55 protein-coding genes, 1 tRNA gene, 1 pseudogene and 1 riboswitch (1 of these 58 cut by a window edge) are annotated in these 55,922 nt (G+C 69.7%); of the genes and pseudogenes, 25 read left to right on the top strand and 32 right to left on the bottom strand.

Translation table 11 applies throughout. The features are described from left to right. Positions 1 to 130, bottom strand: the beginning of a protein-coding gene (locus ACWF62_RS02590; RefSeq protein WP_378570195.1) for a pyridoxal phosphate-dependent aminotransferase. 1,013 nt of this gene lie to the left of the window's left edge; only the first 130 of its 1,143 coding nucleotides appear in the window; it begins with the start codon at positions 128 to 130; its stop codon lies off the left edge, out of view. A gap of 144 nt (positions 131 to 274) precedes the next feature. Beyond that, positions 275 to 1,840: a GMC oxidoreductase gene (locus tag ACWF62_RS02585; protein WP_378570111.1), complete on the bottom strand. Its 1,566-nt coding sequence runs from the start codon at positions 1,838 to 1,840 to the stop codon at positions 275 to 277. A gap of 353 nt (positions 1,841 to 2,193) precedes the next feature. Here ACWF62_RS02585 and ACWF62_RS02580 point away from each other — a divergent pair, with 353 nt between their 5' ends. Continuing rightward, positions 2,194 to 3,312: an alpha/beta hydrolase family protein gene (locus tag ACWF62_RS02580; RefSeq protein WP_378507318.1), complete on the top strand. Its 1,119-nt coding sequence runs from the start codon at positions 2,194 to 2,196 to the stop codon at positions 3,310 to 3,312. An 81-nt stretch (positions 3,313 to 3,393) separates the two neighbouring features. Here ACWF62_RS02580 and purD read toward each other — a convergent pair whose 3' ends face one another. Next, positions 3,394 to 4,644, bottom strand: coding sequence for a phosphoribosylamine--glycine ligase (purD, locus tag ACWF62_RS02575; protein WP_378507319.1), 1,251 nt, complete (start codon positions 4,642 to 4,644; stop codon positions 3,394 to 3,396). A gap of 108 nt (positions 4,645 to 4,752) precedes the next feature. On the opposite strand from purD, the gene ACWF62_RS02570 reads away from it, so the two are divergent. After that, positions 4,753 to 5,865: a DNA polymerase III subunit beta family protein gene (locus ACWF62_RS02570; RefSeq protein ID WP_452629347.1), complete on the top strand. Its 1,113-nt coding sequence runs from the start codon at positions 4,753 to 4,755 to the stop codon at positions 5,863 to 5,865. Then, positions 5,862 to 6,344, top strand: coding sequence for a hypothetical protein (locus tag ACWF62_RS02565; RefSeq protein WP_378507321.1), 483 nt, complete (start codon positions 5,862 to 5,864; stop codon positions 6,342 to 6,344). Before ACWF62_RS02570 ends, ACWF62_RS02565 begins: the two co-directional genes overlap by 4 nt. 13 nt (positions 6,345 to 6,357) lie before the next feature. On the opposite strand, the gene ACWF62_RS02560 is transcribed toward ACWF62_RS02565, so the two are convergent. Beyond that, positions 6,358 to 6,741 (bottom strand): TetR/AcrR family transcriptional regulator, encoded by a 384-nt coding sequence (locus tag ACWF62_RS02560; protein WP_452629346.1) that lies wholly within the window; start codon positions 6,739 to 6,741, stop codon positions 6,358 to 6,360. A 33-nt stretch (positions 6,742 to 6,774) separates the two neighbouring features. On the opposite strand from ACWF62_RS02560, the gene ACWF62_RS02555 reads away from it, so the two are divergent. From ACWF62_RS02555 to ACWF62_RS02540, 4 genes are all read left to right on the top strand, one after another. Next, entirely contained in the window at positions 6,775 to 7,575 is an 801-nt protein-coding gene (locus ACWF62_RS02555; RefSeq protein ID WP_452629345.1) for an SDR family NAD(P)-dependent oxidoreductase, read from the top strand. A gap of 44 nt (positions 7,576 to 7,619) precedes the next feature. Continuing rightward, entirely contained in the window at positions 7,620 to 8,045 is a 426-nt protein-coding gene (locus tag ACWF62_RS02550) for an HIT family protein (RefSeq protein ID WP_378507324.1), read from the top strand. A 121-nt stretch (positions 8,046 to 8,166) separates the two neighbouring features. Then, on the top strand, positions 8,167 to 9,309 hold the full coding sequence (locus tag ACWF62_RS02545) for an oxidoreductase (RefSeq protein WP_452629344.1): 1,143 nt from the start codon (positions 8,167 to 8,169) through the stop codon (positions 9,307 to 9,309). A gap of 104 nt (positions 9,310 to 9,413) precedes the next feature. After that, entirely contained in the window at positions 9,414 to 11,744 is a 2,331-nt protein-coding gene (locus ACWF62_RS02540; protein ID WP_452629343.1) for an arylsulfatase, read from the top strand. A 9-nt stretch (positions 11,745 to 11,753) separates the two neighbouring features. Here the strand turns inward: ACWF62_RS02540 and ACWF62_RS02535 are convergent, their stop codons facing one another. Both ACWF62_RS02535 and ACWF62_RS02530 read right to left on the bottom strand, forming a co-directional pair. Next, a complete protein-coding gene (locus tag ACWF62_RS02535) occupies positions 11,754 to 13,160 on the bottom strand; it encodes a sensor histidine kinase (RefSeq protein ID WP_452629341.1) in 1,407 nt (468 codons plus the stop codon). A 5-nt stretch (positions 13,161 to 13,165) separates the two neighbouring features. After that, on the bottom strand, positions 13,166 to 13,870 hold the full coding sequence (locus tag ACWF62_RS02530) for a response regulator transcription factor (protein ID WP_452629340.1): 705 nt from the start codon (positions 13,868 to 13,870) through the stop codon (positions 13,166 to 13,168). A gap of 116 nt (positions 13,871 to 13,986) precedes the next feature. Then, a riboswitch (guanidine-III (ykkC-III) riboswitch) is annotated at positions 13,987 to 14,052 on the top strand. Positions 14,053 to 14,066: 14 nt separating this feature from the next. Here ACWF62_RS02530 and ACWF62_RS02525 point away from each other — a divergent pair. Next, positions 14,067 to 14,380: pseudogene (locus ACWF62_RS02525) on the top strand (DMT family transporter). A 65-nt stretch (positions 14,381 to 14,445) separates the two neighbouring features. Beyond that, positions 14,446 to 15,255, top strand: coding sequence for an ABC transporter (locus ACWF62_RS02520; protein WP_452629339.1), 810 nt, complete (start codon positions 14,446 to 14,448; stop codon positions 15,253 to 15,255). 13 nt (positions 15,256 to 15,268) lie between these two features. On the opposite strand, the gene ACWF62_RS02515 is transcribed toward ACWF62_RS02520, so the two are convergent. Beyond that, complete coding sequence (locus tag ACWF62_RS02515) at positions 15,269 to 15,676, bottom strand: tail fiber domain-containing protein (protein ID WP_378507331.1); 408 nt, start codon at positions 15,674 to 15,676, stop codon at positions 15,269 to 15,271. Between the two features lie 5 nt (positions 15,677 to 15,681). Continuing rightward, entirely contained in the window at positions 15,682 to 15,810 is a 129-nt protein-coding gene (locus ACWF62_RS02510; protein WP_378507332.1) for a hypothetical protein, read from the bottom strand. A gap of 159 nt (positions 15,811 to 15,969) precedes the next feature. On the opposite strand from ACWF62_RS02510, the gene ACWF62_RS02505 reads away from it, so the two are divergent. Beyond that, complete coding sequence (locus tag ACWF62_RS02505; protein ID WP_378507333.1) at positions 15,970 to 16,338, top strand: hypothetical protein; 369 nt, start codon at positions 15,970 to 15,972, stop codon at positions 16,336 to 16,338. A 53-nt stretch (positions 16,339 to 16,391) separates the two neighbouring features. On the opposite strand, the gene ACWF62_RS02500 is transcribed toward ACWF62_RS02505, so the two are convergent. Both ACWF62_RS02500 and ACWF62_RS02495 read right to left on the bottom strand, forming a co-directional pair. Continuing rightward, positions 16,392 to 16,463: transfer RNA gene (locus ACWF62_RS02500), tRNA-Thr, on the bottom strand. A gap of 121 nt (positions 16,464 to 16,584) precedes the next feature. Continuing rightward, positions 16,585 to 16,998 carry a VOC family protein gene (locus ACWF62_RS02495; RefSeq protein ID WP_378507334.1) on the bottom strand — a complete coding sequence of 138 codons (414 nt, stop codon included), beginning with the start codon at positions 16,996 to 16,998 and terminating at the stop codon, positions 16,585 to 16,587. 161 nt (positions 16,999 to 17,159) lie between these two features. Between ACWF62_RS02495 and ACWF62_RS02490 the strand changes: the two genes are divergently transcribed. Both ACWF62_RS02490 and ACWF62_RS02485 read left to right on the top strand, forming a co-directional pair. Further along, on the top strand, positions 17,160 to 17,534 hold the full coding sequence (locus tag ACWF62_RS02490) for a nuclear transport factor 2 family protein (protein WP_378507335.1): 375 nt from the start codon (positions 17,160 to 17,162) through the stop codon (positions 17,532 to 17,534). Between the two features lies 1 nt (position 17,535). Next, positions 17,536 to 18,981, top strand: a complete 1,446-nt coding sequence (locus ACWF62_RS02485; protein ID WP_378507336.1) for a threonine/serine exporter family protein — start codon at positions 17,536 to 17,538, stop codon at positions 18,979 to 18,981. 9 nt (positions 18,982 to 18,990) lie between these two features. Here ACWF62_RS02485 and ACWF62_RS02480 read toward each other — a convergent pair whose 3' ends face one another. From ACWF62_RS02480 to ACWF62_RS02455, 6 genes are all read right to left on the bottom strand, one after another. Further along, positions 18,991 to 19,224, bottom strand: coding sequence for an MbtH family protein (locus ACWF62_RS02480; RefSeq protein ID WP_378507337.1), 234 nt, complete (start codon positions 19,222 to 19,224; stop codon positions 18,991 to 18,993). Beyond that, positions 19,221 to 20,585 (bottom strand): lysine N(6)-hydroxylase/L-ornithine N(5)-oxygenase family protein, encoded by a 1,365-nt coding sequence (locus ACWF62_RS02475; RefSeq protein WP_452629338.1) that lies wholly within the window; start codon positions 20,583 to 20,585, stop codon positions 19,221 to 19,223. Before ACWF62_RS02475 ends, ACWF62_RS02480 begins: the two co-directional genes overlap by 4 nt. A 134-nt stretch (positions 20,586 to 20,719) precedes the next feature. Next, a complete protein-coding gene (locus ACWF62_RS02470; RefSeq protein WP_452629337.1) occupies positions 20,720 to 21,520 on the bottom strand; it encodes an alpha/beta fold hydrolase in 801 nt (266 codons plus the stop codon). A gap of 73 nt (positions 21,521 to 21,593) precedes the next feature. After that, the gene (gene ubiG / locus ACWF62_RS02465; protein ID WP_452629336.1) at positions 21,594 to 22,370 is read right to left on the bottom strand and encodes a bifunctional 2-polyprenyl-6-hydroxyphenol methylase/3-demethylubiquinol 3-O-methyltransferase UbiG; all 777 of its coding nucleotides are present in this window, start codon (positions 22,368 to 22,370) and stop codon (positions 21,594 to 21,596) included. Positions 22,371 to 22,459: 89 nt separating this feature from the next. Then, positions 22,460 to 24,211 (bottom strand): ABC transporter ATP-binding protein, encoded by a 1,752-nt coding sequence (locus ACWF62_RS02460; protein WP_452629335.1) that lies wholly within the window; start codon positions 24,209 to 24,211, stop codon positions 22,460 to 22,462. Further along, positions 24,208 to 25,926, bottom strand: a complete 1,719-nt coding sequence (locus tag ACWF62_RS02455; protein WP_452629334.1) for an ABC transporter ATP-binding protein — start codon at positions 25,924 to 25,926, stop codon at positions 24,208 to 24,210. The genes ACWF62_RS02460 and ACWF62_RS02455 overlap by 4 nt, the downstream gene beginning before the upstream one ends. Before the next feature lie 137 nt (positions 25,927 to 26,063). On the opposite strand from ACWF62_RS02455, the gene ACWF62_RS02450 reads away from it, so the two are divergent. Further along, a complete protein-coding gene (locus ACWF62_RS02450) occupies positions 26,064 to 26,237 on the top strand; it encodes a hypothetical protein (RefSeq protein WP_378507343.1) in 174 nt (57 codons plus the stop codon). A 49-nt stretch (positions 26,238 to 26,286) separates the two neighbouring features. Next, positions 26,287 to 27,747 (top strand): alpha,alpha-trehalose-phosphate synthase (UDP-forming), encoded by a 1,461-nt coding sequence (locus ACWF62_RS02445; protein ID WP_452629333.1) that lies wholly within the window; start codon positions 26,287 to 26,289, stop codon positions 27,745 to 27,747. 63 nt (positions 27,748 to 27,810) lie between these two features. Here the strand turns inward: ACWF62_RS02445 and ACWF62_RS02440 are convergent, their stop codons facing one another. The 12 genes from ACWF62_RS02440 to ACWF62_RS02385 form a co-directional block, all read right to left on the bottom strand. Beyond that, positions 27,811 to 28,443, bottom strand: coding sequence for a h domain protein (locus ACWF62_RS02440; protein WP_452629332.1), 633 nt, complete (start codon positions 28,441 to 28,443; stop codon positions 27,811 to 27,813). Beyond that, positions 28,440 to 29,057 (bottom strand): hypothetical protein, encoded by a 618-nt coding sequence (locus tag ACWF62_RS02435; protein ID WP_452629331.1) that lies wholly within the window; start codon positions 29,055 to 29,057, stop codon positions 28,440 to 28,442. Before ACWF62_RS02435 ends, ACWF62_RS02440 begins: the two co-directional genes overlap by 4 nt. Next, positions 29,024 to 30,439: an MCE family protein gene (locus ACWF62_RS02430; protein ID WP_378570706.1), complete on the bottom strand. Its 1,416-nt coding sequence runs from the start codon at positions 30,437 to 30,439 to the stop codon at positions 29,024 to 29,026. The genes ACWF62_RS02435 and ACWF62_RS02430 overlap by 34 nt, the downstream gene beginning before the upstream one ends. Then, entirely contained in the window at positions 30,436 to 31,662 is a 1,227-nt protein-coding gene (locus ACWF62_RS02425; RefSeq protein ID WP_378507542.1) for an MCE family protein, read from the bottom strand. Before ACWF62_RS02425 ends, ACWF62_RS02430 begins: the two co-directional genes overlap by 4 nt. Further along, positions 31,662 to 32,942, bottom strand: coding sequence for an MCE family protein (locus ACWF62_RS02420; protein WP_452629329.1), 1,281 nt, complete (start codon positions 32,940 to 32,942; stop codon positions 31,662 to 31,664). Before ACWF62_RS02420 ends, ACWF62_RS02425 begins: the two co-directional genes overlap by 1 nt. After that, on the bottom strand, positions 32,939 to 33,991 hold the full coding sequence (locus tag ACWF62_RS02415) for an MCE family protein (RefSeq protein WP_378507348.1): 1,053 nt from the start codon (positions 33,989 to 33,991) through the stop codon (positions 32,939 to 32,941). The genes ACWF62_RS02420 and ACWF62_RS02415 overlap by 4 nt, the downstream gene beginning before the upstream one ends. Beyond that, complete coding sequence (locus ACWF62_RS02410) at positions 33,988 to 35,013, bottom strand: MCE family protein (protein ID WP_378507543.1); 1,026 nt, start codon at positions 35,011 to 35,013, stop codon at positions 33,988 to 33,990. The genes ACWF62_RS02415 and ACWF62_RS02410 overlap by 4 nt, the downstream gene beginning before the upstream one ends. After that, positions 35,013 to 36,194: an MCE family protein gene (locus tag ACWF62_RS02405; RefSeq protein WP_452629328.1), complete on the bottom strand. Its 1,182-nt coding sequence runs from the start codon at positions 36,192 to 36,194 to the stop codon at positions 35,013 to 35,015. Before ACWF62_RS02405 ends, ACWF62_RS02410 begins: the two co-directional genes overlap by 1 nt. Positions 36,195 to 36,199: 5 nt before the next feature. Further along, positions 36,200 to 37,051, bottom strand: a complete 852-nt coding sequence (locus ACWF62_RS02400; protein ID WP_378507350.1) for an MlaE family ABC transporter permease — start codon at positions 37,049 to 37,051, stop codon at positions 36,200 to 36,202. Positions 37,052 to 37,055: 4 nt separating this feature from the next. Beyond that, positions 37,056 to 37,820: an MlaE family ABC transporter permease gene (locus tag ACWF62_RS02395; RefSeq protein ID WP_378507351.1), complete on the bottom strand. Its 765-nt coding sequence runs from the start codon at positions 37,818 to 37,820 to the stop codon at positions 37,056 to 37,058. Between the two features lie 616 nt (positions 37,821 to 38,436). Beyond that, positions 38,437 to 39,342, bottom strand: coding sequence for a 3-oxoacyl-ACP reductase (locus ACWF62_RS02390; protein WP_452629373.1), 906 nt, complete (start codon positions 39,340 to 39,342; stop codon positions 38,437 to 38,439). Between the two features lie 132 nt (positions 39,343 to 39,474). Next, entirely contained in the window at positions 39,475 to 39,669 is a 195-nt protein-coding gene (locus tag ACWF62_RS02385; protein WP_378507352.1) for a ferredoxin, read from the bottom strand. 224 nt (positions 39,670 to 39,893) lie between these two features. Between ACWF62_RS02385 and ACWF62_RS02380 the strand changes: the two genes are divergently transcribed. From ACWF62_RS02380 to ACWF62_RS02360, 5 genes are all read left to right on the top strand, one after another. After that, positions 39,894 to 41,069 (top strand): acyl-CoA dehydrogenase family protein, encoded by a 1,176-nt coding sequence (locus ACWF62_RS02380; protein WP_452629327.1) that lies wholly within the window; start codon positions 39,894 to 39,896, stop codon positions 41,067 to 41,069. Between the two features lie 46 nt (positions 41,070 to 41,115). Further along, on the top strand, positions 41,116 to 42,228 hold the full coding sequence (locus ACWF62_RS02375; protein ID WP_452629326.1) for an acyl-CoA dehydrogenase family protein: 1,113 nt from the start codon (positions 41,116 to 41,118) through the stop codon (positions 42,226 to 42,228). Between the two features lie 17 nt (positions 42,229 to 42,245). Then, positions 42,246 to 43,865: a long-chain-fatty-acid--CoA ligase gene (locus ACWF62_RS02370; protein WP_452629325.1), complete on the top strand. Its 1,620-nt coding sequence runs from the start codon at positions 42,246 to 42,248 to the stop codon at positions 43,863 to 43,865. 130 nt (positions 43,866 to 43,995) lie between these two features. Beyond that, on the top strand, positions 43,996 to 44,349 hold the full coding sequence (locus tag ACWF62_RS02365; RefSeq protein WP_378507356.1) for a PadR family transcriptional regulator: 354 nt from the start codon (positions 43,996 to 43,998) through the stop codon (positions 44,347 to 44,349). After that, positions 44,346 to 45,005 (top strand): hypothetical protein, encoded by a 660-nt coding sequence (locus ACWF62_RS02360; RefSeq protein ID WP_452629324.1) that lies wholly within the window; start codon positions 44,346 to 44,348, stop codon positions 45,003 to 45,005. Before ACWF62_RS02365 ends, ACWF62_RS02360 begins: the two co-directional genes overlap by 4 nt. Positions 45,006 to 45,075: 70 nt before the next feature. Here ACWF62_RS02360 and ACWF62_RS02355 read toward each other — a convergent pair whose 3' ends face one another. Beyond that, positions 45,076 to 46,191, bottom strand: coding sequence for an NAD(P)H-dependent flavin oxidoreductase (locus tag ACWF62_RS02355; RefSeq protein WP_378507358.1), 1,116 nt, complete (start codon positions 46,189 to 46,191; stop codon positions 45,076 to 45,078). Continuing rightward, positions 46,191 to 47,840 (bottom strand): acyl-CoA synthetase, encoded by a 1,650-nt coding sequence (locus tag ACWF62_RS02350; RefSeq protein ID WP_378507359.1) that lies wholly within the window; start codon positions 47,838 to 47,840, stop codon positions 46,191 to 46,193. Before ACWF62_RS02350 ends, ACWF62_RS02355 begins: the two co-directional genes overlap by 1 nt. Positions 47,841 to 47,919: 79 nt before the next feature. Between ACWF62_RS02350 and ACWF62_RS02345 the strand changes: the two genes are divergently transcribed. After that, positions 47,920 to 48,744 (top strand): crotonase/enoyl-CoA hydratase family protein, encoded by an 825-nt coding sequence (locus ACWF62_RS02345; protein ID WP_378507360.1) that lies wholly within the window; start codon positions 47,920 to 47,922, stop codon positions 48,742 to 48,744. A 163-nt stretch (positions 48,745 to 48,907) separates the two neighbouring features. Here ACWF62_RS02345 and ACWF62_RS02340 read toward each other — a convergent pair whose 3' ends face one another. Together ACWF62_RS02340 and ACWF62_RS02335 are read right to left on the bottom strand one after the other, a co-directional pair. Next, positions 48,908 to 49,831: a hypothetical protein gene (locus ACWF62_RS02340; RefSeq protein WP_452629323.1), complete on the bottom strand. Its 924-nt coding sequence runs from the start codon at positions 49,829 to 49,831 to the stop codon at positions 48,908 to 48,910. A gap of 206 nt (positions 49,832 to 50,037) precedes the next feature. After that, positions 50,038 to 51,078, bottom strand: a complete 1,041-nt coding sequence (locus tag ACWF62_RS02335; protein ID WP_378507362.1) for an LLM class F420-dependent oxidoreductase — start codon at positions 51,076 to 51,078, stop codon at positions 50,038 to 50,040. A 106-nt stretch (positions 51,079 to 51,184) separates the two neighbouring features. On the opposite strand from ACWF62_RS02335, the gene ACWF62_RS02330 reads away from it, so the two are divergent. Genes ACWF62_RS02330 through ACWF62_RS02310 form a run of 5 tightly spaced genes read left to right on the top strand, consistent with a single transcriptional unit; the run spans position 51,185 to position 55,731 of the window. Then, on the top strand, positions 51,185 to 52,135 hold the full coding sequence (locus ACWF62_RS02330) for a Zn-ribbon domain-containing OB-fold protein (protein ID WP_378507363.1): 951 nt from the start codon (positions 51,185 to 51,187) through the stop codon (positions 52,133 to 52,135). Between the two features lie 14 nt (positions 52,136 to 52,149). Continuing rightward, a complete protein-coding gene (locus tag ACWF62_RS02325) occupies positions 52,150 to 53,217 on the top strand; it encodes a thiolase domain-containing protein (protein WP_378507364.1) in 1,068 nt (355 codons plus the stop codon). Then, the gene (locus tag ACWF62_RS02320) at positions 53,217 to 54,422 is read left to right on the top strand and encodes a thiolase domain-containing protein (protein WP_452629322.1); all 1,206 of its coding nucleotides are present in this window, start codon (positions 53,217 to 53,219) and stop codon (positions 54,420 to 54,422) included. Before ACWF62_RS02325 ends, ACWF62_RS02320 begins: the two co-directional genes overlap by 1 nt. A gap of 13 nt (positions 54,423 to 54,435) precedes the next feature. Beyond that, entirely contained in the window at positions 54,436 to 55,299 is an 864-nt protein-coding gene (locus ACWF62_RS02315) for a TIGR03619 family F420-dependent LLM class oxidoreductase (protein WP_378507366.1), read from the top strand. A 9-nt stretch (positions 55,300 to 55,308) separates the two neighbouring features. Next, positions 55,309 to 55,731 (top strand): nuclear transport factor 2 family protein, encoded by a 423-nt coding sequence (locus tag ACWF62_RS02310; protein ID WP_378507367.1) that lies wholly within the window; start codon positions 55,309 to 55,311, stop codon positions 55,729 to 55,731. Positions 55,732 to 55,922: the final 191 nt, after the last annotated feature.

Genomic DNA, 55,922 nt, shown 5'->3' with positions numbered 1-55,922 from the left:
GGGTGTCGATGGCCTCCCGCGCGGCCCGCAGGACGGGCGCCGGTGCGGGCGTTGACGGTTGACCCGCCGCGAGGGTCAGCACGTCGCCGTGGGTGCGGGCCCGCTCGGTGGCCGCCTTCCACACGTCCATCACGTGGAAGGTGGGGACCCGGGACCGCTGGGATTCTGCGTACACGTCCCGACGCTACCTGCCCGCCCCGCAATGCCCCGACGGGGTGTCCGGACACCGTTCACGGCCCATTGCCGCGTGCCCGAACACCCCGTCGACGGCGGATCAGCGCATGTCGGTGGCGATGATGTTCTCGATGTTGCGCTCGGCGAGCGCGGTGATCGTCACGAACGGGTTGACACCGGTGTTGCCCGGAACCAGCGCGCCGTCCATCACGTACAGGCCCTGGTAGCCGTGCAGGCGGCCGTGGTTGTCGGTGGCCTTGTTCAGCACGCAGCCGCCGAGCGGGTGGTACGTGAAGTGGTCGCCCCAGGTCTTGACCACACCGAACAGGTCGGTCCGGTAGATCGTGCCCTCCTTCTTGTTGATCTTGTCGAAGACCGCCTTGGTCATGTCGATCCCCTTCTGGTTCTGCGACTGCTGCCAGGTGAGGTCGACCTTGCCGGTGCCCGAGTTGTACACGAACCGGGCTCGCTCCGGGTTCTTCGTGATCGCCAGGTAGAGGCTGACGAACGTCTCCAGACCGGCCGGGAGCGGGGCGATCTCGGCGAAGATCGGTGCCGCGGAGTCGTTCCAGTTGTCGATGCCCATCGTCGGGATCGTGGCCTGCTTGCTGCCGGTGGCGTCCCACGCGTGGTTGGCGCGGCCGACCATGATGTTGCCGTTGTTGCCCCAGCCCTCGCCGACCTCCGAGGAGAGGTTCGGCAGGTGCCCCTGCGCCTTCATCGCGACGAGCAGCTTGCTGGTGCCGACGCTGCCCGCGGCGAAGAACACCTTGTCCGCGGTCACCGTCTTGGTGGCGACGACGTTGCCCTGCTCGTCGATCTGCTCCATCGTGACGTCGTAGCCGCCGCCTCCGGCGGGCGCGACCTTGGTGACCCGATGCAGGGTGGTGATGGTCAGCTTGCCGGTGGCCGCCGCTTCGGCGAGGTAGGTCTTGTCGAGGGACTTCTTGCCCGCGTTGTTGCCGTAGATGACCTCACCGTTCAGCGCCGACGTCGTGACCTGACCGGCGGCCTCCTTCTTCATGTACTCCATGTCGTACACGTTCGGGACGAAGGTGGTCGAGAATCCGGACCGCTTGGCGGTCTTCCTGCCGACGCGGGCGAACTGGTACCACGGCGTGGTCTCGAACCACGCCTCGTCGATGTTGTTGACCCCCAGGCCCGCGTTCGCGCGCGGGAAGTAGGTGTTGTACATCTCGGTCGAGTCGACCGAGGGCAGGATCTCCTCGAACCAGGCGCGCTTCGGGGTGACGGCCATGCCGCCGTTGGCGAGCGATCCGCCGCCGACGCCGCGGCCCTGGTAGACCTTGATGCCGGAGAACTTCTCCGAATCGAGGATGCCGACGTACTTCTCGACGTTCTTGTTGATGCCGAAGCCCATGAAGTTGCTGACCGGCTGGTCGGTCGAGGTGGCCAGCCAGGTGGACCGCTTGTCGGGGTTCAGCATTCCGCTGAAGATCTTGCCGTCGGAGCCGGGGGTGTCCCAGGCGCGGCCCATCTCGACGACGTGTGCGTGGATGCCCGCCTTGGCCAGGCGCAGCGCGGTGACCGCACCGCCGTAGCCACTGCCGATGATCAGGGCGGGCACCCGGTCACCGCTGTTGAGTGCCCTCCGCGGCGCGGCGGCCGCGGAGACCCAGGAGGAGGACAGGGCAGCGGCTCCCACCGCGACACCCGATGCCGCCAGGAACCTTCGGCGGTTCAACCGGGAAGACGTGATGGCATTGCCACGGGTGGTCCGAAACTCGCTCAACGAAACCTCTTTCGGTCACAAGCAGATCTGGTCGGATTCGTTATACAGCCGTGACCCCTCCGGAACGACAGTTACCGGCGAGTAGTTCTTGTGCTTCGTGCGAATGATGCGCATGAGCTGAAAGCCGCCCCGAGGCAGCCCCTTCCACGGTAGGGTGCTTGCCCCGCCGCCCCGGCAGGCAGCGGGCAGGCGACGACGCACCCCACGGCGGGCCGATCCCTCACTAGGGTCGGCAACGATTCGTCGCACCCGACCGGAAGGCCGCCATGCCCACCGCCGCCCGACGCGCCGCAACCGCGCTCGCCGCCGCCCTCGTGATCGCCGCGGGCACCGGTGCCGGATCCGCCGGTGCCGACCCCACCCCCGGTCCGGTCGTCGCGAGCGCCCCGGCAGGCCCGGCGGCGGCGGTCCCCGGCGCGGCGGAGGTCCGCAGGTTCACCTACCGGACCTCCGGGGCGGACGGACTGTCCGGCGGCCTGGTATTCGAACCGGACGGCGTCCCGCCGCGGGGCGGTTGGCCGATCGTCGCGTGGGCGCACGGCACCGTCGGCATGGCCGATGGTGACGCCCCCTCCCGCACCGGCGTGAACCATCAGCTCTACCGCGACCTGTTCGGCGACTGGCTCCGCCGCGGGTTCCTCGTCGTCGCAACCGACTACGCGGGCCTCGGCACCCCCGGCGTCCACCCGTACCTGAATGCCGACGTCGCCGCCAGCAACGTCGTCGACTCGGTGCGGGCGGCGCGGCAGCTGTATCCCGCGGCGTCGTCCCGCTGGGCGGTGGCCGGCCAATCCCAGGGTGGGCATGCCGCGCTCGCGACCGCGACCCGCGCCGATGCCCTCGCGCCGGACCTGGACTTCCGTGGCACCTTCGCCAGCGGTGCACCGACCAACCTGGACCGGCTGGCGGGGCTCGCGGGCCCCGACTTCCCGGATGTGCGCCTCGACGGGCTCACCCTGTACCTGGCGTACACCGCCGCGGGCCTGCGGGAGTCCCGGCCCGATCTCGACCTGGACCGGTACCTCACCCCCGCGGGGCGCACGCTGGTCGACGCCGCCGACAGCACCCCGCTCGCCGACTTCAAGCCCCGCGCGAACGCGCTGCCGGTCGGCGACATGTTCGCGCTCCCGCTCGCGGGCACCCCCGTCCCGCAGGCCCTGACCGACTACCTCGGGGTGTCGGCGGCGGGCGTCGACCGGCCCGTGATGCTGGTGCAGGGACTCGACGACCAGGTGGTGCCGCCGCCGCTGACCCTGTGGTTCGCCGCCGAGCTCGCGCTCACCGGCGAACGACTCGAGCTGGCACTGCCGAGCGGCGGGCACGTCGGCGGTCTGGCCCAATCGATTCCGGCGGCGGGCGCCTTCCTTGAACGGATCCTCAGCTGACCGACCCACCGAGTGAACGGAAGCGTTCAGTCGATCAGATCGAATGAATGTGCCGTTCACTCGATCTCTCGGCCGCGACGGTCAGATGCTGATGCGCCCCTCGAGCGCGGCGAGGCCGATGTCGGTGCGGAAGTGCCCGCCGGGCAGCTTGATCGCGTCGAGCTTGGCGTAGGCGTCGACCCTGGCTGCGGTGAGGTCCGCCCCGGTCCCGACCACGCTGAGCACCCGACCACCCGCGGAGACGACCGCGCCGTCGACGACCTTGGTTCCGGCGTGCAGGACCCCGTCGTTGTCGGCACCGACGATCGCGTCACCGGTGCGGGGCGTTCCCGGGTAGTTCTCGGCGGCGAGGACGACGGTGACGGCGGCGCCGTCCTGCCAGCGCAGCGGCGGCAGCGAGGACAGGGTGCCGGTCGCGGTGGCGTTCAGCACCTCCCCGAGCGGGGACTCGAGCAGCGCCAGCACGGCCTGGGTCTCGGGATCGCCGAAGCGGCAGTTGAATTCGACGACGGCGGGGCCGTCGGCACCGATCGCCAGGCCCGCGTATAGGAGGCCGCTGAACGGGCAACCCCGCTTCACCATCTCGGCGGCGACGGGGACGCACACCTCGTCGACGATCCGGGTGACCATGTCGGCGGGCAGCCACGGCAGCGGGGTGTAGGCGCCCATGCCGCCGGTGTTCGGGCCGGTGTCACCGTCGCCGACCCGCTTGTGGTCCTGGGCGGGGAGCAGCGGGACCACGGTCTCGCCGTCGACGAGGCAGAACAGCGACACCTCGGGCCCGTCGAGGAACGACTCCAGCAGCACCGGGTGCCCGTGCTCGAGGATGTCGGCGGCGTGCGCGCGCGCGGCGGCCCGGTCGGTGGTGACGACGACGCCCTTGCCCGCGGCGAGCCCGTCATCCTTGACGACCCAATTGGGGCCGAACCGGTCGAGGGCCTCATCGAGCCTGGCCGGGTTGTCGACGACCTCGCTGTGCGCGGTCCGCACCCCGGCCGCGGCCATCACGTCCTTCGCGAATGCCTTGGAGCCCTCGATCCGGGCGGCGTCCGCCGACGGCCCGAAGCAGGCGATCCCGGCGGCGCGGACGGCGTCGGCGACGCCGGCCACCAGCGGCACCTCGGGCCCGATCACCACCAGGTCCGCCTCGACCTGCTTCGCGAGGGCGACAACCGCGTCACCGGAGGCGGCGTCGACGGGATGCTGCTCGGCGATCTTCGCGGTGCCCGCATTGCCGGGGGCCGCAATGAGCGCCGTCACCCCCGGATCGCGGGACAGGGCGAGCAGGAGGGCATGTTCACGGGCTCCGGAGCCGATAACGAGTACGCGCACGAACCTCAGACTACGTTCCGGTCCGTCTGGGGCGCGACGTCAGGTCGCACGGCGTCCCCCCCTCGACCGCTTGACCTTCACGTTGGTCGAGACCCAATGATGGTTCCCGTGCCGAACTCCCCCGACCCGTTCCCCCGACCCGACGACCTGCTGCCGATCGGCGCCTTCGCCAGGGCCAGCGGGATCACCCCGAGCGCGCTGCGCTTCTACGCGGATGCGGGCGTGCTGGATCCGGAGTGGACCGACCCGGCGACCGGATACCGCTACTACGCGCCCAGCCAACTCGAGCGGGCGGTCACGCTGCGCCTGCTGCGCGAGATCGACATGCCGCTCGCCGCGGTCACCGCGGTGCTGGACGCCGACGCCGGGCGGGCGGGCACGCTGATCGAGGAGCACGTCGACGCCCTCGCCGCCCGCGCCGGGCAGGCACGGGCCACCGCAGCCGCGGTCCGTGCGGGTCTCGGCGGGGTCGGGTCGTGGACGCCGGTCGCGACGGTCGGCGGCCCGGTGCTCGCGGCCGCGGTGGACCAGGTCCTCTCGGCGACCGCGCACGACCACACGCACCCGGTGCTGACCGGCGTGCACCTGGAGGCGGTGGACGGCAGCCTGACCCTCACCGCCACCGACCGCTACCGCCTGTCCACCCGGACGATCACCCTCGACCGGCCCGGCGCCCCCGACTGGTCCGGCACCGTCGCCGGGGACGACCTGCGGCTGGCCGCGGCGTGGATTCGGCGCCGGCCGGTCGTCGACCTGCGGGCCGGTGCCGCGGACCTGATCGTCGACGCGGCCGAGGCGGGGGCCCGCACCTGCGGGCTGCTCACCGACCCATTCCCCGACCATCGCGCCGTCGTCGCCGGGATCCCGCCGGTGCGCACCCGCCTGGTGCTGGACCGGGCCGCGCTGGTGCGGGCCGTCGAGCAACGCACCGGCGACCGGGTTGTCCTGGCGGCGGCGGGCGATGCCGTGACGGTGGCATCACCTGGCCCGGAACCGCGGCCGGTGCCGGTGCCCGCGACGGCCGTGGGCGCCGCGACCACCCTCGCCTTCGAGATCACCACCCTGTACCCGGCGATCTCCGTCGCCGCGGGCCCCGACCTGATGCTCGACATCGCGGGCCCGGACCTGCCGGTCCTGGTCCGGTCCGCCGACGACGGCGACCTGACGACGCTGGTGATGCCCGTCGCCCACCCCACCCCGCACGAAGGAGACCCCGCATGACCGACGCAACGATGGACGCGATCGCCGAGGCAACGATGCTCGGGCGCGGCGGCGCAACCGATGCCGCCCGCGCCCGCCTGCTCGACCTGTGGGAGGAGATCACCCCGTCCGGGGACGCCCTGCACCGCTGCACCCTGGCTCACTATGTGGCCGACCTGCACACCGACCCGGCACAGGCGTTGGTCTGGGACGTCCGCGCGTTGGACGCCGCCGCCGCGCTGACCGACGAGCGCACCGAGCGGCATCACCCCGGCCTCCGGGTGGCCGGCTTCTACCCGTCGCTGCACCTGAACATCGCGGACAACCTCCGCAGGCTCGGCTCGTTCGACGCCGCCGGTGACCATCTCGCCGCGGCACGGCGGTGCGAGGGCACGCTCGGCGACGACGAGTACGGGGCGATGATCCGGGGCGCGCTGCACGAGGTCGAGCAGCAGGTCGCGCGGCGCTCGACGGCGCCGCGGCCCACCCCGCAGGGCTGACCGCTCGGCGCGGTCAGCCGTCGACGAGCGCCTGCAGCGCGGCACCGTACCGGGCGACGATCCCGTCCGTCGGCGTTGCGAGCAGCCAGGGGCTCTCCATCACGTACAGCGCGGCCATCAGCCCGGCCAGTTGGGCGCCGATCAGGTGCGCGCGCAGCTCGGCGTCGTCCCCGCGCAGTCGCGGGGTCAGCGGCACGACGATCATCTGGTCGATCGCCTCCTGCAGGTGCGCGCGGACCGCGGGCCGGTCGGACGCGCGCATCAGCGCCGCGTACACCGCGGCGGGCCGGGCCGGCTGCCCGCGCCGGGTCCGGTCGACGACGAAGGTGACCAGCGCCGCGCCGAGCCCGTCGAGCGGACCGCGCACCACCTCGAGGAACTCGTCGGACATCGTCATGGTCCGGCCCACCGAAGGGAAAGGACGTACGTCATGGATCGCCTGAACGGTAAGCGGATCGTCGTCACCGGAGCGGCCAGCGGGATCGGCCTTGCTGCCGCCCGGCTGATGGTCGCCGAGGGCGCGCAGGTGCTGGTCGCCGACCTCGACCGCTCGGCGGCGGAGTCCGCCGCATCGGACATCAGCGGCGACGGATCGGGACGCGCGATCGGCGTGGCGGCGGACGTGCTGAGCGAGGACTCGATCGCCGCGATGATCGGCGCGGCGGTCGACGAGTTCGGCGGCATCGACGTGCTCTGCAACCACGTCGGCGGCAGCGACCCCCGCAAGGATCTCGACCTGCTCCACATGGACCTCGACGAGTGGGACCGGGCGATGGCGCTCAACGCCCGCAGCACGGTGGTCGCCTCCCGCCTCGCGCTGCCGCACATGATCTCCGCGGGCGGCGGATCGATCGTCAACACGGCCTCGGTCGCGGGCCTGGCGGGCGACGTCCTGCAGTGCGCGTACGGCGCGACCAAGGCCGCCGTGATCCGGCTGACCCAGTACATCGCCACCCAGTACGGGCCCGACGGGGTGCGCTGCAACGCCATCGCCCCCGGCGCGATCATGACGCCAGCCCTGCGGGACAACGTCCCCGCCGAGGTGGTCGCCGACATCCGCCGCCACAACCCGCTCAACGTGATCGGCGATCCGGAGGACATCGGCTGGGCGATGGTGTACCTCGCGTCGGACGAGTCCCGCTACATGAGCGGACAGACCCTGGTGCTCGACGGCGGCCTGATGGCACAGACCCCGATCGCGGCGAGCAGGCGGGTCCCGCTCGACAGCTGAGCGCCCGGGTCCACCAACCCGACCCGTGGCGCATAATCACCCGCATGGCATCCGTGTTCAGCATGATCATCGCCGGCGACCTGCCGGGTCGGTTCGTCTGGGAGGACGAGGACGTCGTCGCCTTCCTGACCATCAACCCGATCACCCCCGGGCACACGCTGGTGGTCCCGCGCGCCGAGATCGACCAGTGGCAGGACCTCGACGGCGAGGTGTTCGCCACGTGCTCCCGCGTCGCGCAGATCATCGGTCGGGCCGTCCGCACGGGCTTCGACGCCCCCCGCGCCGGCCTGCTGATCGCCGGACTCGAGGTGCCGCACCTGCACCTGCACGTGTTCCCGGCGTACAGCCTCGGCGACTTCAACATCTCCGGAGCCGACCCGGACCCGTCGCCGGAGTCCCTCGACCAGGCGCAGGCCACGATCAAGGCGGCGCTGCGCGAGCTCGGTCACGGCGCGAACGTCCCCGCCTGACCGTCCCCTGGCCCCGCGCCGGGGCCCGGGGGCGGTCCCGGCGAGCGGGAACGGGGCTGCGCCCCGGCGGTCGACACGGTTGATTGGATCCAACCGACCGTCCCTGAGGAGTACCGCCAACGTGACCGCCACCGATTCCCCGCTCTACCGCCCGCTGCGCATCCGCGGCCTCGAGCTGCCGAACCGCATCGTCATGTCCCCGATGACCCGCACCCAGTCCCCTGGCGGCGTGCCGACCGAGGACGTCGCGCAGTACTACCGCAGGCGCGCCGAGGGCGGCACCGGCCTGATCGTGACCGAGGGCGTCGGGATCGACCACCCCAGCGCGATCGACCACCCGGACGTTCCGAACCTGCACGACCCCGCCGCCCGCGAGGGCTGGAAGCGGGTGGTGGATCAGGTGCACGAGGCGGGTGGCCGGATCGCACCGCAGCTCTGGCACGTCGGTCCGCTGTTCGGCGCGATGCGCACCGTCGACGACGTGACGCCGATGCGCCCGTCCGGCGTGTGGGGCGAGCCGGGCGTCACCTCCTACCCGCAGGAGTACGTCGAGCGCGCGGTCCTCCCGACCGCCGCGATGACCGAGGCCGACATCACCGCGGTGATCGAGGCCTACGCGGACGCCGCGCGCACCGCCGCCGAGATCGGGTTCGACGCGATCGCCATCCACGGCGGCCACGGCTACCTGCTCGACGCGTTCCTGTGGGCGTCGACCAACCGACGCGACGACGCCTGGGGCGGGGACCTGCAGCGGCGCACCGCGTTCCCCGCCGCGGTGGTCCGGGCGATCCGCGCGGCGATCGGCGACGACCTGCCGATCATCTACCGCTTCTCGCAGCACAAGCAGCAGGACTTCACCGCGCGGAACGCCGAGACCCCGGAGGAACTGGGCATCATCCTCGGGGCCCTCGTCGACGCGGGCGCCGACGTCCTTGACGCCAGCTCCCGCCGTTTCGACGCCCCGGCGTTCGACGGCAGTGACCTCTCGCTCGCCGGCTGGGCCAAGCAGACGACCGGCGCGATCACGATGGCCGTCGGCTGCGTCGGGCTCGGCAAGTCGCTGCGCGACGGACGCCTGGCAGGCCCGACGGTGGAGTCCGTCGACAACCTTCCCGAACTCGAACAGCGGCTCGCCGCAGACGAATTCGATCTCGCCGCGATCGGCCGTCTGCACCTGGCCGATCCGCGGATCGCGGAAACCCTGCGTGCGGGCGGACCGCTGCCGGAGTTCGACCGACGCAGGCACGAGTCGGTCCTGACCTAGGATCCAGCACCGCCGATACCCCGAGCCGGTCCCGCGCGAGCGAGGCCGGCTCGGGGTATCTTCGCTCCGAGGCAGGGCTGTGATCTCGAGGGCGGGAGCAGGCAATGGCGGGCAATGCGTTCGGATTCGAGCCGGTAGCGGGCGGCGACACCCTCCCCTTCCCCCCGAGGCCATCGGGGAGCATCGCGGGCCGCACGATGCAGGAGTCCGTGTACAGCCCGCGCCCGCCGACCTCCCGGCTGGCATCCGACGCCCCGAACATCGTGGTCGTCCTGATCGACGATGCGGGACCCGGTCTGCCGAGCGCGTTCGGCGGCGAAGTGAACACCCCGACACTCGAACGAATGCGCGACGAGGGTGTCTCGTACAACCGCTTCCACACCACCGCGATGTGCTCGCCGACCCGGGCGGCACTGTTGACCGGGCGCAACCACCACCGGGTCGGCAACGGGCAGATCGCCGAACTGGCCAACGACTGGGACGGGTACTCCGGCCACATCCCAAAGTCCAGCGCCACCGGCGCCGAGGTCCTGCGCCAGTACGGGTACACCACGGCGGCGTTCGGGAAGTGGCACAACACCCCGGCCGAGGAGACCACTGCCGCTGGACCGTTCGACAACTGGCCGACCGGGGTCGGATTCGACTACTTCTACGGGTTTCTCGCCGGGGAGGCCTCCCAGTACGAACCGAATCTGGTCCGCGGAACCACCGTGGTGCTGCCGCCGCGAACACCCGAGGAGGGATACCACCTCAGCGAGGATCTCGCGGACGACGCCATCGGCTGGTTGCGCAGACACAAGGCGCTCGACGCCGACCGACCCTTCTTCATGTACTGGGCCAGTGGGTGCCTGCACGGTCCGCACCACATCATGAAGCCATGGGCGGACCGGTACGCCGGGAAGTTCGACGACGGGTGGGACGCCTACCGGGAGCGGGTCTTCGCGCGGGCGAAGGAACGGGGCTGGATTCCGCGGGACGCCGAACTGACCGACCGCGACCCGACGATGACCGCGTGGGACGACATCCCGGACGAGGAGAAGCCGTTCCAGCGCAGGCTGATGGAGGTCGCCGCCGGATACGCCGAGCACTGCGACGTCCAGGTGGGGCGCCTGTTCGATGAACTCGACCGGCTCGGCTACCGCGACAACACCCTCGTGCTCTACATCTGGGGCGACAACGGCTCGTCGGGCGAGGGCCAGAACGGGACGATCAGTGAACTCCTCGCCCAGAACGGAATCCCCAGCACCCCGGCCCAGCACATCGCCGCGCTCGACGAACTCGGCGGGCTCGACGTGCTCGGCTCGCCGAAGACGGACAACATGTATCACGCGGGTTGGGCGTGGGCGGGCAGCACACCATACAAGGGCATGAAGCTGCTCGCCTCGCACCTCGGCGGCACCCGGAACCCGATGGTCGCCCGCTGGCCTGCGCGGGTCGACCCGGACCCGGTGCCGCGTCCCCACTTCCTGCACTGCAACGACCTGGTGCCCACCTTCTACGACATCCTCGGCATCACCGCCCCGCGGACGGTGCACGGTGTCCCGCAGGATCCTCTCGACGGTGCCAGCTTCGCGCCAACCCTGGTCAATCGGGAAGCGAAGGCGGGCAAGCTCACCCAGTACTTCGAGATCATGGGCAGCCGCGCGATCTACCACGACGGCTGGATGGCGTCGGCGTTCGGTCCGCGCGCGCCGTGGCTGGCCGGGGTGCCCGGCGGCATCCGGGACTGGAGTCCCGACGACGACACCTGGGAGTTGTACCACCTCGACGAGGACTGGACGCAGAACCGCGACCTCGCCGATCGACACCCCGAGAAGCTCGCCCAGTTACGGGAGATGTTCGCGATCGAAGCGGCCAAGAACAATGCCCTCCCGGTCGGCGGCGGGTTGTGGGTGGTCGCGATGCACCCCGAGCAGCGCATCTCGACCCCGTACACCAGCTGGGAGTTCACCGGGGACGTCACCCGAATGCCCGAGTTCTGCGCTCCCGCCCTCGGAAACAGGAACAATCGGGTCACCGTCGACCTCACCGTTCCCGACGACGCGCACGGCGTCCTCTATGCGCTTGGGGCCAATGCGGGCGGGCTGACGTGCTTCCTAGACGGGGGGTATCTCTGCTACGAATACAACCTCTTCATCCTGATGCGCACCAAGATGCGGTCCGCCGCACCGGTATCCCCGGGACGGCACACCATCGTCGTGACCACCGGCTACGCGGAGCCCCGTCCGGGCGGCCCCCTCGATGTTCGGATGAGCGTCGACGGCAATCAGGTTGCCGCGACAACCGTCCCGGTCAGCGCGCCGCTGCTCTTCACCGCCAACGACTGCCTCGACATCGGCACCTGCCTCGGGTCCCCGGTCTCCCTCGACTACTACGACCGCGCCCCGTTCCCGTTCACCGGCACCATCGACAGGGTCACCGTCGAGTACACCTGAGCTGCCGGGTCAGTCACCGATCCCGGTGCGCGGCAACAGCACCCGGAACACCGCTCCCCCACTGTCCGGCGAGTCGACGGCGACGGTGCCGCCATGCGCTGCGACGAGGGCCGCGACGATGGACAGGCCGAGCCCGCTGCCGCCCGACCCGCGGGCCCGGGACGAGTCGGCGCGGTAGAAGCGCTCGAACACCCGCTCCCGCGCCTCGGCGGAAAGTCCGGGCCCGGTGTCGGCGACCTCGAGCAGCGCCGACCCGCCGACGGTGCCGACGCGGACGGTGATCGCCGCGTCGGCCGGGGTGTGCCCGAGGGCGTTGCTCACCAGGTTGGTCAGCACCTGCCGCAGCCGGGCGTCGTCGCCGAGCACCTCGGGACGCCCGGGCCCGTCGATGACCTGCACGTCGATGGACCGGTCGGGCACGGACGCCCGGGCGGCGTGCACCGCGTCGGACGCGATCGTCAGCAGGTCGACCGGGGCCATCGCCAGCGGACGCTGCGCGTCGAGTCGGGCCAGCATCAGCAGGTCCTCGACGAGCAGGCCCATCCGGGACGCCTCCCCCTCGATCCGCGTCATCGCCTGCCCGGCATCGGTGACCGCGCCCTGTCGGTACAGTTCCGCGAATCCGCGGATCGTGGTCAGCGGGGTGCGCAGTTCGTGGCTGGCGTCGGCGACAAACCGGCGCATCCGCTCCTCGGAACGCCGTGCCGACTCCTCGGAGGCCTCGGTCGCCGCGAACGCCGCCTGGATCTGCTCGAGCATCCCATTCAGCGCAACGGTGAGCCGACCGACCTCGGTGCGGGCCTCCCGAACCGGGATCCGTTGGTGTAGGGAACCTTCCGCGATCGACGCCGCGGTCTCCTCGACCTCGGCGAGCGGCCGCAGGCTGCGCCGGACCAGGAAGTACCCGACGACGCCGAGCACGGCAAGCACCCCGACGCCGATCCCGATCTGCAGCGCGACGAGGCGCCCGACGGTGGCGTCGACGTCGTCGAGTCGGACCGCGACGGTGACGGTGCCCTTCGGGGTTGTCGTGGTCAGCGCCCGCCACCGCTCGCGCGCCTCCCCGACCGAGCCGATGGTGACCGGGGCGGCGCCGGTGATCTCGGTCAGGTCCGGGTCGACGGGCTGGTCGTTGATCACGAGCGGCGGTGGACCGTCCGGGGTTTCGGTCCGAATGTAGAACGGGCTCGGCGGACGGGAGGGCCCCGGTTCGGACGGCGGCGGGGGCTGCGGGTACACCCGGGGCCGCGCCCACGTCAGCGACGCGTCGCGCAGCGAGGTGTCGATCCGGGAGATCAGCGAGTTCGTCATCGCGGAGGTCACCGCGACGCCGGAGGCGAGCAGCCCGAGCGCCGCGAGCACCAGCAGCACCGCAACGAGGGTGACCCGCAGCGGAGCCCGGCGCGGCCGCGGCATCCCCGCTACCTCGGCTCCCGCATGACGTATCCGACGCCGCGGAGCGTCTGGATCAGCCGCGGCTCGGTGGTGTCGACCTTGCGCCGCAGGTACGACACATAGGATTCGACGACGCCGATCTCGCCGCCGAAGTCGTAGTGCCAGACGTGGTCCAGGATGCGCGGCTTGCTCAACACGACACCGGCGTTGACCATGAAGTAGCGCAGCAGGGTGAATTCGGTCGGCGACAACGACACCGGCTCCCCCGCCTTCCACACCTCGTGGGTGTCGTCGTCGAGTTCGATGTCCGCGAACGTGATCCGCGCCGGCGCCGCGGTGGCCGGGTCCCGCGACACCCGCCGCAGGATCACCCGGAGCCGGGCAACCACCTCCTCGAGGCTGAACGGTTTGGTGACGTAGTCGTCGGCACCGAGCGTCAACCCCGACACCTTGTCCTCGACGGCGTCCTTCGCGGTGAGGAACAGCACCGGCGCGTCGATGCCGTCGGCCCGCAGCCTGCGCAGCAGACCGAATCCGTCCATGCCGGGCATCATCACGTCGAGGATCATCGCGTCGGGGCGGAACGCCTTCGCCCGGTCGAGGCCCTCCGCGCCGGTGGACGCGGTCGCCACCTCGAATCCCTGGAACCGCAGGCTCACCGAGAGCAGTTCGACGATGTTCGGTTCGTCGTCGACGATCAGGATCTTCGCTTCGGTCCGCGCGGCAGTCACCCGACCAGTGTCGGGCAGTCACCTTCCGACGAGCCGCCAGGAAGCTGAGTGTCTCCTGTGAATCGGCGGCCCGCTGGTCACGGCGGCGCCGGGCCGCCACCGCGGTGTTGCTACGGTGGGGGACGTCGACGACGACATCCGGACGAGCGCACCGTACCCGGCCAGCGACAAGACGGTGCCCTGGGAGTGAAACACCATGGCATGGGTCGTCCTCGTCATCTCCGGTGTCCTCGAGGCGGTGTGGGCCACCGCCCTCGGCAGGTCCGACGGATTCACCCGGCTCGGGCCGACGGCGGTCTTCGGGGTCGCGATCGTCGCCAGCATGGCCGGTCTCGCCTACGCGATGCGGACCCTCCCGGTCGGCACCTCGTACGCGGTGTGGGTGGGCATCGGCGCCGCCCTCACCGTCGGTACGCGATGGTCACCGGCAGCGAGTCGGCGTCGGTGATGAAGGTGCTGCTGATGCTCGGCATCGTCGGCTGCGTGATCGGACTGAAGGCGCTGCACTGACCTCCCCCACGACGCAGGCGCCGTGACACGGGCCGGTGCCCGTCGGGTCCGGTTACAGTGACCGCATGAACCTGGTGGCGATGGTCACAGCGCCTGCCCGGGTGGGCCTCGCGCTCACCGACACGGCCCTCGGCGTTGCCGAGTCCGCGCTCGGCGCCGCCCGCGTTGCGGTGGCCGCGTCGGCAACCGGGAACGTCGCGGGCCTTGGCGGGCTCGCAACGGCGAACCCGTCGGGACCGCTGAAGCTGCTCCAGCAGATCGCGGAACTCGCATCCGATCAGCGCCCCCTCGGGCAGGCGATGCGGCCGGGCGGCCCGCTCGACCGGGTCCTCGAACCGGGTGGCGTGGTGGACCGGCTCACCGCTCCCGGCGGCACCCTTGAGCGGGTCCTCGAACCCGGCGGGCCCCTGGAGCGGGTCCTCGCGCCCGGCGGACCGGTCGATCGTCTCCTCGACGAGGACGGACCGGTGGAGCGACTCCTCGCACCCGGCGGCCTGCTCGACCGGCTGACCGCCGAGGATGGCCCGCTCGAACGGCTCACCGCGACCGCGGGCCCCCTGGAAACCCTGACCAAGGAGGGTGGCATCATCGACCGCGCCCTCGAGGAGGGCGGCGTGCTCGAGTCGCTGCTCGCGAAGGACGGTCCGCTGGAACGGATCATCGCCGAGGGCGGTCCCCTCGATCAGATCGTGTCGCTGTCGGAGACCCTCACCTCGCTGGCCCCGAACCTGGAGCAGTTGGGCGACAGCGTCGAACTGCTCCGGGAAACGGTGGGCGTGCTCGGCGCGGCCGTCGGGCCGCTCGGCGAGCTTGCCGGGCGGTTGCCGGGGCGGTGGCTCAAGGGCGGACGGCCGAACGGAAACGAGCTGCACTGACGGTTCGGAGCGCTCACCCGGACGCCGCGGTGCCCCGCGTTCCCGGCGCCGCGCCGGACGCGACGCGCAGCCGGTCGAGTTCGGTCTCGACTTCAACCAGCCGCCGGTATAGCGCCTGGATGCTCGCCATGCACACCCCGTTGGCGTCGACCTGGGCGATGACCCGATCCGACGACCCCAGTGCGAAGGTCGCGGCGAAATCCTGCGCCATCGGCCCGAGGTGGCGCACCGACTCGTGGTCGAACCGGTACGTCCACACGCTGAGCGGCAGGTCCGCGAGCCGTTCGAGGACCTCGTTGGCGCCGTCCGGCACCGCCGCGTCGGTCGACACGCCCCGCCGGCGGGTCGCGTGCGACCGCATCCACGCGAGCGGATGGTGGGCGCCACCGAGCCGCCGCCGATCGTCTTCCCTGTTGTCCACCGGGATCAGGGGCGAAGCGGGCGGATGTGCTGCTTCGCCCGAATGTCGCTGAGCAGAAGTCCGATGCCGCCGCCGAGCAGTCCGAGTCCGAGACCCAGCGCCGCTCCGCCCAGGCCGATCGCGAGTCCAAGCATGATTCCTCCAAGGCTCTCGTCGAGTCGAATGTCGGGGCGGCCTCGGCGTGGGGGCGGCCCCACGAGATGAACACCTTCCACGGTCGTCCTCCCGCACGCCGATTGCAACCATGCGACCGATGTCGGAAGGGCCAGCACGGTCTGATACAGATACCGGTCATGAAACGCATCATGTTCGCCGTCCTCGCCGCCGCCTCCGTCTCCGTGCTCGCCGTCGGGTGCGGATCGGGCTCCGACTCGACCGATGCCGCGACGGTGGAGGCGACCACGGCCGCCGAGTCGGCGACGGGCGGCTACGCCGATCCCGTCTCGACCGGTGACGTGTACACCGACACCTGCAACGGTGTGCGGTCCTACATCCAGACCATGAAGGACGCCGGTCTCGCCGCCGACGACGCGAAGGTGCAGGCGATCGGCGACGAGTTCCTGAACCTGGCGAAGTCGGAGCCGGACTGGGCGGGCAAGTCGGCGCAGGAGCAGGCCGACTTCGAGCGCGGCGTCGCGGACGGTGTCGCGGGCACCTGCTGACGCCGGGAACGACAACGGCCCTGAACTGCGGTGCGCAGTTCAGGGCCGAACGGAGCCCCCTGTCGGGATTGAACCGACGACCTTTCGCTTACAAGGCGAGTGCTCTACCACTGAGCTAAGGAGGCGGGCAGGGCGCGCCCATCATATCCATCCGCCCGGACCACCCCGAACACGGGACCGCCCGGACCGCCCGCGCGAAATCCGCCCGCGGGAACGTTGCCGCGCAAGCCTTCCTGCTGGCGCGGCTCACGCTCCCGTCGCGGCGAGCACGTCGAGATAGTGCTGGTTGTACATCACGCCGAGGATGTTCCCGAACGGGTCGACGACGGAGGCGGTGACGAATCCCGGCCCGCGTTCGAGGGGCTTGTCGTGCACGGTGGCGCCGAGGGCGAGCAGCCGAGCGAACGCCGCATCGACGTCGTCGACGTGCCAGTAGACGACCTGGCCTGCCGGCTGCTCGGGGCGGGGATGCGGCGCGAACCGTGCGTCGACGATGCCGAGCTCGTGCTGCAGGTCGCCGATGCGGAACTCGACGTAGGCGGTGTGCCCGTCGATCTCGCGGGCGAAGTACGCCTCGGTGCCGAGCACCTCGGCGTACCAGTCCCTTGCGGCCGCCACGTCGTCGGCGTAGAAGCTGACGGTGCTGAGTCCTCGCAACATCGGTGGATCCTTCCTCGTTCACGGGGGGTCGAGATCATCCTTACCGGTGAACTGCCCGCCGTTCGAGCACATTCCCCTCGCGTCCCGGAATCCGTTCTGCCGCCGCCGCGCCAACACCACCCACCCGCCGGGCTGCGCCGGGAACCGATAGCGTGGCATCCATGAGTACATCCGAGATCGCCACGGTCCTCGCGTGGCATGACGCGTTGAACTCCGACGACATCGACACCCTCCTCGCGCTGTCCAGCGACGACGTCGAGATCGCCGATGCCGAGGGCGCCGGGCAGGGTCTCGGCGCCCTGCGGGAGTGGGCGTCGACGGCCGGGCTGACGCTTGAACCCGGCCGGATGTTCGTGCACCAGGGCGTGGTTGTCGTCGAGGAGCGGCAGTCGGTCGCCGCGCGCCCTGGCGAGACGATTCCGCTTGCCCTCGCCTTCCGCGTCGTGCACGACCAGGTGACGTCGGTGTTCCGGCACACCGACCTGGCCGCCGCGTTCGACGCGACCGACCTCACCGAAGAGGACCTGGTGTCCTGACATGTCGCGGTGGCGCAGCGCCATCACCACCCTGAACAACCTCGTCGGTGAACGCGCGGTCGTCGACGAGCCGGTCGCCGCGCCGACACCGCTGCGCCCGATCGACCTGACCGACGACGCGAGGGTCGCCGAGGTGCTCGATCTCGCGGTCCGCTCCGGGGAGGTGCTGCTGGCGTCCGGCTCGTCCGCGACCGACACCGCCGCCCAGGTCCGGTTCGTCGCCGCGACCTACGGCCTCGCCCGCTGCGATGTGGACGTCACCTACAACGCGATCCGCGTCAGCGCCCACCGCGGCCCGACGATGCCCCCGGCGACGAGCATGCGGATCGTGCACTACCGCTCCCTCGACTTCACCCGGCTCGCTGCCGTCGACAAGCTGACCAGGCAGCTGCGCACCGAGGCCCTCGACCCGGCGATCGCGTTGGCGGAGATCAGTGCGATCAATCGGTCGCCGCATCCGTACAACCGGTGGGTCGCCACGTTCGGCTGGTCCGGGATGGCCGCGTCCGCGTCCGTCCTGCTCGGCGGCGGCGCGCTGGTGGCGGTGGTCAGCTTCCTGACGACGGCGGTCATCTACCTGACGAACCTGATGCTGAACCGGTTCGGGTTGCCGTTCTTCTTCCAGCAGGTGGTCGGCGGCTTCATCGCCGCGGCGCCCGCCGCGGTGCTCTACGCCCTGCGGGACCCGCTTGGGCTCGACGTGAAACCGTCGCTGGTCATCGCGGCAGGGGTGATCGTGCTGCTGTCCGGGCTGGCGCTGGTCGGTTCGGTGCAGGACGCCATCACCGGCGCCCCGGTCACGGCGGTCGCCCGGTTCTTCGAGGTGTTGATGCTGACCGGCGGCATCATCGCCGGTGTCGCGGTGTCGCTGCGGATCGCCGCCGCGCTGGGGACGCCGCTGCCGGACACCACCCCGGATCCGCTGTCGCCGAGCTTCAGCGAGATCCCCGTTCAGGTCGTCGCCGGCGCGTTCACCGCGCTGTTCTTCGCCGTCGCCTGCTACGCGGAGCGGCGCGCGCTCGCGGTGGCCGGGCTGAGCGGGGCGGCGGGCATCCTCGTCTACTTCACCGCGCTGACCCTGTCGATCGGGCCGGTGATCGCGACCGCGATCGCGGCGACGGTGGTCGGGTTCGTTGGCGGCCTGCTCGCCAGGCGGGCGCTGACGCCGCCGCAGGTGATCGCCGTCGCGGGCATCACGCCGCTGCTGCCCGGCCTGTCGCTGTACCGGGGCCTGTACGCGCTGCTGAACAACGACCTACTGCTCGGCATCGGCGCGCTGATGTCGGCGCTCGGCATCGGGGTCGCGCTCGCGGCCGGGGTGACCCTCGGCGAATGGCTGGCCCGGACGCTGCGGCGGCCACGGCGACTCCCGCGTACCGAAGCGCTCCGGTACCCATTCCTGCAGCGATGGCAGGACGGGCCCGGAGCGCGGTGGTTTCGGCGGTGAACCGGATGGCTAGCCGTTGCCTGCGGCCTTGTCCTTCTCCATCGCCTCACGCAGGCTCTTCGGACGCATGTCGGTCCAGTTCTTCTCGACGTACTCGACGCACGCCTGGCGGCTCTCCTCGCCGAAGACGATCCGCCATCCCTGCGGCACCTCGGAGAAGGTGGGCCACAACGAGTGCTGGTCCTCGTCATTGACGAGAACATAGAAGCGACCGTCTTCGTCGTCAAAGGGATTCGTGCTCATTTGGCCTCGCTTGTCGCAAACTCGTTCGTGGTGCTGTCCACCCCTGTGGAGGACTCGACCCTATCAAGATCGCGTCTCGCTGACCGACTTACGACGATCGAATTGAGGATCTCCCCGGACCGGATCGCGACATTCGACAGCAGCGACGCGGTCAAACCGTGCGTCTTCTCCGTCCCGCCCTGCAGATAGATGCCTGCCCGCACGTCGTCCGGGGTGCCGAGGCGGTAGTCCCGGTCCACGTCGGTGACGGCGCAGGCAGGCGCGAACTCGCCGAGCAGCTCGTCGAGCGGTGCCGGGGCGAAACCGGTGGCCAGGACCAGCGCGTCGCAGGTCAGCGTGTCGGTCAGCCCGTCCAGGTTGCTGCGGATCGCGACCTCGATGCCGTCCGCGCCGTCCTGCACGGACACGATGTCCGAGGCGCGGTGCATGAACAGGCGACGCCTGCCGCTCACCAGTTCCTGATATTCGGCGGTGTACAGCTCGTTGATCAGGTCGATGTCGACGACGGAGTAGTTGGTGCCCTTGTGCACGCCGAGCAGCCGTTCCCGTTCGTCGGGGCTGGCGCCGTGGAACTCGTCGACGGTGGCCGGGTCGAAGATCCGGTTGGCGTAGGGGCTGTCGTCGGCCGGGCTGTAGCCGTACCGCGAGAACACGCTGTGCACCTCGGCCTGCGGGTGGTTGCGATGCAGGTATTGCACCACCTCGGCGGCACTCTGACCGGCGCCGAGCACCGCGAACCGCTGGTGCCGCGGCTCCGGCATCTGGTCGAGATGGAACAGGAACCGGTGATTGTGGAAGCACCGCGGCGACGGGGTCGCCCACTCCGGCAGCCGCTCCCGCAGCCCGGCACCGACCGCGATGTTGCGCGCGTGCAGCGTCCGACCGTCCGACGCCTCGACCGTGAACTCGTCGACAGTGCCCGCCGCCGAGCGCACCCCGCTGACCCCGGTCACGGTGAACCCGTAGCGGACGTCGGCGTCGACACGGTCGGCCGCCCACTGCAGGTAGTCGTTGAACTCGAGGCGGCTGGGGAAGAAGGTCTGATGGTTGACGAAGTCGACCAGCCTGCCCTTGTCGAACAGATAGCAGAAGAAGCTGAAGGTGCTGGCCGGGTTGCGGAAGGTGACCAGGTCCTTCGGGAACGCGATCTGCATGGTGGCGCCGTCGAGGAGCATCCCCGGATGCCAGACGAACCGGTCCTGGCGTTCAACGAAGCAGGCCCGGATCCGATCCTCCGGCGCGGATGCCGCGTTGTGTTCCTCGATCGCGATGGCGAGCGCGAGGTTCGAGGGCCCGAACCCGACGCCGACGATGTCGAACACTTCGGACCGGGAATCCCCGCTCGTCCGAGTCGAAGTCATGGCAGCAGTCCATCCTCGCCGCGGAGCGGCGGTCCCGTTCTCCGGCACCCCGCATCGAACCGAGGCCCCCGTATTAGTAGCGCAGCCTACCCTAATACGAGGGGGGTTCGGTCGGTGCGGCGAGGACCCGGGCGTCAGCCCCTCAGGAAGTCGAGGACCGCGGAGTTCACCGCCTCGGGACGCTCCAGGTAGCCGTAGTGGCCGCAGTCCTCCAACTCGATGTACCGGGCGCCGGGGATCGCCTTCGCGACCTCCGCGGCGAGGCCGGGCGCGACGAGGCGGTCGTCGGCGAACCCGATCGCCAGGCACGGCACCGTGATCCTCCCGTAGGCGGGCAGGCGGTCACCGAAGTCGTCGAGACCCTCCTGCGCACGCACCCCCGGCGAGGGGGTGCCCTTGGAGAACGCGAAAATGTCGAGCCAGTCCTGCGCGGCCATCGGGTCGGCCAGCGACGCGGGCGACAGGTTCAGCACCGCGGTGATCGCGGCGCGGTACGTGTCGGGCAGGGTGATGCCCTTCTCGTCCAGTTCCCGTTCGCCGTCCCGCAGCGCCTTCTGCAGCGTGTCGCGCCTGCCGTGGGCGGCGAGGAACACGGCCCTGCGGACCAGGTCCGGGCGGGTCAGCGACAACTCCTGCGCGATCCGGGCGCCCAGCGACGTGCCGACGACGTAGGCGGGGCCGCCGAGATGCTCGATCAGCGCCGCGGTGTCCGCGACCATGTCCTCGATCGTGAATCCGGCAGCGCACTCGTCGGTGGGGGCGATGCCGCGGTTGTCGAACGTGCACACCCGGTAGCCCGCGGCGACCAGCGCGGGCACCTGATGCAGATCCCACACCCGGCCGGGGCTGCCCGTCCCCATGATCAGCACGACCAGATCTCCGGAGCCCTTGACCTGGTAATTCAGCTGAATCCCGTTGATCGTGGCGAGCGGCATGAACAGACCTTTCCGAGGGTGGCAACGACGCTGGTCACCGTACCCTGCTGCGATCCGGGCACCCCGCGCCCTGTCAGGCCTTGACCGCGTGACCCATGTACGAGATCGCGGTGGACCGGGTCCTGCCGAAGTCGAGGCGGCGGCTGACCTCACCCCAGGGCAGCCTGCCCCGCGACGCGCGGGCCATGTCGAGGACCCGCAGCGGATTCCGCGACCGGGGTCCGAGTCCGACGATGGCGCCGGCCCGCAGGCCCCCGCGGCCCAGCGCGTCGACCAGTTCGGCGGGCCTAATGCACATCGCCCAGTCGTGCACGTCGGTGTCGAACAGCCGGGACCACCGCCACTGCTGCATGAGCTTGATCGCGACGAGCCTGCTGATGCGGGTCCGGTTGATGGTGTCGAAGAGGAACACGCCGCCGGGTTTGAGGGCGCGGGCCGTCTCCCCGATGACGGCATCCACATCGGTCACGTGCTCGAGCACATCGCAGCAGTAGGCGACGTCGAACTCCGCGTCCCGCACCGGGATTCGCTCCCCCGAGCCCAGCCGGTAGTCGATGTCGAGGCCGCTCGCCGCGGCGTGAGCGCGGGCCGTGGTCACCGAGACGGCGGACGGGTCGACGCCGACAACACGAAACCCGATCCGGGTGAACTCCTCGGCGAGGAAGCCGCCGCCCGAGCCGATGTCCAGCGCGCACATCCCGGTGAAATCGGCACCGATCCGCGCGGCGAGCACCTCACGGAAGTACGCGAATCGGCCCGGCGTCAGGCTCCCGTGCAGCATGTTGAGCGGATTGTCCTCGTCCCACCAGCCGTCCCCGACACGGTCGTAGACGTCGTTGTCGATCGGCACCGGATCACCTGCGCGTCCTGGGTCTCGGCGGGGACGGACCCGCCCCCCCGGACCACCCTTGCACGATCGGCGCCGTCGTGCCATCGCGGTCACCGCCCGGACCAGGCCGTCCACAGCGTCGCGTAGCGCCCACCCGCCGCAACGAGGTCCGGGTGCGTCCCGGATTCGATGACGACGCCGCGGTCGAGCACCAGCACCCGGTCCGCGGCGGCGGCTTGGGTGAGCCGGTGCGCGACGATCAGGGTGGTGCGGCCGCGGGTGGCCGCCTCGGCCGCCGCCTCAAGATCCCGCGCGCCAGCGCTGCCCGCCTCCGCGGTTGCCTCGTCGAGCACCGCGACCGGCGGGTCCGCCAGCACGAGCCGGGCCAACGCCAACTGCTGGGCCTGGGCGGCGGTCAGCAGCGACCCGCCCTCACCGACGACGGTGTCCAACCCACGGTCGAGGGCCCGCGCCCAGTCCAGCGCGCCGACGGCGGCGAGCGCGGCCTCCGCCTGCTCGGTGGTGGCGGACGGCCGGGCCAGCCGCAGATCCTCGATCAGCGGGCCGGCGAACACGTGCACCTCCTGGCTGACGATCACCACCCGCTCACGCAGCCCGTCCCCGAGGTCGGCGAGGGTCACGCCGCCGAGGGTGACGGCGCCGCCGGTCGGGGCCAGCGATCCGGCTGCGATGGCCGCGACCGTGGACTTCCCGGCGCCGGTGGCCCCGACGAGCGCGACCCGCTCCCCGGGTGCCAGCCGAATGCCGATGCCGCACACCACGTCCCGTTCACCGTCGTAGCTGTAGCGAACCCCGTCCAGGCGTAGTTCCGCGGACCGCGGGACCGCCCCGGACGCACCGCGGATCGGCACCGGCATGTCGACGACACCGACCAGTCGGGCCAGCGACGCGCCCGCCGACTGCACCTCGTCGAAGGTGAACATCAGCATCCCGATCGGGTTGAACAGTCGATGGAACAGCAGCGCCGCCGCGGTGGCGGCACCGACGGTGACGTGCCCGTCGCGGACCAGCACGAAACCGACGACCAGGATCACCGACAGGCCGACGAACTCGGCCCGGTTGCCGCGTCCGGCCAGCCGGGTGAACAGGGCGAACACCCCGGTCGCCAGGTCCCGCGCCCGGGAGGAGGCTCGGTCGATCTCGGCCAGATGCCGGTCCTCGAGCCCGTAGGCGCGGACCGTGCGGGCACCGGACATCGTGGCGACCAGGGCCTGCGCCCGCTCCCCCATCGCGACCCGCTCGGCGGCGAACACCGGCCCCGACCTCGGCAGGTACCAGCGCAGCGCGAGCCCGTACAGCGGCAGGGCGACCGCACCCGCCACCCCGAGACGCCAGTCCATGCCCAGCATCGCGACCAGGCTCAACGCCACCAGCAGCACCGCCGACACCAGGCTCGGGACCACGTCCGCGACCGCCTTGCCGATCACCGCGACATCGTCGCCGACCCGGGACAGCAGGTCGCCCGTGCCCGCCCGTTCCACCGTGGCCACCGGCAGCGTCAACGCGCGGTCGACGGTGTCCTCCCGCAGTCCCGCGAGCATCCCCTCACCGAGCCTGCTGATCAGGATCGACGTCCACCCGGCGAACAGGCCGCCGACGATCGCCGCGACGGTGATCACCGCGACCACCCCGACGATCGCGGACCCGCCCGCCTGCTCCCGCACCCGGTCCACCAGCACACCGAACGCGTAGATCGGCACCAGCGTCGTCGCGGCGCCTACGATCCCGGCCACGGCGGTCAGCGCGGTCAACCGGCGGCGCCTGCCGAGTTCGCGGCGCAGCCACGACCAGCACCGCCGGGTGGGGGCGATCGGCAGCAGCACGGCGTCGTGCGCGGTCACCGCAGCACCACCTTCCGGTACGTCGCATCGGTGGCGACCAGGTCCGCGTGCCGCCCCTCGGCGACCACCGAGCCTGCGCCGAGCACCAGCACCCGGTCCGCCGCAGCGAGCAGGGCCGGGCTGGAGGTGATCAGGATCGTGGTATGGGTGCGGTCGGTGTCACCGTGACGCATCGCGGCGATGCCGTCGGCGATGGCCTGTTCGGTCACCGCGTCCACCGCCGTCGTCGGGTCGTGCAGGACCAGGACCGGGGCCTGCGCGAGCAGCGCCCGCGCCAACGCGACCCGCTGCCGCTGGCCACCGGACAGGCTGGCACCGCGGTCGGTCACCGGCTGGTTCAGGCCCTCCGGGTGCGCACCGACGACCTCGGCGGCGGCGGACGCCGATAGCGCGCGCCGCACCGCGTCAGGGTCGGCGTCCGGGCGACCGCCCGCCACGTTCGAGCCGATCGTCCCGGCGAACAGGTCGGTGTGGTGCGGCTCGACAAGCAGTGCCCGCCGCGCGTGCGCGAGGTCGATCTCGGCGAGCGCCGCGCCGCCGACGGTGACGGTGCCCCGATACTCCCCGGGCGGGACGTGCCCGGACAGCAGCTGCGCCAGCGCCTCCGCGTCCTGGGGGCGGTGCGCGAGCACCCCCAGCAGCTCGCCACGCCGCGCCAGCAGGGACAACCCGTCCAGCGACCGGAACCCGACCCCGGCCAGCTCCAGGTCGGCGACCGCGGGCACCGGCCTGGTCCCGGGCGGGACCAGGGGCTCGGCGTCGAGCAGCAGGGCCAGCCGGTCCGCGGACGCACGGGAACCGGCGAGGAATCCCGGCAGCCGGGACAGCGTCCCGAGCGGTTCGATGACGAACTGGGACAACCCGACGACCGTGATCAACTCCCCGACACCGATCCGGCCCTGCAGCGCGAACCAGCCCGCGAATCCGGCGACCCCGACCGCGAGCAGGGCGCTGACGGTGACCGACGCGCCAAGGTGCCCGCCGGTGGCGCGGGCGGCCCGCAGGGTCGCGGCCAGCGCGGTGCGGCTCGCCGCCCGATACCGGTCCGCCGCGACCCGTTCCGCGCCGAGCCCGCGCAGCGGACGCAGCCCAGCGACCAGGTCGGTCGCCAGCGCCGCCGCCCCCGCGGTCGCCTCCTGCTGCGCGGTCACCCGCCGGGTCACCACCGGCGCGGCCACCTGCATCACCGCCAGGATCAGCGGCGTCCCCACCAGCACCGCCAGCCCGAGCGGGACGTCGATCACCAGCAACGCGACCGCCGACGCCGCAACCGCGGTCAGCGCGGCAACGCAGCGGGGCAAGATGTCGAGGATCCAGGAGGCCCGCTCCGCGTCCGAGGTCGCGACGGTCAGCAGCTCCCCCGCCCGCAGCTCGGTCCGCACCCCGCGCGGGTCCAGGATCCGGCCCGCCACCTCCACCCGCAGCAGGTGCGCCTCCTGCTGCATCGCCCGCACGATGAGCTGCGCGCCGAAGCGCCACGCCAGGGTGAGCACGAGAAACAGCGCAGCGAGGCCGGTGATCGACCAGACCAGCGCCGAACTGGACGAGGGGGCGATCGCCCGCCCGACGATCCACCCGATCGCGATCGGCACCAGCGTCTCGGCGAGCTGGTGGACCGCGAGCAGCGCGGTGCCCGAGGTCAGCCTGCCGCGGTGCCTGCGGACGGTGCGACGAAGAATCGCGCCGCCGCCGGTGCCTGTGGGTGCGTCCGCCATCACTCTCCCGATTCCCTGCGAAGTGAGTGAACCCTAAACCAGCCGGAAGTGGCGCGGGAGGCCCCCGTTCTCTTAGAGTCGCGGGCAGAAATCCCCGGCTGCGCGTCCCGCAGCTTCCCCATGGAGGAACCGGCATCATGGCCACCAAGACCACCACCGAGAACGACATCCCCGACGAGGAACTCGAGCCCGTCACCGACGAAACCGCCCGACAGGCACAGCGGGTCGTCGCGGCGTACGCGGCGGACGCCGACGAATGCCGCATGTTGCTGTCTATGCTCGGCATTGGCCCCTCGGCCAAGGTCGACTAGTTCGCCGCCGCTGCCCGCTCGGCAGCACGGCAGGAAAGACAGGATCACAGTGGGCGCTGCCGCTTCGGAATTCGTCGTCGTCGCCAACCGGCTGCCCGTCGATCTGGAGAAGCTGCCCGACGGCAGCACCCGCTGGAAGCGCAGCCCCGGCGGCCTGGTCACCGCCCTCGAACCCATCCTCCGCGGTAACCGCGGGGCATGGGTGGGCTGGCCCGGGGTTCCCGACACCGAGCTCGAGCCGATCGTCGAGGACGGCATCGAGATGCATCCCGTCGCGCTGAGCGCGCAGGAGGTGTCGGACTACTACGAGGGCTTCTCCAACGCCACCCTGTGGCCGCTCTACCACGATGTCATCGTCCGCCCGGAGTACCGGCGCGAATGGTGGAACGCGTACGTCGAGGTCAACCGCCGCTTCGCGGAGGCAACCGCGAAGGCGGCCGCCGAGGGCGCGACCGTGTGGATCCAGGACTACCAGCTTCAGCTGGTCCCGAAGATGCTGCGGATGCTCCGCCCCGACCTGACGATCGGGTTCTTCCTGCACATCCCGTTCCCCCCGGTCGAACTGTTCATGCAGATGCCGTGGCGTACCGAGATCGTCGAGGGTCTGCTCGGCGCCGACCTGATCGGGTTCCACCTGCCCGGGGGCGCCGAAAACTTCCTGTTCCTCGCCCGCAGGCTGATTGGGCACCAGACCTCGCGGGGGTCGGTCGGGGTGCGCTCGAAGCTCGGGGTCGTGCAGGTGGGGTTCCGCACCGTCCGGGTCGGCGCGTTCCCGATCTCGATCTCGTCCGGCGCCCTCGACGAGCAGTCCCGCACCAAGCCCATCCGGGATCGGGCCAAGCAGATCCGCAAGGAACTCGGCAATCCGAAGAAGATCATGCTCGGCGTCGACCGGCTCGACTACACCAAGGGCATCGACGTCCGACTCGACGCCCTGCACGAACTCATCGCGGAGGATCGGGTCGATCCGGCAAGCACCGTGATGGTGCAGTTGGCGACGCCCAGCCGCGAGCGGGTCGAATCGTACGTGCAGATGCGCGGCGAGATCGAGATGACGGTCAGCCGGATCAACGGCGAGTACGCCGAGGTCGGGCGGCCCGTCGTGCACTACATTCACCGGCCAATCCCCCGCGACGAGCTGATCGCGTTCTTCGTCGCCGCCGACGTCATGCTGGTGACGCCGCTGCGGGACGGCATGAACCTGGTCGCGAAGGAGTACGTGGCCTGCCGCAGCGACCTCGGCGGCGCCCTGGTGCTCAGCGAGTTCACCGGCGCCGCAGCCGAACTCCGCCAGGCGTACCTGTGCAACCCGCACGACCTGGAGGACGTGAAGGACAAGATGGAGGCGGCGCTGACGCAGCCGCGCGAGGACGGCCGCAGGCACATGCGCGCACTGCGCCGTCAGGTCCTCGCCCACGACGTCGACCGCTGGGCCAAGTCGTTCCTCACCGCGCTGTCCCGGGACTCGGTCGCGGGGCCCGCGCTGCTGTCCACCGATCCGGTGGACTGAGCCACCCGAACGACGAAGGCGCCGCGGTGAACCCGCGGCGCCTTCGTCGTTCGGTGGATCGCTCTATACCGGCGAGAGTCGCCCGGTCAGCCAGCGGTCGCCGTCCTTGTGCATCTCCATCCGCACCCGACTGCCGGTGGTTGCGGCGTCCGGGACGTCGGCGCTGGTGGTGATCTGGTTGACGAACAGCAGCACCACCGCATCATCCGGGGTGGCGGAAACGACGGAACCGGCCTGCACCGTCGCCTGCACGGTCAGCTTCTTCTCCTTCGCGCCGGGCGCGATGGTCTCCTTCACCAGCGTGTCGTACTCGTCCCGGAAGTCGCCGGTGAGTCCGTCCGCGGCAGCAGCGAGTTGCTGGTCGACCTCGTTGTAGTTGTAGGACAACATCTTCGCGGCCTGAGCGCTCGCCGCCGCGACCGCATCGGTGCGGGCCTGCTCGGTGGCCCGGTCCTGCAGGTAGCCCTTCAGGAGCAGCCCGACACCCACCGCGAGCGCGACAACCAGCACCGCGGCAACGGCCGTGAGCACCTTCGTGGACGAGGTCGCAGGCGCGGCAGGCGGGTCCGCAGGCTCAACGGCTACCGTCGCATCCGTTGCCGTCGCGTCCGTTGCCGTGTCGGCGTCCGCCGGCGCCGCCTTCTCTAGGTCGACGCCGGGGGCGTCCTTGCCGGGCACATTCTTCGCTTCGCTCATGGCACGAACTCCACCTTCGAGGCCGTCATGGTTCCGCCGTCGTCGGTGACGGTGACCCGCATCCGGAAGTCCCGCGGGCCGTTCTGGGTGCCGTCGGGGGTGCTGACGTCGGCGCGCGCCGCGACGAGAACCTTGGCGGTGTCGCCGTCCTGACTCTCGAATCCGGACTCGAGGATCTTGCCGACGGTGGTCACCCCGGCCTCCTTGACGACGGAGACGAACGGGTCCTCGCGGCCGTCGAACTCGGACTTGAACTCGCCGCTGGCGCCGGCGAGGATCCGCTCGACGTCCTCCTTCGCGGTGTCCGGCTTGATCGTCGTCAGGTTGAGCACGGTCTGGCGGGCGGTCTGCACGAACGCGTTGCGCTGCGCGTCCCGGTCCTGCGCGGCACTGCGCTCGATCAGCAGCCACACCCCGGCCGCGAGCAGTGCCGCGACGAGCACCCCGACCAGGATCCAGGCGAGCATCCCGGGGCGCCTGCCCGGCGCCGCGGAGGTGTCGCCGTCTCCGGCCTGTCCGCCGGTGCCGATGGAATCCGATTCGGCAGCAACCGATTTCGGAGCTTCGGTGTTCTGGGTCGTCAGCCCTGCTGACGTGTCATCATCGTCTGCCACGTCGTGTCCTCTCTTGCTTCTCCACCCGACGCCAGCGCGGGCTGGGCGTACAGGCGGCCGTCGGGCCCGACGTACTTGCCGGTGGTCGGGTCGTACGGGCGCGCCGTGGCGGGCACTCCCGAGGCGCCGCTGTAGGAAGCCGGGGCCGTCGTGTACGAGGGTACAGACGGGTCCTGGACCGGGCCGCTCGGCGGGTTGTTGCCCGCCCCGACGTGACCGCCCGCGCGGCACTGCTCGACGCTCGCGGCCCGCCTGCCGGGGAACTCCATGCACGGGTAGTTGCGGGCGCCGCGCACGGCCGACGGATCGTCGGGCGCGACATTGCAGAACAGGTTCGGCGGGGTGTCGGGAGTCGACACCTCGTCACCGGAGCGACGCTGCTCGGGCGGCAGGAAGCCGGTGGTGCACGGCGGCGGGTCGTTCACCTGGAGATGGAAGTTCACCAGGGCACCCTCGTCGATCGGGCCCTTGAACGCCGCGGTCATCAGACCGGCGACCAGCGGCGGGTAGATCACCAGGACCTGTTCGATGCTCTTGTTGTAGATGGCACCGACCTCACCGACGCTGACCAGGTTCGCCAGCAGCAGCGGCAGCGTCGGCTGCAACTCCTGGAACAGCTCGGTGGCCTCGGCGGCCGCACCCGGCCCCTTCTCCAGCAGGCCCCGAATCTGCGGATCGCTGGCCCGCAGCTGGTTGGAGAAGGTGACCAGATCCCGGGTCCAGGACCGGATCGCGTCGCTCGTGACGACCTGGGTGTCGAGCAGCGCACCGGCCTGATCGATCAGCGTCTTGGTGGCGTCGACGTTCGCGTTCGCCTCCTGCACGAACAGCCGCGCCGAGTCGATCAGCCGCTGCAGGTCCGGCCCGGCACCGTTGAACGCCTTGAAGGATTCATCGACGACCAGCCGCAACTGCGTATTCGAGATGCTCTTGACCAGGCTGTCGGCCTGATCGAGCATGTCGCCGACGTCCTGCGGGGTCGAGGTCCGGTCCACCGGGATGACGTCGCCGTCGACGAGATAGGGCTCGCCGTCCGAGCGGGAGATCAGGTCGACGTACTGCTCACCGATCGCGGAGACGCTCTTCACCGCGGCGTCCACATCGGCCGGGATGTCGAATCCGCTGCCGATCGACAGGGTCGCGTCGACCCCGCTGTCGGTGAGGGTCACCGACTCCACCTTGCCGACGTTGGTGCCCCGGAACGCGACGTTGGCGTGCTCGTACAGCCCTCCGGTGGAGGACAATTGGACGGTCACCCGGTACTGCCCGATCCCGAACAGCGCGGGCAGCCGGACGTACTGGGTGGCCATCACGGCGAGTCCGATGACCGTCAGGATCGAGAAGATCACCAGCTGGACCCGGACGAACTTGGTGAGCATCATGGCGTCGGCGCTCCTAGCTGCGGCAGACCGGGGATCTGGATGTCCGGCAGGCCGGGAATCTTGATGGCGGCGGGCGGCTTCGGCTCGGCCTGGAGCGCGTCCGGCTGCTTTGCCGCGGGCGTGTCGAGCGGATTGGCCGCCTCGCCGGCGGCCCCGGCGAACTGGCCGAGCGCGCCCTCGACCCCGGCCAGCCGGGTCGCCATGCCGCCGCCGCCGAAGTTCAGGTCCAGCCGTTCATTGGTCAGATCGACCATCATCATCAGGTTCGCGTAGTCGCCCCGGATGAACTGGTCCATGTTCTTCATCGCGAACGGGAAGGTGAACAGCAGCGACATCACCTCGGTGAGATTGTTTCCGGTACTGGCCAACTCGTCGAGCAGCGGCGCCAGCGAGGCCAGGTTCGCCTTCAGGTCGTCGCCGCTCTCGTTGATGACCCGGGTCGCGGTCGTGCTGAAGGTGCCGAGCGCGACGAGCGCGTTGGTCAGGTTCTGCCGCTGATCGACGAGGACGTTCAGGGCGGGCGGAACCGCCTCGAGCGCCGCGTTGAGGACCTCGGTCTGCTGGTTGACGGTGCCCGCGAGCCGGTCGATGCCCTCCATCGCCGAGATGATCTCCCCGCGCTGCCGGTCGAGGCTGCCGACCAGGCTGTCCAGCTGCGGCAGCAGATCCCGGATCGAGTCGGTCCGGCCGTCGAAGGCGGCGTTGAGCTCGCGGGTGATGTCGTTGATCTGCGCCAACCCGCCACCGTTGAGCACCACCGACAGCGACGACAGGGTCTGTTCCGTCGTCGGGTACGCGCCTGCCCGGTCGAGCGGGATCACGTCCCCGTCCTGCAGCGTTCCGTCGGGGGCGATGCCCTCCGGCGGGGCGAGCTCAAGGTGCTGGGAGCCGAGCAGGCTGGTCTGACCGATCCGCGCGGTCGCATTGGCGGGCAACTGCACGTCCGGGTTCAGCGACACCGTGACGAGAGCATTCCAGCCGTCGACCTCGATGCCGGTGACGGCGCCGACGGTCACGTCATTCACCCGGACAGGTGAGTTCTGCGACAGCGTCGTCACATTCGGCATCTCGATCCGGACGGTGTAGGAGCCGTCCTCGGTGCCCTGGGTGCCGGGCAGCGGCAACGAGTTCAACCCGTCCCACTCGCATGCGGTCAGGGTCAGCGTCAAGCCCAACGCCACCGCGACGACGGCGGCCCTGCGGCCCCTACGCTTGCGCGCCATCATTGTCCGCCTCCCGGATTAAGGAGCGCCCCAAGACTCTTGGGCACGTTCACTGTCGGCATGGCCGCGAGAGGGCCAGCGATGGTCGCCGGAGCGGCGCGCGGCGCGACCTCACCTGCGAGGCTCGGCGGCGAGTACTCGATCTGATCGGGGTTGGCGGTGGTACCGATCGCCGGGTTGGTCAGGATCCCCGGGTAGTTCATCGCGACCGAGTTCAGCACCGGGCCGAGGTACTGCGCACACAGGTCCGCGCTCTTGTCGGAGTCGTTGTTCTCCAGGCCGCGGATCATGCCGCAGATCATGTTGATCGGGTTGCCCGCGTTGGACCCGGCGATCGCGCCGTTGAGCGATCCCTGCCGCGGGGCGTAGAGGTTGTTGAAGTTCGCCAGCGCGTTCGGCGCAACGTGCAGCACCTGTTCGAGCTCGGGGCGCTTGTCCACGAGCATCGCCGTTGCGTCGGCGAGCCGCTCCACCTGCTCGGTGAGCGAGGACCGGTTCTCCGACACGAACCGCTGCACGTCCCCGACCGCGACGTCGAGATCGGTCAGCGCGGTACCCAGCTCGTCGCTGGTGTCCGCGAGCAGCGACGACACCGACTGCAGCCTGCCGCCAAACTGCACGATCTGCTGGTTGCTCGCCGACAGCGTGGTAACGAAGGTCTGCAGGTTCCGGATCGTGCCGAACAGGTCGGTCCGGCCATCGGACATCGTCTTCATCGTGTCGGACAGCTCGCGCAGGGTTGTGCGCAGCGAGTCGCCGTTGCCGTCCAGGTTGGCGGCCGCGGTGTCGATGAACGTGCCCAGCGACCCCTGGTCGGCGGCTCCCTGCGGTCCGAGGGCCTCGGACAGCTTGGTGAGCTCGGCCTTGATCTCGTCCCACTCCACCGGAACCGCGGTCCGCTCCAGCGGAATCTCGGCGCCGTCGGACATCGCGTCGCCGCCGTCATAGACGGGGGTCAGCTGGACGAACCGCGCGGCGACCAGGCTCGGCGCGACGATGACGGCCTTCGCGTCGGCCGGGATGTCCACGGAGCGGTCGATGTTCATCACCACGGTGGCGCCGGAGCCGGTGGGGTTGATCGTCTCGATCGTGCCGACCTTCACCCCGAGCACCCGGACGTCGTCGCCGGCGTAGATGCCGCTGGTCGATGGGAACTCGGCGGTGATGGTCGTCTTCCCGATGCCGGGGAAGAAGTACAGGACTCCCACGACGAGGGCGGCGACCACGGCGACGATCCCGCCGCCGATCAGCCACTTCTTCGAATTCGCTTGCTGGCTCATCGGTTCGGATCCTTGAGCTCGGTCTTGAGCGGGGGAAACTGTTGCAGGTCCTTCGGCACGTGCTCGGGCCAGACGAGCTGGTCGACCATGGTCTGGGTCAGCGCCCCGACGCTGAAGTTCGCGACGTACGCCATGAAGAACGGGCCGCTGCCGACCGCCTCGCCGAGCGCGGTTGCGTACGGGGCGAGCCCGTCGAGGCCGCGGCTGATGTTGTCCTTGTTGCGCTGCAGGATCTCCACGGCGGCGTTGAGCTTGTCGAGCGTCGGCTTCATCTGCTGCTCGTTGTCCTGCACCAGCCCGGTCAGCTGCCTCGACACCGCGGACACGTTGGTGATCAGCTCGCTGATCGCGGTGCGCCGCCGGTCCAGTTCGCCGAGCAGGTGGTTGCCGTCGACGACCAGCGCGTTGATCTGGTCGCTGCGGGTGGCGAGGATGCCGGTGACACTCTCGGCCCGCGCGAGCAAATCCTTGAGGGACTCGTCGCGGGCGTTGATGCTCTCGGAGAGCCGGGTGACGCCCGCGAGTGCGGTGCGCAGTTCCGGCGGTGTGTCCGCCAGCGCGTCGGACATCGCGTTCAGCGAGTCGTTCAGCTGGCCGGTGTCGAGCTCGGACACCGTGGTGGTCAGGTCACCGAGTGCGTCGTTGAGCGAGTACGGGGAGGTGGTGCGGTCCAGCGGGATCGTGCCACCGGAGGCAAGAATCTCGGTGCCCTCCGGCAGCACCTCCACCGACTTGCGCCCGAGAATGGTGTTGGTCTTGATGCTGGCGCGGGAGCTGTCCCCGAGTTCGATCGACTCCTGCATCGTGAAGCCGACCAGGACGTCGGTGCCGTCGAGCTCGATCGCCTCGACCTTGCCGACGTTCACGCCGGCGACGGTGACGTAGTCGCCGACGAGCAGCCCGCCCGCGTCGGCGAACTCCGCCTGGTAGTGGATGCCGCTGGCGATGAACGGCAGCCGGTCGTACTGTAGGCCGGCGATCACCAGCGCGCCGGCGACGACGAGCCCGATGACCCCGAGTTGCACGGGGTTTCGTTCGCGCATGCTCATCGGAACGCGCACCTCCCTGTCTCTTGGGTCGGGGTCGTCGGAAGGGCCACGTGCAGGTCCTTCCCGTCCGGAGCGGAGAATTTGAAGCTCACCGAGCAGGTGTAGAACTGGAAGAAGCTGCCGTAGGTGCCGGTGCGGATCAGCTTGCGGTAGGCGTCCGGCAGGCGGTCGAGCACCCACTGCACGTCGTCCTCACCGTCGACCAACTGGGTGGCGACCTGCTGCGCACCCGCGATGGTGGCCTGCAGCGGGGGCCTAGCACCCTCCAGCAGCCGCGCGAGATCGCCGGTGGCGGTGGCGATCTGCGGGATCGCGGCGCCGATCGGGTCCCGGTCCTGCGCGAGGCCGCTGACCAGCTGCTGCAGTTCGTCGATCGTCGAGGAGAACTGCTCACCGCTGTTATCGATCGTGGTCAGCGTGGTGTTGAGGTTGGTGATGACGTCGCCGATCAGCTGGTCCCGTTCGGCGAGGGTGTTGGTGAACGAGCTGGTGTTGCCGAGCAGCGAGACCAAGGTTCCGCCCTGCCCCTGGAACACCTGGAGCAGCGCCGCGGTGAGGTCGTTCACCTGGTCCGCGCTCATGCCCTTGAGCAGCGGCTTGAAGCCGCCGAGCAGCAGGTCCAGGTCGAGGGCAGGCGAGGTCTGCGATTCCGGGATGGTGCCGCCGTCGGACAGGGTGTCCGTCGACCCGGCGCCCTCGAGCAGTTCGAGGTAGCGGTCCCCCACCAGGTTCTCGTACCGGACGGTGGCCCGGGTGCTCTGCAGCAGCGGGTACTTCGCATCGACGTCGAACGCGACGTGGGCGAGGGCATCCGAGCCGACCTCGACGCCGGTCACCGAGCCGACCGGGACGCCAGCGATCCGCACCTTGTCCCCGGACTGCAACCCGGAGGCGCTGGTGAACTCGGCGTGGTAGTCGTCGGTCGAGCTGAACCGGGCCTGGCTGAACACGATCGCCAGCCCGGCGAAGATCACCGCCATCACGGTCGCGAAGACGGTCAGTTTGATCGCGGTCGGCCGCATCACTTCTGCCCTTCCTGCGGCGCGACGCCCGCGTAGAGCCACTGGAACATCTTCGGCACGTTCAGCGACGTCGTCGTCGACGGCACGAACGGCACGGTGCCGGTGTCGGTGACGACGAACGGCGCGTTGCCGTCGGTCTTCGGGTCGAAGTTGGGCAGGCCCCAGCAGCTCGGGCCGCCGGTGGCATTCACCTTGGGCAGGTCCTTCGGGTAGGTGTAGGGCTCGGCCCCGGGCAGGAAGCTGGTGCTCAGCGCGATACCGGGCTGCAACCCACCCATGATCTCCTCGGCCTGCGGGCGAACCTTGTTGAGTCCGACGATCACACAGGCCGCGCTCGGCGCGTACTCGGCGAGCATCGCGGTGGTCGGCCGGAGCAGGTCGAGGGACCTGGTCAGGTTCGGCTCGTTCTCGGTGACCACCTGGTTGGCGGTGTTCGCCAGCCCGGTCACGTTCATCAGCAGCAGGTTCAGGTTGTCCTGCTCGTCGACGATCGAGCCGCTGGTCGCGGTCGCGTTGTCGAGCAGCGTCATCAGGTTCGGGGTGACGTCGGCGAACGTGTTGGTCACGGTCGCGGCGGCCTCGAGGTCCTTCTGCAGCTGCGGCAGCACCGGGTTCATCGTCTTGAGATACGAGTCGGTCTCCGCGAGCAGCTGGCCCAGCTGGTCGCCGCGGCCGTTGAGGGCCTCGGAGATCGCACCGAGCGTCGCGTTGAGCTTCTCCGGCTCGATCTGCTGCAGCAGCGTCGACAGGTGTTGGAACAGCGTGTTGAACTCGACCGTCACGGACGTTGCCGCGATGTTCGTGCCCGCCGCCAGGGACTGCGAGGACGGGTTCTCGGGCTCAACGAAGTTGACGTACTTTGCACCGAAGACGGTGGTGGACTTGATCTCCACCGTCGAGTTCGACGGAATCAGGTGCAGCTGCGAGGGATCCATGTCGAGGTGCAGCACGGCCTCGCCGTCGACCTCGTCGATCGAGCCGACGCGGCCAACCTCGACCCCGCGCATCTTCACCTTGGCCTGCGGGTCCATCACCAGGCCGGACCGCTGCGCGGTGACCGTCACCGGTTCGGTGTCCTTGAACCCGCCGGAGAACATCACCAGCGCGGTGGTGGTGATGGCCACGAGGCTGCCGACAAGGACCAGCGCGGCGACCTTCTTCTTTGCTGAGGAATCGGACATGCGCGCTACCCCGAGAGGTTGAAGTTGCCGGACCCGCCGTACACGGCGAGCGAGATGAGCAGGGTGACCGTGACGACCGCGATCAGCGAGGTCCGCACGGCGTTGCCGACCGCGACACCGACCCCGACGGGGCCGCCACTGGCGTTGTACCCGTAGTAGGTGTGGATCAGCATGACCGCGACACCCATCACGATCGCCTGCGCGAACGACCACAGGATGTCGGTCGGGATCAGGAACGTCGAGAAGTAATGGTCGTAGACGCCCGGCGACTGGCCGTTGATCACGACGGTCGCGAACCGGCTGGCGATGAACGACGCGACGACGGCGAGCGAATACAGCGGAATGATCGCGATCATCCCGGCCATCACCCGGGTGCTGACGAGGTACGGGATCGACGGGATCGCCATCACCTCGAGCGCGTCGATCTCCTCCGAGACCCGCATCGCCCCGAGCTGTGCGGTCGAGCCTGCGCCGATGGTGGCGGCAAGCCCGATGCCCGCGATCACCGGGGCGGCGATGCGCACGTTGATGAACGCGGAGAAAAAGCCGGTCAGGGCCTCGACGCCGATGTTGCCGAGCGAGCTGAAGCCCTGGACCGCGATCACCGCGCCGGAGGCCAGCGTCAGGAACGCGACGATCACCACGGTGCCGCCGATGACGGCCAGTGCGCCGGTACCCATGCCGATCTCGGCGATGAGCCGGATCGTCTCCTTGCGGTAGTGGATCAGGGCGCGGGGCGCCCACACCAGTGCCCGCCAGGAGAACAGGGCCTGCTCACCGACGCTGTCGACACCGAGTCCGACCTTGTGCAGGCGGCGGCGGGTGCCCCGGAACTTTCCGGTCAGTGCGAATGCCATCCCGTCACCCCGCCGTCAGCTTGATGCCGATGGCGGTGACCAGGACGTTGACGACGAACAGCGCCATGAAGGCGAAGACGACCGTCTGGTTCACGGCGTCACCCACGCTCTTCGCACCACCCTTCACGTTGAGACCGAGGTAGCACGCCACCAGGCCGGCGATCATGCCGAACAGGCCTGCCTTGAGCTGCGAGATCATCAGCTCACCGAAACCGGTGAGCAGGGTGATCCCGTTGACGAACGCGCCGGGGTTCACGTCCTGCAGCAGCACCGAGAAGGCGAAGCCGCCCGCGATGCCGATGGTGCTGACCAGGCCGTTGAGCAGCAGCGCGATCACCGTGGATGCGAGCACCCGCGGCACGACGAGCCGCTGAATCGGGTCGATGCCGAGCACCCGCATCGCGTCGATCTCCTCGCGGATGGTGCGGGCTGCAAGGTCCGCGCAGATCGCAGTCGCGCCGGCACCGGCAACGATCAGCACCGTCACCATCGGGCCGACCTGGGTGACCGCGCCGAGGGCGGCGCCCGCGCCGGACAGGTCGGCCGCGCCGATCTCGCGGAGCAGGATGTTGAGGGTGAAGCTCACCAGCACGGTGAACGGGATCGCGACGAGGACGGTGGGGACCATCGACACCCGCGCGACGAACCACGACTGGTCGACGAACTCCCGGCCCTGAAAGGGGGGTCGAACCATGGCGCGGAACACTTCCGCGGTCATCTGGAAAAATCCGCCGACCGCACGGAGCGGCACGGCAAGGAGGTCGTTCATCGGTCCTCCTCGTCAAGGGTCGTTCGCGTGGCGGGATGGGCACGCACCACGGTCGGGAAGACGTGTAGATTCCCCCCAGGATCTGTGATGCGGGTCATACTAAATAGAACACGTTCACCTGTCAAAGCCGTCCACCGTCCCGGCCGTCACCACTGGTCAGAGCGGATGCAGACAGTCGGGGCCTGCCCGAGGCCGAGGACGCGTTCATCGAACCGTCCAGCCCGGCGAACAGGCGGTCGTCGACCCTCACGAGACCGAGCACGGCGGCCGCATATGCCACCCTCCGACGCATCCTTGAACGACTCACGTTGCCTGCCTTCACCTTTCACCGGGTGGGACAGCCGGCGTCCGACACACCGGCCCAGAAGCGACGGGGCGGACGAGCGCCCGAACGGCAACCCCTCCGCCCCGCGTCGCGAACTCCAAGCTCACGGGCCGGACACACGGCCACCCCGACCCCGACCGCACGCGTGGCCGCCGGGCACGTCCTCGTACCCACGGTCGAGGCCGCGTCCATTCCGCCACATCATGTCCGGTCGGTGCCGCAGAATGCGGGAAACCACAGAGTTCTTTTAACTGCGAACGAACTGGCGCGCCGAGAGTTCGGCGCACGGCGTCAGCCCAGCGACCTGACGGCCTCGGTCGCGGCGAACATCCGACCGGGTTCCCGGCCGTCGAAGTAGCCGCCGATCGACTCGGCGAGCCCGGCCGGGCTCCACTCCGCGTCCGGCGCGTCGAAACGCTGCTCGACGACCGGCGCGGCCATCAGCGCAACCATCGGCCCGTACACGATGAAGACCTGGCCGTTCACGGCGTCCGCGGCGGGCGAGGCCAGGTACGAGACGAGGTTCACCACATGCTCGGGCGAGAGCGGGTCGACGGCGCCCTCGGGCGCCTCACCGAAGACGTTCTCGGTCATCGCGGTCCTGGCCCGGGGGCAGATCGCGTTCGCGCGGACGCCGTAGCGCTCCAGCCCGCGGGCGGCGGACAGCGTCAGCGCGGTGATACCGGCCTTCGCGGCACCGTAGTTGGGCTGCCCGGCCGGGCCGAGCAGACCGGCCTCCGAGGAGGTGTTGATCAGCCGGCCGTACACCGGAGCGCCCGCCGCCTTGGACTCGGCGCGCCAGTGCACGGCTGCGTTGCGGCACAACAGGAAATGACCGCGCAGGTGCACCTTGAGCACCAGGTCCCACTCGTCGTCGGACATCGAGAACAGCATCTTGTCGCGGACGATGCCCGCGTTGTTGACCACGATGTCGACGCCGCCCAGCTCCTGGGCTGCCGTCATCAGGGCATCGGCGGTGGAGCGCTCGCCGATGTCGCCGGGGACGAACACCCCCTTGCCGCCGATGGCCTGAATCTCGTCGAGCAGGGCGTCCGACTGCTCGCCCGCCGCGAGGTCGTTGACGACGACGTTCGCTCCGGAGCGAACAAGGCCGAGGGCCTCGGCCTTGCCGAGGCCCGAGGCCCCACCCGTGACGATCGCAACCTTGCCGTCCAGACTTACCTCGCGACTAGCCAATCTCACCACTGCCTTCGTGAATAGGTCGAGAATCAGGTGTGGAACGGGCGGAAGGACCGTGCAGAGAACATCGCCCCGTTCGTGACGGCAGTCACTTTAGAACGTGTTCTCATTCGCGGCAAGGTTCGATTCTCAGAGCACGAGCGTGAGCGCCGCGCGCGGGCACTGCGAGACGGCCTCCTTCATCAGTGCGACGGTCTCCGGGTCGTCGCCGACGGGCTGCGTGACGATCAGGTTGTCGTCGTCATCGAGATCGAAGACGTCGGGCGCGACACCAACGCAGACGCCATTCGCCTCACACCGGTCAAAATCGACCTTGACCTCCATTGATGAACCTCATTTCTGCTGGGATCGGAACGGCTGACCGGACGGACGATGGGCTGTGTCCACGGCCAGATCCATCATTAGACTAGAACCCGTTCCACGCCTGTGCAATGATGCGAAAAACCGGCCACGACGGGCCAAAAGACGGCCCAGCACGAGGCGCCCCGCCAGAACGCGCCCGCCACCGATGGCGATCACTAGAACCTGTGTCAGACCGGAGAGGGATCATGCACATCACCTACACCGCGGAACAGCAGAAGCTGAGGGAGGAACTGCGCGCGTACTTCGCGAAGCTGATTACTCCCGAACGCCGCGAAGCGCTGGCCGCCCAGACCGGCGAGTACGGCTCGGGCACCGTCTACCGCGACGTCGTCCGGGAGATGGGCCGCGACGGCTGGCTGGCGCTGGGCTGGCCCACGGAGTACGGCGGACAGGCGCGCTCCGCGTTCGACCAGCTGATCTTCACCGACGAGGCCGCGATCGCGGGCGCGCCGGTTCCGTTCCTGACGATCAACTCGGTCGCCCCGACGATCATGCACTACGGCTCCGAGGAGCAGAAGAAGTTCTTCCTGCCCAAGATCGCGGCCGGTGAACTGCACTTCTCGATCGGCTACTCCGAACCCGGCGCGGGCACCGACCTCGCCAGCCTGCGCACCACCGCGGTCAAGGACGGCGACGACTACATCGTCAACGGCCAGAAGATGTGGACGAGCCTCATCGCCTACGCCGACTACGTCTGGCTCGCGGTGCGCACCGACCCGAACGCCAAGAAGCACAAGGGCATCAGCATGCTGATCGTCCCCACCACCGCGGAAGGCTTCTCCTACACGCCGGTCCACACGATGGCGGGCCCGGACACCAGCGCCACCTACTACCAGGACGTCCGCGTCCCGTCGTCCGCCCTGGTCGGCGAGGAGAACGGCGGCTGGTCGCTGATGACCAACCAGCTCAACCACGAACGGGTCGCGCTGGTGTCCGCTGCGCCGATCCAGGGTGCGCTGCGCGACACCGTCGAGTGGGCGCAGAACACCAAGCTGGCCGACGGCCGCCGGGTGATCGACCAGGAATGGGCCCAGATCAACCTCGCCCGCGTGCACGCCAAGGTCGAGTACCTGAAGCTGCTGAACTGGGAGGTCGCGTCCGCGGACGCGCCGAGCAAGGGCGACGCCTCGGCATGCAAGGTGTTCGGCACCGAATTCGCCACCGAGGCATACCGACTGCTGATGGAGGTCCTCGGACCCCTGGCCTACCTGCGGCAGGACTCGACGGGCGCGATCCTGCGGGGCCGGGTCGAGCGGATGCACCGTTCGTCGCTGATCCTCACCTTCGGTGGCGGCACCAACGAGGTGCAGCGCGACATCCTCGCCATGACCGCACTGGGACAGCCGCCCGCCAGGCGCTGACGTCGGCCACCCCACATCCCCCAGGACCGCACCCGAAGGAATCACCGTGGACTTCACCCTCACCGAGGCCCAACTGGACCTCGAACAGCTCACCCGGAGCATCACCGAGAAGCTCACCACCAACGACCGACTGCGCGAGATGGACGCCGCCGAGGACCGCTTCGACAGCACGCTGTGGCAGGCGCTGGCCGACGCGGGTGTCCTCGCGGCGGCCCTGCCCGAGTCGGTCGGCGGCGGCGGCTTCGGCATCCTCGAGCAGTGCTCCGTGCTCCGCGAGATCGGCCGAACCCTCTCTCCCGTGCCGTATCTGAGCTCGATCATGCTCGCCGGGTCGGCGCTCGCCGAGTTCGGCGACGATGCCCAGCGCGACCTTGCGCGGCGGGCGGCCGACGGCTCCGCGATCGTGACCGTCGCGCTCGCCGAGGAACTCAACCACGACCCGGCGCACCCGGCCACCCGCGCCGAACGCAGCGGCGCCGGCTGGACGATCACCGGAACCAAGATCACGGTCCCGGCCGCCGCGTTTGCGGACACGATCCTGGTCCCCGCCACCACCCCCGACGGCGTCGCGGTGTTCGTCGTCGACCCCGCAGCGCCGGGCGTCCGGATCGATCGGCAGCTCACCACCGACTACAGCGCCGAGGCGATCGTCGACCTGTCCGGTGCGGTCACCGCACAGCTGCTCGGCGGCACCGAGCGCGGCGCCGAGGTGGTCGGCTGGATCCTCGACCGCGCGGCGGTTGGGTTGGCCGCGCTGCAGCTCGGCACGCTCGAACGCGCCCTCGAACTCGTCTCCGAATACGCCCGCGAGCGGGTGCAGTTCGACCGCCCGATCGGCAGCTTCCAGGCCGTGGCGCAGCGCCTCGCGGACGCCTTCATCGACGTCAAGGCGGTCCGGTCGACGCTGTGGCAGGCCGCGTGGCTGCTCGGCGAGAACCTGCCGGCCGACGCCGAGGTGCGGACCGCGAAGTTCTGGGCTGCGGACGCCGGGCACCGCGTCGCACACACGGTGATCCACGTGCATGGCGGCGTCGGACTGGACCGTGACCACCCCGTGCACCGCTACTTCCTCGCGGCCAAGCACAACGAGTTCGCGCTCGGGTCCGCGACCGAGCAGCTCCGCAGACTGGGACAGACGCTGGCCGACGTCCCTGCCTGATCCCTACACTGCGCGCCATGACCACTGCTCCCACCGTCACCGACCTGCTGCTCGCACTGCGGGACGACAACGACCACGGAATCCTCTTCGAGGACACGAGGATTCCGTGGTCGGAGCACATCGGCGCGTGCATCGACGTCGCCGCAGCACTGGCGTCGCTGTTGGACCCAGCGGCGCCCCCGCACGTGGGGGTGCTGCTGGACAACGTCCCCGAGTTCGCGCTGCTGCTCGGTGCCACCGCGGTCGGCGGCACCGTCCTGGCCGGGCTGAACCCGACCCGGCGCGGCACCGCCCTCGCGGGGGACATCGCCCGATCCGACTGTCAGGTCGTGGTCACCGACTCCGAGAAGGCGCGCCTGCTCGACGGACTCGACCTCGGTGCGGTGCGGGTCCTGCTGGTCGACTCCCCCGAGTGGCACGACCTGCTCGCCGCGCACCGCGACAGCACCGCACCGGACGCACGCCCCGCGCCGGACGAGCTGTTCATGCTGATCTTCACCTCCGGCACCAGCGGTGACCCGAAGGCGGTCCGGGTCACCCACCGGATGGTCGCCGGCCCCGGTGTGATGCTCGCAAACCGGTTCGAGTTGACCTCCGCCGACACCACCTACGCGTCGATGCCGCTGTTTCACTCCGGCGCCGTGATGGCGTGCTGGGCGATCGCGCTCGCCGCTGGCGGAAATTTCGCGCTCCGGCGCAAGTTCTCGGCGTCCGGCTTCCTGCCGGATGTCCGCCGGTTCGGTGCTACCTTCGCCCACTACGTCGGCAAGCCCCTCGCCTACGTGCTCGCCACTCCCGAACGCGGCGACGACGCCGACAACCCGCTGAAGATCGTGTACGGCAATGAGGGTTCGCCGTCGGCGATCGCCGACTTCGGCCGCCGGTTCGACGTCCGAGTCGTCGACGGATTCGGGTCCACCGAGGGCGGTGTGCTGATCTCCCGCCTGCCGGGCACCCCCGCCGGGGCCCTCGGCCCGCTGCCCGCAGGCATCGCCGTCCTCGATCCGGACACCGGGGCACCCTGCCCGACAGCGGAATTCGATACGGCAGGCCACATCCTCAATGCCGACAAGGCCACCGGCGAGCTGGTCAACACCACCGGGACCGGGAGCTTCGCCGGGTACTACAAGAACCCGGCGGCCGAGGCCGAGCGGGTCCGCGACGGCCAGTACTGGAGCGGCGACCTCGGCTACGTCGACGCCGACGGCTACGTGTACTTCGCGGGCCGCAGCTCCGGATGGATGCGGGTCGACGGCGAGAACCTCGGCACCGCGCCGATCGAGAACATCCTCGCCCGCCACCCGGGGGTCGTTGAGGTCGCGGCGTATGCGGTCCCCGACCCCCAGGTCGGTGACCGGGTGGCCGTCGCGATCGTCGCCGCGGACGGCTTCGACATCGACGAGTTCGCCGAGTTCCTCACCGCGCAGGGCGATCTCGGCCCCAAGCAGCTGCCGAGCTTCATCCGCGTCACCGCGGACCTGCCGAAGACCGCCACCTACAAGGTGCTCGGCCGGTCGCTGAGCGCGCAGCGCTGGAACTCCCCCGACCCCACCTGGTTCCGCGCCGCAGGCGCCGCGTCGTTCGTGCCGGTGACCGCGGACCTCGCCGCGCAGCTGGACACCGAACTGGACCGCTGATCCCCTCCCCCTCGCCCGAGTGAACGGAAGCGTTCAGTCGATCTGATCGAATGAATGTGCCGTTCGCTCGGTGCGCCGGCGTCTGCCGAACAGCTATCTTGCTTACACCGATAGTGATACCTTGCTGTGCATGAGTCCTTCCGTTGACCGCCGCAGCCTCATCCTGCGGGGCGTCCTCGACCTCTGTGTCCTGTCGATCCTTCGCGAACGCCCGATTTACGGCTACGAACTGACGGAGCGACTCGCCGAACGAGACCTCCTCGTTGCGGGCGGATCGTCGTACCCCCTACTCGCCAGGCTCGAACGGGCCGGACTGGTGTGCACCGAGAGCCGCCCGTCCGACTCGGGTCCGCCGCGCAAGTACTACTCGGTGACCGACCTCGGCCTCAACACACTGGCGACCGGAACCGAGGAATGGGCAACGCTCGCCGCATCAGTGAATTCGGTTTTGCCATCAACGAACTCGACAGGAGAAGCACGATGAGCGTCACCGACTCCACCCCCAGCGGGGTTCCGACCACCGCCGATGTCACCCGAATCGCCGCCCGGGTGTGGCGCCGTGCCGGTGTGCGACGCAGCGACCGCGCGGGACTGCTCGACGAACTGTCCGGCGAACTCGAGGCCGCGGACAGCGCGGGCCTTGGAGCCGATGCCGTCGTGGGTAGCGATCCCGCCGCAACGCTTCGGTCCTGGGCGGACGAACGCGGGCTGTCCGGTCGGGCAACCCGACTCGGGTTGGTGGCGCTGGCCACGCTTGCCGGCGCCACCCTGGGCATGGGGACGACGCTGACCATGCTGTACCTGGGTTTCTGGCGCAACGTGACCGTCGAGCCCGCCCAGCTGATTGGCGTGATCTTCGCGGCGAGCGGCGCCCTCGGCTACCTGCTCGCGCTGGCCTGTACGTGGGGCACGCTCCGGGCCGTCGGGGATCCCCGGGCCGCGGACACCACACGGGCCCTGGCACGGATTCTGCCGATCGCGGCCCTGTTCGCGATCCTGGCCGGAGTCGGCACCGCATGGGCGCAGGGCTTCACCACGCTGCCAAGTACCTTTGCCACCACGATCGTGGCCGTGTGCGCGATGGTCGGCGCTGGCGCTGCGATCGCCCGCCACATCGGACTCCGACCCCGCGTCGACTGAAGTCGAATGACGAAGGCCGGGTACGAGATTCGTACCCGGCCTTCCGGCGTGCTGCGGTCCTGACCTCCGGCTACCCGCCCAGCTTGTCCAGCCGCGCGACGGTGGCCTCGAACTCGGCGACCAGGTCGGCCATCGTGTCCGCGACGGGCCGGATCTCGTTCATCCGGCCGACGATCTGGCCCGCCGGCATCGCGACGACATCCGGGTTCTCGGCGGCGGCGATCCGCTGGTGCGCCTCGGCGACCAGGATGTTCTGCAGCGGCATCGGCAGCGCGGCTGGCGCACCCTCCGCCGACCACGCCTCGGTCCACTTGGTCTTGAGCAGCCGCGCCGGCTTGCCCGAGTAGATCCGGGAACGGACGGTGTCGCTCGAGGTTGCCGCAAGCAGTGCCCGCTGCGTCGCCGACGTACCGTCCGCCGCGCTGCCGAGCCGGTACTCGGCCGCGGTGAGCCAGTACGATCCCATCCACACGCCCTGGGCACCCAGCGCCATCGCCGCCGCGACCTGACGGCCGCTGCCGATGCCACCCGCCGCGATGACCGTCGCGGAATCACCGACCGCGTCGACGATCTCGGGAACCAGCACCATCGAGGCGATCTCACCGGTGTGACCGCCCGCCTCGTAGCCCTGCGCGATGACGATGTCGACGCCGTTCGCGACGTGGCTGAGCGCGTGCGGGACCGCACCGGCCAGCGCCGCGACCGGGACGCCGTGGCCGTGCGCCTCGTCGATCACGTCCTTCGGCGGCGAGCCGAGTGCGTTCGCGATCAGCGCGGGACGGTGCTTGAAGGCGACGTCCAGCTGGGCTCGGGCCACCGAGTGCAGCCAGCCGAGGACGCCGGTGGCGTGCTCGACGTCGTCGGACAGCGGAGGAACCCCGAGCTCGGCCAGCGTGCGGTCGACGAAGGCGCGATGCTCGGCCGGGATCAGCTTGTCCAGGTCGACCGCGCTGCCCTCGGTGGGCACCTTCGCGGGCATCACGACGTCGACGCCGTACGGCTTGCCGTCGGTGTTCTCGTCCATCCAGTTCAGCGTCGCGTCGAGTTCCTCGGCGTCGTTGAAGCGGACGCATCCGAGGACCCCGAGCCCGCCGGCCCGCGTGACGGCGGCCGCCACATGCTCGGAGGGGGTGAACGCGAAGATCGGGTACTTGATCCCGAACTTCGCCGCGAGCTCGTTGTGCATCAGGAGTTGCCGTTCGTGTAGTGATCGTCCGCCTCGCGCGACTCGGCGACGCCCTTCGCCCACTTGTAGTCGGGCTTGCCGGCGGGCGACCGCTTGATCTCGTCGACGAACCACACGCTGCGCGGCACCTTGTAGCCCGCGATCTCCTTGCGCGCGGCTGCCACGATGTCGTTCATGCTCGGGCGGGCGCCGTCACGGGTCGCGACGACCGCGGCGACCCGCTGGCCGAACCGCTCGTCCGGGACACCGATGACGAGGGTGTCGAAGACGTCGGGATGCGTCTTGACCGCGCCCTCGACCTCCTCCGGGTAGATCTTCTCGCCGCCGCTGTTGATCGAGACCGAGCCGCGGCCGAGCATCGTGACCGTGCCATCCGCCTCGACGGAGGCGTAGTCGCCGGGGATCGAGTAGCGGATCCCGTTGTAGACCTTGAAGGTCTCGGCGGTCTTCTTCTCGTCCTTGTAGTAGCCGAGCGGGATGTGGCCGCTGCGGGCGAGCAGGCCGACCTTGCCGGAGCCGGGCTCGATCGGGTTGCCCTCGTCGTCGAGGACGGTGGTCTGCGAGTCGATCTTCACCCGCGGGCCGCCGGTGTGCTCGAAGCCCTTGGTGATCGTCGCGAGGCCACCGAAGCCGGTCTCGGAGGAGCCGATCGAGTCGGTGAGCAGGCGGTTCGGCAGCAGCTCCAGGAACTCCTCCTTCAGCGCCGGGGAGAACAGCGCCGCACTGGAGGCCAGCACGTACAGCGACGAGAGGTCGTACGGCTCACCGGTTTCCGGGTTGCCCGCCTTCAGCGCGTCGAGCATCGGACGGGCCATCGCGTCACCGGTGATGAAGATCAGGTTGACCTTGTGGCGGTCGATGACCTGCCACACGGCGTGACCGTCGAACTCCGGGTGCAGCGCAAGGGTGCCGCCGCCGAAGAGGCTGTGGAACACCGCGGACTGCGCGCCGCCGTGGATCATCGGCGGGATGGGGAACCGCACCATCGCCGGGTTGGCCGCGCCGAGCTTGGCCATGTCCCACTCGTCCTGGACGTACTCGCCGGTGATGAAGTTGACGCCGCCGCCGAGCACCCGCCACCAGTCCTCGTGCCGCCACATGACGCCCTTCGGCATGCCGGTGGTGCCGCCGGTGTAGAGCATGAAGATGTCGTCGGGGCTGCGCTCGCCGAAGTCGCGGGCGGGCGAGGACTGTGCGAGCGCCTCCTCGTACTCCACCCCGCCGAAGCCGGCGAAGTCCAGCTCGCTGGTGCCGTCGTCGATGACCACGACCGACTTGACCTGCGGGGTGTTCGGCAGCACGTTCGCGACCTTGTCGACGTACCTGCGCTCGACGACCAGCGCGGCCATGTCCGAGTTCTCGAAGATGTACTGCAACTCGTTCTCGACGTACCGGTAGTTGACGTTCACCATCACGGCACGGGCCTTGAACACCGCGACCATCGCCTCGATGGCCTCGATGGTGTTCCGGGAGTAGATGCCCACCTTGTCGCCGGGCTTCACCCCGTGATCGAGCAGGTAGTGCGCCAGCCGGTTGGTGCGGTCCTCAAGTTGCGAATAGGTGAACTCGCGACGCCCGTCCAGCAGCGCCACGCGCTCGGGATTCAGGTCGATGGAGTGCTCAACGAAGTCTGCGATGTTAAGTGCCACGACCAACAAAGTAGAACGTGTTACCGTTTCTGGCAAGAGTCAATTTGAGACCCAACTCACACGCATTCGGGAGCAATCAGTGTCCTCCACCACGGCCGCGATTTCAGACGTTTCGGACAAGTCCGCGCACTGCCTCGTGGAGAAGCGCGGTCACGTCCTGATCGTCACGATGAACCGCCCGGAGGCACGCAACGCCCTCTCCGGCGAGATGATGGCGATCATGGTCGACGCCTGGGACCGGGTCGACAACGACCCCGACATCCGGGTTGCCGTCCTGACCGGTGCTGGCGGCACGTTCTGCGCGGGCATGGACCTCAAGGCGATGAACAAGAATGCGCCCGGCGACGCCTTCTCCAAGGGCAGCCTCGACCCGACCTCGCTGCCCGCCCTGCTCAAGGGACGCAGGCTGACCAAGCCGCTGATCGCGGCGGTCGAGGGCGCCGCGATCGCGGGCGGCACCGAGATCCTGCAGGGCACCGACATCCGGGTGGCGGGCGAGAGCGCGAAGTTCGGCGTCTCCGAGGCCCGCCTCGGCCTGTTCCCGCTCGGCGGGTCCGCTGTTCGGCTGGTCCGGCAGATCCCCTACACCGTTGCCGCGGAAATCCTGCTCACCGGCCGCAACGTCCCCGCACCCGAGGCCAAGGAGCTCGGCCTGATCGGCCATGTCGTGCCGGACGGCGAGGCGCTGACGACGGCGCTCGAGATTGCCGAGCGGATCGCCGCCAACGGCCCGGTCGCGGTGCAGGCCATCCTCAAGACGATCCGGGTGACCGAGGGCATGCACGAGGAGGAGGCGTTCAAGCTCGAGGCAAAGATCGGCGCCGAGGTGTTCAAGAGCGACGACGCCAAGGAAGGCCCCCGGTCCTTCGCCGAGAAGCGCGCCCCGAAGTTCCAGGGCAGGTAGCCCCTCACGAGCCCCGCCCCCTCACCCGACCCACTCCGCCCACCCCGCCCCGCCCCCGAGTGAACGGAAGCGTTCAGTCGATCTGATCGAACAAATGTGCCGTTCGCTCGGGCCAGCGAATTGGCGAGAATGACCCATCCGGAGCCACACGGACCGACTGCCATCACCCCGTCGCGCGACGCTCCGGGTCCATGATCACGGGCGGCCGGGGGCGCTGAGCCGCCAGCGCGAAGTGGGCACGAAGCGACGTGGATACCGCGCTCGGATCTGAGTACACCATCCGGGGAATGGTCACCAGGACGACGATCAACTGGTCCTGCATCCTGGTCCGCCGTTCGACCGTGGCCGCATACAGCTCCGGCGTGGCATGCCAATCGACCGAGTCGATCTCCCACGCCAATCCGACGCTGTCGATCCAGCCGTCGGGCTGCGCCAGAAACACACCGTTTGAGGTGCGAATCGGGCGGTTGAATACCATCTCGGGGAGGCCGGTCGACTGCCAGATCTTCCGGGCGACGGCCTCCGGAACCGAGTGCACATTCGCGTCCATCTCCTCGACCACGATGCGTGGCAGAGCCGAGCCGCGGACGCTCCCCTCCTCAAGCTCGACCGCCAACTCGGCAGCGGTGACGGCCCTGCGTTGAACAACGGATGCGATCAACGCGCGTGCCGAGTCGAGCGTCACGCACAGCCGGGCAGCGTCCAGCACCGCCCGCGGGATCGGCGCACACGGCAAACCGCTCCTGTTGACGGGTACTGGCAACCGAGTGGTCCGCTCGACCCGAACAAACGACGTCGACTGCTTCCGTCGACGATCCGGAAGCAGCACGTGAACCTCGCCAGCCTCCTCACCGAAGCCATACTCGCGCAACGCAGCTCGGCCGGTGAGCAAGGCGTCGTCCCCGCAGTACGTCAGGGCCGCGACTACGCGCTGCCGCGGCGTCGGGTAGCCGTTGGTCAACTGGACAACACCGGGAAGGAGCCGCCGCCACGGCCCACCCGGCTTGCATCTCGCAACGATCGTCGACGACGACACCCCGAACGACGCCAGCGTGGCCACGCTGATCACCCCACTGACCGCGGCCATCTCAAGCACTCGACCCTCGCCGCCCCATCCCCCGTGCCTCATGACCTCGATCATGGACGCATCCGGAGACCCGGACCGTCCCTGGAGTGGGTGTCTGTGTACAAATTCCCGGCCTGTGGACAACCGAGACTCCCGAGTGAACGGCACATTCATTCGATCAGATCGACTGAACGCTTCCGTTCACTCGGGGAGGCGGGCAGTGGGTACTAGGCCGGGTGGACGGCGGCGGCGAGTTCGCGCACGTGTTCGACGTCGCGACAGGTCACCAGCAGCATCGTGACGCCGGCGTCCTCCCACACCTTCACCTGCCTGCGGACCTCGTCGAGGTCGCCGACGATCATCGTGTCGGTGACCATCTCGTCCGGCACGGTCGCGATGGCCTCCTCCTTCTTGCCTGCCAGGAAGAGCCGCTGGATCTCCTTGACCTCGGCCCCGTAGCCCATCCGGGTGTACACCTGGGCGTGGAAATTCAGCTCGGCGGCCCCCATTCCGCCGACATACAGCGCGGTATAGGGCTTGGCGGCGGCGATCGCCGCGGCGCGGTCATCGGTGACGACGACCTGGCAGGTCGCGGCGATCTCGAAGTCCGCCCGGCTGCGTCGGGCGCCGGGGCGGGCAAATCCCTCGTCGAGCCACGCGTTGTACATGTGTGCGAGCCGCGGCGTGTAGTAGATCGCGAGCCAGCCGTCGGCGATCTCCGCGGTCAGCGCGACGTTCTTCGGCCCCTCGGCGCCGAGCCAGATCGGCAGGTCCGCGCGGAGCGGGTGGGTGATCGGCTTGAGCGGCTTGCCCAGTCCCATCCCGTCCTCGCCGCGGTACGGCAGCGGATAGTGCGGGCCATCGTTGGTGACGGCTGCTTCCCTGGCCAGGACCTGCCGGATGATCGAGACGTATTCCCGGGTCCGGGCAAGGGGTTTCGGGAACGGCCTGCCGTACCACCCCTCCACGACCTGCGGCCCCGAGACGCCGAGGCCCAGAATCGCCCGCCCGCCGGATAGGTGGTCAAGGGTCAACGCGTGCATCGCGGCGTTGGTCGGGGTCCGGCCGGACAGCTGCGCCACCGAGGTGCCGAGGCGGACCCGCTCGGTGCTCGACCCCCACCAGGCGAGCGGGGTGAACGCGTCGTTGCCCCAGGATTCTGCGGAGAACACCGCTTCGAAGCCGCAGCGCTCGGCTTCTGTAACGAGTTCGGCGGCGTTCGTCGGCGGCTGCGCGCCCCAGTATCCGAGTTGCAACCCCAGCTTCATTTGCGCGCCTCCGTGTTTTCCCATTTCCGCCGCACCGCGACAGTGACTCTTGCCACAGTAATGAGAACCTGTTCTACTCGATTCCGTGACCCTTGAAAAGACCCAAGTGGCCGAGCAGCCCCTGCGGGCACCACTTAATCTCAAATTCGACTACACGCGGTCCGTTGGACCGACCATCGGCGCGTTCGTCACCGGGCTGCGCGACCGAAAGGTGGTGGGCGCCCGGGCCTCCGACGGCCGGGTGCACGTGCCGCCGCCCGAGTTCGACCCCGTCACCCACGAACCGACGACCGACTTCGTCGACGTCGCGGACACCGGGACGGTCGCCAGCTGGACGTGGATGCCCGACCCCATCGAGGGCCAGCCGCTGAGCCACCCGTTCGCGTGGGCCCTGATCCGGCTGGACGGCGCGGACACCTCGATCCTGCACGCCGTCGATGCCGGATCGGCGGACGCGATGAGCACCGGGATGCGGGTACGGGTCCGCTGGGCCGACGAGCGCACCGGACACATCCGCGACATCGCCTGCTTCGAGCCGGGTGAGAGCGAGTCCACCCCCTCCGCATCCGGCGGCGAGCCGGTCACCGACATCGTCACCCCGATCGACCTGCACTACACGCACACCGCGTCGTTCGAGGAGAGCTACTACCTTCGCGGCCTGATGGAGGGCAAGGTCATCGGCGGCCGCACCGACGCGAACGGCAAGGTGTATGTGCCCCCGCGCGGTGCGAACCCCACCGACGGCGTCCCCACCAAGGAGCAGGTCGAGGTCTCCGACAAGGGCACCGTCACCACGTTCTGCATCGTCAACGTCCCGTTCCTCGGTCAGCAGATCAAGCCGCCCTACGTGGCCGCGTACATCGTCCTGGACGGCGCGGACATCCCGTTCCTGCACCTGCTCCTCGAGGTCGATCCCACCGAGGTCCGGATGGGCATGCGGGTCGAGGCCGCGTGGCGCCCGAAGGACGAGTGGGAGTACTCGCTGCGCAACATCTCCCATTTCCGCCCCAGCGGTGAGCCGGACGCGGACTACGACACCTACAAGCATCACCTCTAGGAGCCGGTAAGACCATGACAGACATTGCAGTCGTCGGCTTCGCGCAGGCCCCCCATGTGCGCGAGACCACCGGCACCACCAACGGTGTCGAGATGCTCGTCCCCTGTTTCCAGCAGCTCTACGCGGAGCTCGGAATCACCAAGTCCGACATCGGGTTCTGGTGCTCCGGATCGTCCGACTACCTGGCCGGGCGCTCGTTCTCGTTCATTTCCGCGATCGACTCGATCGGTGCCGTTCCGCCGATCAACGAGTCGCACGTGGAGATGGACGCCGCCTGGGCGCTGTACGAGGCCTGGGTCAAGATCATGACCGGTGAGGTCGACACCGCCCTCGTCTACGGCTTCGGTAAGTCGTCCGCGGGCAATCTCCGCCAGATCCTCGCGATGCAGATGGATCCGTACGTCGTGGCGCCGCTGTGGCCGGACTCGGTGTCGGTCGCGGGCCTGCAGGCCCGGCTCGGGCTCGACGCGGGCAAGTGGACCGCCGAGGACATGGCCGAGATCGCCCGCCGCAGCCGGGCCGCCGCGAAGAGCAACCCCAACGCCCAGATCTCCGGTGACGTCGACGTCGAGACGCTGCTGGCAGGCGAGTACGTCGCCGACCCGCTGCGCGCGCACGACTGCGCCCCGATCACCGACGGCGCCGCCGCGATCATCCTCGCCCGTGGCGACCGCGCCCGCGACCTGTGCGAACGCCCCGCGTGGATCACCGGAATCGACCATCGCATCGACTCGCCGAACATCGGCTCGCGGGATCTGACGGTCTCCCCGTCCACCGCGGCCGCGGCCCGCGCCGCGACCGGCGGTGACGTCTCAAACATCGACGTCGCCGAACTGCACGCCCCGTTCACGCACCAGGAGATCATCCTGCGGGAGGCGATCGGCCTGACCGACGCCACCAGGATCAACCCGTCCGGCGGCCCGCTGACCGGCAACCCGCTGTTCTCCGGCGGCCTCGAACGCATCGGCTACGCCGCACAGCAGATCATGAGCGGTGACGCCCAGCGCACCCTCGCCCACGCCACCAGTGGCCCCGTGCTGCAGCAGAACCTGGTCGCAGTCATGGAAGGACGCAACAACTGATGGCGAGCAACATTTCCCGAGGCTCCGCCCGAGGTAAGCAACTCGCAGCCGTCCTCGGCACCGGCCAGACCTACTACGTCGCCAAGCGGCACGACGTCACGATGGCGGGCATGATCCGCGAGGCGATCGACCGCGCGATGGCCGACGCCCACGTCGGCTGGGACGACATCGACGCGATCGTCATCGGCAAGGCGCCCGACCTGTTCGAGGGGTCGATGATGCCGGAGCTGGCGATGTCGGATGCACTGGGTGCCAACGGGAAGCCGCTGCTGCGCGTGCACACCGCCGGATCGGTGGGTGCCTCGACGGGCAACGTCGCGACCAGCCTCGTGCAGTCCGGCGTCCACAAGCGGGTGCTCGCGGTCTCGTGGGAGAAGCAGTCGGAATCGAACGCGATGTGGGCGCTGTCCACGCCGGTGCCGTTCACGATGCCGGTCGGTGCGGGTGCTGGCGGCTTCTTCGCCCCGCACGTCCGCTCGTACATCCGCCGCTCGGGCGCTCCCGACCACATCGGCGCGCTGGTTGCCGTCAAGGACCGGCGCAACGGCGCGATGAACCCGTACGCACACCTCAAGCAGGCCGACATCACCGTCGAGTCGGTGATGGAGTCCCAGATGCTGTGGGACCCTATCCGTTTCGACGAGACGTGCCCGTCCTCGGATGGTGCCTGCGCGATCGTCATCGGCAACGAGGACGCCGCAAAGGAGGTGCTGTCGGAGGGACGCAAGGTCGCCTGGATCCACGCGACCGCGATGCGCACCGAACCGCTGTCGTACGCGGGCCGCAATGTCGCGAACCCGCAGGCCGGCCGGGACGCCTCGGCCGCGCTGTGGAAGGCAGCGGGGATCACCGACCCGCTCACCGAGATCGACGAGGCGGAGATCTACGTCCCGTTCTCGTGGTTCGAGCCGATGTGGCTCGAGAACCTTGGGTTCGTCGCCGAGGGCGAGGGCTGGAAGTTCACCGAGGCGGGCGAGACCGCGCTCGGCGGACGGATGCCGGTCAACGCCTCCGGCGGCGTGCTCTCCTCGAACCCGATCGGCGCGTCCGGCATGATCCGGTACGCCGAGTCGGCGATGCAGGTGATGGAGCGGGCCGGCGACCACCAGGTGGACGGCGCGCGGAAGGCCTTCGGGCACGCGTACGGCGGCGGCTCGCAGTACTTCGCGATGTGGGTGGTCGGCTCCGATCGCCCCACCAATTAGGAAGGGGCACACCGTGAAGTACACCGTCGGAATCGCGATGAGTCCGCTCGAGCAGTTGGTCCCGCTCGCGCAGACCGCCGAGGAGTGCGGGTTCGCCAACATCGGCCTCCCGGACTCGTTGTTCTACATGGAGACCGCGGCCGCCGACTACCCGTACACCCCGGACGGGTCGCGGATGTGGAACGCCGACACCCCGTGGGTGGATCCGTTGATCGCCGCCGCGGCGATGGGTGCGGCGACCTCGACGATCGGGTTTTACACCAACGTCCTCAAGCTCGGTTCCCGCAATCCCCTGCTGCTGGCCCGTCAGGTCGGGTCGGTGGCGAACCTGACCGGCAACCGGTTCGGGTTCGGTGTCGGGATCGGCTGGGCGCCGGAGGAATTCGAATGGTGCGGGGTGCCGTACAAGAGGCGTGGCGCCCGGGTCGACGAGATGATCGAGGTCATCAAGCTGGTGCTCGCCGGCGGCATGGTCGAGTTCCACGGCGAGTTCTTCGACTTCGACCGGCTGCAGATGAGCCCGGCCCCGTCGGTGCCGGTGCCGTTCTATGTCGGCGGGCACACCGAGGTCGCGCTCAAGCGCGCTGCGCGCATCGGTGACGGCTGGACGTCGGCGATGATGAAGTTCAGGGATCTCGTAGCCACCAAGGCCCGGCTGGACGAACTCCGAGCCGAATATGGCAGGGAGAACGAGCCGTTCGAGATTCAGGCGGTGTGCATCGACCGGTTCGGCAGGGACGGCTATGCCGAGATGGCCGAGGCGGGCATCACCGACTGCATCGTGGTGCCCTGGCTCTTCGACGGCGTCGCCTTCGACGGACCGCTCGAGGCGAAGCAGGCCTCGCTGCGCAAGTTTGCCGATCAGTACATCAAGTAGGGAGATGCCATGACGGCTGAGACGACCACCGACCACCCCGCCCTGATCGCCTCGCGCGCGTCGCAGGCCGCGGCCAGCGGCAAGCGCAAGGAGGAGTGGCTGAACCTGTTCGCCGAGGACGGCTGGGTCGAGGACCCGGTCGGCCCGTCGGGCTTCGACCCCGAGGGCACGGGGCACCACGGGCGGGAGGCGATCTCGAAGTTCTACGACATGACGATCGCGAACACCGACTCGATCGAGTTCATCATCGACGACCAGTTGGTGTGCGGCAGTGAGGTCGTCAACATCGGGCGGATCCGCACGGTGCTGGCCGGTGCGCAGGTCGATGCCGAGGGCGTGTTCATCTACCGCGTCACCGACGAGGGCAAGCTGCAGTCGCTGCGGGCCTTCTGGGAGGTCGACCGGGCAATGAAGACCATGACGAAGCTATAGCCCTCCCCGGAACAGGCGAAGGGCCGCATCCCGATCGGGATGCGGCCCTTCGTCGTTCACGACCTGCCGGGTGCTCGGCGAGAACCGGGCGCCCCGTCCGGAAGCCAACAGCGGCGGGGGGGGAGGGGGGTTGTGTCCGGGGGGTGTTTTTGTTTCTTCTTTTTGTTCCCCCCCAAACCCGCATTCTTTAG

Source organism: Rhodococcus sp. NPDC054953, assembly GCF_053609225.1.
Note: the sequence above shows the minus strand (reverse complement) of the source record. Positions and strands in the feature narration are given on the sequence as shown.

Excerpts from the sequence above, each read along its gene's own strand:
- ACWF62_RS02340 (WP_452629323.1), bottom strand. The coding sequence starts at position 49,831 with ATGGCCGCGGTCAGTGGGGTGATCAGCGTGGCCACGCTGGCGTCGTTC.
- ACWF62_RS02320 (WP_452629322.1), top strand. The coding sequence starts at position 53,217 with ATGGCGAGCAACATTTCCCGAGGCTCCGCCCGAGGTAAGCAACTCGCA.
- ACWF62_RS02310 (WP_378507367.1), top strand. The coding sequence starts at position 55,309 with ATGACGGCTGAGACGACCACCGACCACCCCGCCCTGATCGCCTCGCGC.
- ACWF62_RS02580 (WP_378507318.1), top strand. The coding sequence starts at position 2,194 with ATGCCCACCGCCGCCCGACGCGCCGCAACCGCGCTCGCCGCCGCCCTC.
- ACWF62_RS02490 (WP_378507335.1), top strand. The coding sequence starts at position 17,160 with ATGAGTACATCCGAGATCGCCACGGTCCTCGCGTGGCATGACGCGTTG.
- ACWF62_RS02505 (WP_378507333.1), top strand. The coding sequence starts at position 15,970 with ATGAAACGCATCATGTTCGCCGTCCTCGCCGCCGCCTCCGTCTCCGTG.
- ACWF62_RS02510 (WP_378507332.1), bottom strand. The coding sequence starts at position 15,810 with ATGCTTGGACTCGCGATCGGCCTGGGCGGAGCGGCGCTGGGTCTCGGA.
- ACWF62_RS02360 (WP_452629324.1), top strand. The coding sequence starts at position 44,346 with ATGAGCGTCACCGACTCCACCCCCAGCGGGGTTCCGACCACCGCCGAT.
- ACWF62_RS02430 (WP_378570706.1), bottom strand. The coding sequence starts at position 30,439 with ATGATGCTCACCAAGTTCGTCCGGGTCCAGCTGGTGATCTTCTCGATC.
- ACWF62_RS02495 (WP_378507334.1), bottom strand. The coding sequence starts at position 16,998 with ATGTTGCGAGGACTCAGCACCGTCAGCTTCTACGCCGACGACGTGGCG.
- ACWF62_RS02470 (WP_452629337.1), bottom strand. The coding sequence starts at position 21,520 with ATGCCGCTCGCCACGATCAACGGGATTCAGCTGAATTACCAGGTCAAG.
- ACWF62_RS02325 (WP_378507364.1), top strand. The coding sequence starts at position 52,150 with ATGACAGACATTGCAGTCGTCGGCTTCGCGCAGGCCCCCCATGTGCGC.
- ACWF62_RS02415 (WP_378507348.1), bottom strand. The coding sequence starts at position 33,991 with ATGAGCATGCGCGAACGAAACCCCGTGCAACTCGGGGTCATCGGGCTC.
- ACWF62_RS02555 (WP_452629345.1), top strand. The coding sequence starts at position 6,775 with ATGGATCGCCTGAACGGTAAGCGGATCGTCGTCACCGGAGCGGCCAGC.
- ACWF62_RS02535 (WP_452629341.1), bottom strand. The coding sequence starts at position 13,160 with ATGCCGCGGCCGCGCCGGGCTCCGCTGCGGGTCACCCTCGTTGCGGTG.
- ACWF62_RS02485 (WP_378507336.1), top strand. The coding sequence starts at position 17,536 with ATGTCGCGGTGGCGCAGCGCCATCACCACCCTGAACAACCTCGTCGGT.
- ACWF62_RS02355 (WP_378507358.1), bottom strand. The coding sequence starts at position 46,191 with ATGCACAACGAGCTCGCGGCGAAGTTCGGGATCAAGTACCCGATCTTC.
- ACWF62_RS02540 (WP_452629343.1), top strand. The coding sequence starts at position 9,414 with ATGGCGGGCAATGCGTTCGGATTCGAGCCGGTAGCGGGCGGCGACACC.
- ACWF62_RS02520 (WP_452629339.1), top strand. The coding sequence starts at position 14,446 with ATGAACCTGGTGGCGATGGTCACAGCGCCTGCCCGGGTGGGCCTCGCG.
- ACWF62_RS02420 (WP_452629329.1), bottom strand. The coding sequence starts at position 32,942 with ATGAGCCAGCAAGCGAATTCGAAGAAGTGGCTGATCGGCGGCGGGATC.
- ACWF62_RS02395 (WP_378507351.1), bottom strand. The coding sequence starts at position 37,820 with ATGAACGACCTCCTTGCCGTGCCGCTCCGTGCGGTCGGCGGATTTTTC.
- ACWF62_RS02450 (WP_378507343.1), top strand. The coding sequence starts at position 26,064 with ATGGCCACCAAGACCACCACCGAGAACGACATCCCCGACGAGGAACTC.
- ACWF62_RS02410 (WP_378507543.1), bottom strand. The coding sequence starts at position 35,013 with ATGCGGCCGACCGCGATCAAACTGACCGTCTTCGCGACCGTGATGGCG.
- ACWF62_RS02565 (WP_378507321.1), top strand. The coding sequence starts at position 5,862 with ATGACCGACGCAACGATGGACGCGATCGCCGAGGCAACGATGCTCGGG.
- ACWF62_RS02480 (WP_378507337.1), bottom strand. The coding sequence starts at position 19,224 with ATGAGCACGAATCCCTTTGACGACGAAGACGGTCGCTTCTATGTTCTC.
- ACWF62_RS02550 (WP_378507324.1), top strand. The coding sequence starts at position 7,620 with ATGGCATCCGTGTTCAGCATGATCATCGCCGGCGACCTGCCGGGTCGG.
- ACWF62_RS02475 (WP_452629338.1), bottom strand. The coding sequence starts at position 20,585 with ATGACTTCGACTCGGACGAGCGGGGATTCCCGGTCCGAAGTGTTCGAC.
- ACWF62_RS02405 (WP_452629328.1), bottom strand. The coding sequence starts at position 36,194 with ATGTCCGATTCCTCAGCAAAGAAGAAGGTCGCCGCGCTGGTCCTTGTC.
- ACWF62_RS02425 (WP_378507542.1), bottom strand. The coding sequence starts at position 31,662 with ATGGCGCGCAAGCGTAGGGGCCGCAGGGCCGCCGTCGTCGCGGTGGCG.
- ACWF62_RS02400 (WP_378507350.1), bottom strand. The coding sequence starts at position 37,051 with ATGGCATTCGCACTGACCGGAAAGTTCCGGGGCACCCGCCGCCGCCTG.
- ACWF62_RS02365 (WP_378507356.1), top strand. The coding sequence starts at position 43,996 with ATGAGTCCTTCCGTTGACCGCCGCAGCCTCATCCTGCGGGGCGTCCTC.
- ACWF62_RS02385 (WP_378507352.1), bottom strand. The coding sequence starts at position 39,669 with ATGGAGGTCAAGGTCGATTTTGACCGGTGTGAGGCGAATGGCGTCTGC.
- ACWF62_RS02455 (WP_452629334.1), bottom strand. The coding sequence starts at position 25,926 with ATGGCGGACGCACCCACAGGCACCGGCGGCGGCGCGATTCTTCGTCGC.
- ACWF62_RS02380 (WP_452629327.1), top strand. The coding sequence starts at position 39,894 with ATGCACATCACCTACACCGCGGAACAGCAGAAGCTGAGGGAGGAACTG.
- ACWF62_RS02370 (WP_452629325.1), top strand. The coding sequence starts at position 42,246 with ATGACCACTGCTCCCACCGTCACCGACCTGCTGCTCGCACTGCGGGAC.
- ACWF62_RS02560 (WP_452629346.1), bottom strand. The coding sequence starts at position 6,741 with ATGACGATGTCCGACGAGTTCCTCGAGGTGGTGCGCGGTCCGCTCGAC.
- ACWF62_RS02335 (WP_378507362.1), bottom strand. The coding sequence starts at position 51,078 with ATGAAGCTGGGGTTGCAACTCGGATACTGGGGCGCGCAGCCGCCGACG.
- ACWF62_RS02440 (WP_452629332.1), bottom strand. The coding sequence starts at position 28,443 with ATGAGCGAAGCGAAGAATGTGCCCGGCAAGGACGCCCCCGGCGTCGAC.